The organism is Bacillus cereus, from assembly GCF_002577405.1.
In the GTDB taxonomy this organism is placed as follows: Bacteria; Bacillota; Bacilli; order Bacillales; family Bacillaceae_G; genus Bacillus_A; species Bacillus_A cereus_AU.
Genome location: NZ_NULR01000001.1, coordinates 403,700 through 461,370 on the forward strand (window position 1 = coordinate 403,700; position 57,671 = coordinate 461,370).

Genomic DNA, 57,671 nt, shown 5'->3' on the forward strand with positions numbered 1-57,671 from the left:
TTGATTTAAAATATCTGAACGGACATCTGTAGCAAGCGCTTCAATCATAGAATTTAATGCTGCTGTTTGTTCTTCTGGTGTACCTTCCTGTGTCGCCTTTGCAAAAGCTAATTTCTTTTCTTCAAAGTTATTAAATTTAATTACCATATTTTATTTTCCCCCTAAATTTAAAAAGAGCGTACTCAGATTCTGCTTTGTATTAACAGGCTCTTGAATAGGCTCTTTTGGATTTTGATTATTTGGCTGTTTCGTATACTTAGCTACTAAATCATCTTTGAAGTTTTCTACAACTTCCTCTTCTTCATCTTCTTGCGTATCATCAATTTCAATTTCATCAGCAATTTCATCAGCTAAACCAAGAGCAACTGCTTCCTCTGCTGTTAACCAAGTTTCATCTTTTAAAAGTTGTTTTAATTCTTCATCTGTTCCGACAAAACGTTTTTTATAAGATGCTGCTAAAGCTGAATCAATCTTTCGTAAATCCCGTGCTGTTTTTTCAAAAAGATCTGCATTTCCATATTCAAAAGTACTCGCTTGATGAATCATCATCATAGTATTACTAGGCATAATGATTTTATCACCTGCCATTGCAATTACTGATGCGGCACTAGCCGCCCACCCATCAATATGAACTATAATTTCTGCATTATGCTGCTTTAACTGATTACAAATTGCTACACCATCAAATGCTGAACCTCCACCAGAATTAATATGAACGTGAATTTTTTCCGCTTTAACACCTTGAATTTTCCTTCTTACAGCTTCAGCATTATTTTCACTAAACCATCCACCAATTGATCCATAAACGGTTAATTTATACTCATTTTCACCTTTAGATTCAAAACGAATATCTCGTTTTAGATTTAGAAGCTTATTCATATTCACTTGCTCCATCATTCCTCACCTCCTTTTTCTCCATTCATTTGAGTATAGTTTTTTGTAATATAGTGTTTGTCCAAGTTCGGATCATTAGAAGATTCATATCCTCCCTCCAACCTAATTTCATTGCCTGTAAAGGCACCAGAAGAAATTAGCTTATCAATGCTCGTTGCGAGATCAAAAATACTTTGATAAGAAACAGATTTAATTTCTATCATTTGTCCTCCGAGATAATCTTTCATCTCAAAGAACTTCACGTTTGATTCATCAGATAGTTTCTTTAGTAAAGGATTTACAGTAAATAACATGTAGTTTTTCGTTTGCTTCTCTACATCAGCCATTTCGCCATATATCAAAGCTGTTGGAATACCAAGCGCCGTAGCTACTTGATTTAAGAAACCATTTGTTACTTTATTGATTTCTTCCACACTCGGCCCATTTGCAACACCATTGTATATCTCGCTATAATTAATACCCTTTTGTTGTGGAACAATAGCTATATCTTTTGAACCAATGGACTTATACATGTTATCTATAAATTCTTGTAACTTCGCTATTTGTTCTTCTGTTTTAGCGCCTATCATATCCATATCAACCGTGCCACGAACTTGATTTTTACGTTTCTGTGAGTTTAATATCCTACCAAATAAATCACCGTAATCTGCAAATAAACCATCAATAAGTGGAGATAATTTATCATTTCGATACTTTAAATGAATTACTTCGCTTTGTTTAAAACTTCTCTTAAACGTGTAATCTTTTACTATTACATCTGTAAAAGTATCTTCATATACAGCATATTCATTATGCTGAAACCCATCAGCAATAAGTAAATCACCATCATCCGCCTGTATAACTAAACACTCATTATCATAAATAAGTTTACGGATAAATCTTTCCCAGAAGGTACTTGCAGTCATATTCTTATTCGGTCTAACGTTTAGTCGATAATAAAGCTCATTCTTCTCAAATGTTTTACCGTTCCTTACCCTGAATTCAGATTGACTAATCGTTCTTCCTAGAAAAGATACGCATGTATCAAGTGCTAATCGTTTCATATGAAGCCTGTTTGCTGTATCAGCAATTATGTCCAGATCCACCATAAATTCTAGTTCTTTATTTCTTTTTAATACTGAACCTAACCATCCAATGGTTATCACCCCCTTTATTAGAATTTAATGTTACCTATAACAAAATCAGTTGCTTCTTGTATCTCATCCGCCCTATAAAGAGCATGAACAAAACATTGAAACCCATCTGTTTTTCTACGAACAGGCTCTTTCTTTTCATATATTTTATTTCCATCACCTTTGATAACAACCAATACGTTTTGTGTATACCAACGCATAAGAGGATTATCATCAAAAATAATTTGTTTATTCGCAAAGGCCATTTCAATACGTGGAGCTAATAAACTATGAATTGCTTTTGGGTTTCGTATAACTTCTATTTCAAACCCTTCTGCTACTAATAGTGGCCTTATTGCTTCCATTCTGAAATTATCAGCTATAATCTTTTTAATCCCAAATTGATCTCGCATTTCTACAAACCAATCAACAATGTGCTGAGGATTAATAGTCGGTTCATCCACAACTGTTAGTAAACCTTGCTCTTCCCACTCTTTTATTGGAGCAAATTTCTGTTTTTTAAACTCACCTGCTTTTTTAGAATATCCGTAATAGATATCAACAAATTCTTTTCGAACGAAGGAATGAGTTTTAAAAATGTATTCTCCATTTTGTCTAAATAAAAGACCACATGCTGCAAAATCTCGAATACTAGCAAAGTCTAACGCCCCTATGCATTCTTGAGCATATAATTCAGGAAACGGACGATTTGTAGCAAGAATCTCTGACCATTTTGCAACCGAACGTTCTAAATTAGTAACCGGTAAATTCATACGCTTTGTCATGAACTCTTCTCGGTTACTTGGATCATCTTCTAAATCTTCATATTCCTCTTTAATCGTTTCAAGTAATCCCTCAGCATACTCGCTTAATGGCTGCGATAACATAGGATTTGCCATTTCCCAATTATCTGGATCATCAACTTCTTTTTCATCATTCAACTTACAAATGAATGGGAAAATAGCATTGGGACGTGCTTCCCCGTTCAATACCTTCATTGCTTTTTCTTTTTGCTTATCTAAGAAACCATCACGAACATATCCATCTGTACCAATGTAAAACTCGCGTGGATTCTTCTTTTTCCCTAAACCACTAATGTGGACTCGAACATCTTTATTACTTTCATATTGATGTATTTCATCAAATACAACTGCGCCATCACGCAAACCATCTTTTGTATCTCCGTTTGATGTTCTAAACTTCAATACACTTCCTGTAGCTTTAGACACAGTTTGAGTTAATGTTGTCTTAAATGCTCGTTGCAATATTTCATTACGTTTAACGCATTTATGAACTTCATCTGGACTTGTTTTCGCTTGCTCTTCACTGTTTGCAACAACGGAAATGTTATACTCTGGAATACCATGCATTTCACTAATTAAAAAATGAATGATGACTGATATTAATCCGTTTTTACCGCCACCACGCCCAAGCATCCATAGGAACTTACGATAAAATACGCGACCATTTTTCTTGTAAAATAAAAAGACGAATGCTATTAAGAATTTTTGAAATGTTTGTAAAGGGAAGTACCACTTCTCACCAAATCGGATACACTTCTCAATCATTTCATCATCAAAATACAAATCGTCTCTATTCAAAACATATTTTTCTAGATAGTTAATTAACAGTTCTCTTTCTTTGTTGAACTTTATTTTCCCACTTCTATAAAGCTCAATGTATTCATCTACATACTTTTGCCTAATCATATCAAATCACTTGGACTGTAACCCGAATTAGAAGCACCAACTTTAGGAACAAACTTTATATCTCTTCCCAAAGCAATTAATGAACTGTTAATTTTATTCCTCTCACTTATAAGAGGGTGGGCTTTAACAAAAACTTGAGAACCGTTTTTTATCGTTACGGACTCGCCTTCTTTATTAATAGTTTTATTTATTTTTCTAAATGCTTTTACAAGATCAATATATCTTTCTACCTTTTCAACTTCGACTAAATCTGTAATATCAATACTATTCATGAGCTGTTCTTTTAACCTCACAATACTAACAGCCATCTACCCACCCCCCTTACGTGCGTAAAATCGAAAAAAACCTGACAGTTAACCCCCTCCTCCGGTGCCCCTTAGAGCAATTTTCGTTGAAATATTTTAAGGGGGGGATTATTATCATCGATTCATTTTTACCACTTTTCATCGTATTCCCATTTATTCTGTTTCTTTTTGAATGTTCTACCGTGTTCTTTGTTGTGGCAATTAACACAAACTGTTTCAAGGTTATCTATTTCTAATGCAAGTTCCGGATGATCTTCGAGTTCTTTTATATGATGGACAACGAGTTGAATCTTCTTACGCTTTGCACTCTCACTGTATTCATTGGTATCGGTTTGAACGCGACCATTTCGTTTACACTCCTGACACTCATAGTTGTCACGCCTCTTTACTTGTTCACGTATACTCTTCCACTCACCACTGTCATAGAACTTACGCTTCTGTTGTTTGGTTTTGTATTTATTCATTGACCTTTAACCAAAATCCAGAAAATAATGGATATTACAATACCTATCTCCATAATATTTGTAACAATAAATGCATCCTTTTCAAGATAAGTTAGTTCCATTTCACTTCTTCCTTTCTGATATCTTTTCATAATGACAAATAAGACGCTAACCATATTAAGGTAGCGCCCACGATAATTAATATTTAGTAAAGCAAAATTATTTCTTTCGAACTACATCTCATAGATTATTAAAAATAAATTCAGCTATTACTTTACCCTGTAGCAAATAGCTTAGAATATACAATGACTGAATCACTTTCATTTATCTTTTTATTACTTCAGCTTTTTCCACTAGCTTTAATTCACGTTTCCATTCGTGAATTCTGCAAGATACTCTACACCAGAACGAGTAATTTCCGCATTATCTAACCAAGCTATCTGTGGAACAGCGCCCATTCCACCAGTCGTAATAACAGCACCTTCAATATACTCATTTTGATCTAATTCATTAACAGCGTTAGCGAATTCCTTTCCGGTCATTCCAAAAAACGGTGCTATTAATTTCTTTTTATCCTTCTCATTATAAACACCAATTAAAACTCTCAATGCTGAACTAGAAATCTTTACCACTTCTCCTCTTCCCTTCTTAAATTTCTTTATTTACTACCATAATATCAATAATTGAATTCAATATAAACAACAATATTTTCATTCTAATATATTCACATATTATTCGAACCAGAAAAGGATTTGTTCTTCTTCCAATCACCTAATGTTATAGTCTTCATTTGTAAAACCAAAACTATTAAGTAATTGGAAGAAGAGCAAAGGCTCTCCCTAATAACGGTATCGTTCAATCAACACCATCTGCTGGTTTCGGATTTTATATGTCATCATTATGAATCGTTTAGACAATTTATAAAAGAATCTTTGTGAGTTGTGTTTTCCGCTACTACCCACAATACAAATATAACACGCTAATTCCAAAACAACCGGCACACATACTGCCAAAAAGCGGTCATAATCCTGCCAATCTAGTTCTTTACATTTTGCTTCTTTCACAAAAAACATTTCTTAAATGAAGAAATTATAATCCGTCTCTTATTACTTAATTTCATTTTTATAGGATGGAAACATACTACTCTTACTTTTCCCCATAAAGATTCCCTCTCAAACTAATGTAGTTCAATTGACCTTTTCTAATTGACGATTTTTATACCTTTCTCTTAACACTTCTATCCTCTCCCGCATATCATTTGGACAATAGGATTTTCTATCCTCCCAATATTTATCATTAGTTAAATCAAGTAAACATCGTGCAAGACCGACTTGATTCCAGTGTTGCAACGGATCATATTGCCAATCCACTATTTCTTTTTCTAAACTATCCCGCATTTCTTCACCAATCTCTTGTGACGCTTTTTCTAAATCATCAAAAGATATATTGAGTTTAAGTAACTCATCTAAGAAATCACCAGTATTTTCTTCTGCTCTTTCCCTTTCACTTATATTCAAATCTAAAAATGCTTGTAATGTATCAGCATTCATTTCTTGTTTTGTATCAAAGTTACTTGAGGATGCCACAAGCGTTTTGGTATATATTTCTTCTTTTTTATCTCTTAACACTTCAAACTGTTCATCAGCAAGTTCGAATAACGCACTAAGCTGATAAAACTTTCTCTGTATTTCTTTAGGTATATGTTCTTTTTTCTTATATTGTAACTTATGTTCTATGTCTGCCCATGCATGCATTAAAATTGTTCTTACTTGGATTTCAGCTTTTACACCTTTTAAATTCCGAAAATTTGGTGCAGATAGCCATTCATCCTTAACTGATACAACAAAATGATAGGACCTATAACCAAACCTGTCTATTTCTTTATCCGATTTATCTTCAGAGTGATGGACATTAAATTCCTTATTAATAACATCACCAATTTTCTCTATATCACTTGGAAAGAAACAAATTATTCTCATACCACAAAAATCTTCGTTATCATTCATAGGATCTTGATAACCCTTCCTCTTTATCTTATCTTTGAAAGAATTATAATCTTTTATTCTATAATTAACATCTAAGAAACTAATTTCAGCTTCTTTTAATAGAATCTTTAAGGAATCTTGTAAATTCCCTCCCAAATCATTATATTTTTCGCAATGTGTGCTATACGTTTTTTCTGAAATCTCAAATTTCATCTTTGTGTCCATCCTTATTTTCTAGTTTTATACATTAATTTTCCACATCTTACTATTAGTTTAAGTTTAATATATATTAATTTACATGTCATCATAATTCATGGTGACTTACCCATATCTTATATTTTGTGTAACTAACCCAAACGCTAGAGCCCTTGATATTCGTAACCTCATAACACTTTCTTTTTTGAGTTACACAACACAATAAAAATGAGTAACTGTATAGAATTAAAAAGAAAAAAGCAATGATTAGATTTTAAACCTAGTCATTGCTTTATCCATTGCATCTTGGTTTACTCCTATATATCTTAATGTGACCCGTTCACTTGAATGATTGAATATCTCCATTAACAAGGCTATATTCTTTGTCTGCATGTACATGTGATATCCAAATGTCTTACGTAATGTATGTGTTCCGATTTCGTCCAATCCAAACTCCGCTGCTGTAGTACTAAGTATTTTATATGCCATGCTTCTTCCTATCGGTCGATTCTTCCCTTGTCTGCTTTTAATTAGATATTCATTGTCTTCCATATCCTCAATGTACCATTTCAATTCTCTTCTCAAAGCTGCAGTAATTTGAATACGTTTCTGCTTGCTGGTCTTCATTTCACGCATGGAAATATGGCTTGCCTTTAAATCTCCAACCCTCAATTTTAGAATGTCGCTTATACGTAAGCCTGTATTGATTCCCATTACAAACAAGATGTAATTTCGTTCATTCTTTTCTTTCAGGTATTCCTTGATTTTTTGTATCTGCTCTGGATTACGAATAGGTTGAACAAAATTCATTATTGTTCACCAACCACTTGTTCGTAAACTTCTAATCTAAGAGCAAATGCAAGTTTATAAAAAGCATTCGCTTTATTACGTCTATATGTTCGCTCACTCATGCCAATTTCGTTATAAACCATATAATCGAATACTTCTTCATCCTCTAAATATCGTTTTACAATAATATCTCTTTGATCCTTGCTAAACCGACTTAAAGCCTTATCAATTTGAGAAGATAGACGCTGTAATTTTACTTCTTTTTCACTCATTACAACATTTGCTAAAGCAACATCTTCAGCTGGCTTCCCTACTATGTTTGTTGGACCATGATATCTTACCTCGCTTGAAGCTGTGACCTTCATCTCATTTCTAATCATCCCAAATTGTCTATAAATACGAACATTTTCAAGAATCACTTCTAAACGAACCTGTGTTGCTCTGCGATCAATTTTAGGTAAGAAAGTTAATTGTCTCATAGTCAAAATACTCCTTGTTAAATTTATAAATTAAATAAAAAAAACGGACACCAAACTACAGAGCAACTTTTTTAACGCTCTTATAGTTTGATGTCCGCCGGTTCTTCCAGTAGGACACTAATATATTTCCATATATTCTTTAGTTCACTGCTATTATTTTATTCTCCACAACTAATAATCACAAACCTCATTCAGTAATCTCAACATTTAAAATCCAATGATATGTTCTATAAATAATTTACCCTCTCAACTCATTGTACATTTCATCAGATAGCTTTTCAACTTTCTTCTTGTTATTTTTAGCACTATCTTGCAATAGCATTTTAGCTTGATGATTTGTTATATTTTTGTTATGCAAATCATACTTTATTACCATTTCACACCAACGATTAATTACGCTAGAATCCGCAAGTTTAATAAGTATAATCTCCTCACCGATAAAAACTTTATTGAAATAATATTCCCATCTATCGTCAGTTAAATTGTCTAATATTTGATCGAGGTATACCTGCGCTTCCCAAGATATTCCCCATATACTTCCTATTTTGCATGCTATAGTGGCTGTTATACATTTACCTAATGCTGGGACTGGGATTGAACTTCCTAAATTTAAAAGTTGCTTAGCTGCTGCTGGTTCATTATAAAAATTATTATTCCCATAATGTACTTCTAATAAATGATTTGCGGCATCAACAAACGTATTAGATCTTAGACTTTCTGGTACATAATCAAAACCTTTTACTTTAAGTAAAACTGATTTCAATGCTCTTACAAGTGCCATATCTCCTGCATTTGTAGCTTCAGCATAAGCGAATCCTACTGGGTAACGATCATCCGATAACAAATCACCCCAAATATTTGGAATAATTGTTACCATATTCGCAAAGACAATTTCTCGTTCTGCTCCTTTTTCCGATTTTGACAAGTTTAATAGAGTTCTAGTGGTTGTTTTTTTATAAAAATATGGACTATTCATTAAACTTTGAAATATATCATGCTTCTCTGATATAATTTCCCTTTTAAGCTTTTCTCTAAAATTAGTAAAAGATATGCTAAAACCATCGTCATTCATCGCTAATACATACTTAATACAACCTTTTATGCATGCTTGCGCTTGTGTAACATCCAACTCTTCCTCAACAGAACGCGTTAAAAAATGTTTAAGCAACTCACTGCTTTGTAGAAACAAAATTTTAGCAGTTTTATTAATTAAGCCTAAATCAGCACTCAAATTTATTATATCTACATCTGATAGAAAATCACTTGAATCAGATAAATTATCCTCACTACGTCCTAACATTTCAAGTACAAATTCTTTGCCAAATGACATAATTTTATCCCTTAGTATTGCAATTGTCCTATTCCAGGTATACTCGGTCGCCATATCAAATAATCCCGCTTCAAAAGAAACTTTTATTTTATCTATTTCTCTCGGCGAAAGCATATTTATGTATCCTGATAATTCACTAACACTAGCAACAGTAGCAGGTATTCTTGCACCATTAGGCGAATCCCATAATACGATTTCATTAGCCAAATTAATCACACATCCTTTTGTAGAAGGTATTCCCATCCTGGGATAAAAAATATACCCCTTTAACCTTTGGGTCTTTTGATGCTAAAACAGTATAGGCAGCCCTTTTCCTAGCTCCCCCTTCTGCCGGTATGTCATCCAACGTTAATGGCTGTTTTTTCACAAAAACATTAAACCCTCTAACCCTAGCAGAACTATCTATTATGGTAATTCCATCCACATTTAACATCTCAAGAAATAATCCTGAAAGACCATAATACGCTTCTGATGATACAATATCTTTTTTATTCATTGCAGTATCTATTATTTTTTCTCCCAAGTCTATAGGATCCGAGAACCAAGTACCATCTGATAAAAACTCATTTGGAAATTGATAATCTGATTCAACAACGACACAAATTGTTCCATGAACCCTATATGGTATTATTGATAATAAATTCGTTAACGCTTTTTTAATAGACTCTTTTCCTAATGATGGAACATCGTGAGTAATATCTTCTATCATATCAGTAAAACATTCATTCGTTTCTTCACTATGGTCTACTAACCGAAAATCAATCATTAAATTGTGTTTTCTAATTCCACATATATTAAGCTCAAAATTACTAATAACTTCTACATCAATTACCCCAAAATCTATAAATTCAGGTTCTTCAATACTTAATAAATTTCTTGAAAAAGAAACACCTACAGGACCAGAAAAAGCCCTGATTATACCATACTGTATTCTATCTTGCTCAATATCTACAAAAACATGCCAACCATTATTACAAAAAGGAATCAAGGATTTCAATATTTTTTCCATATCAAAACCATCTAAATCGCCCGTTTTTGTTTTAACTATGTATGAATTAGATACCGTATCTATCGCTTCCTTAATATTATTAGTTATGACAATTCGAGGACGAATTTTTTTCCCCTCTTCTTCATAATTACATAACCTTGATAATATATTGAGAAAATTAGTAAGAAATTTTTCACTCACTCCAATTTTCTCAAGTTCAAATAGTTTCTCTATATTTTCCCGAACGGAATCATAATGTAACCTTGTTTCAACCATCAGATTATTCACCCCTAGAACCAATTCAATACAGTTGCTGCTACAAATAAATCCATTATATCACCATGGTTTAAATTATTTAACATAATTTTATAGATTATAGAAAACTGTGGACTTTAACCCTAATTTTGGTTACATATTAATAAAAAGAGTAGATAACGGATCTACTCTCATCTTGTGTCCAATAATTATTTTACTACTACGCAAATCATAACTCTTCCAAATTTAATAATCCCCAACTAAGTCTTTTTATTTCCTTCAGCCTGAGACTAAAACTTTTATTTCACTTTTAGATTTAGATCAGAAATTGTAAATTCTTTCGATAATTCAATTTGATATTTTTCAAAAAATGCTGCCTCTATCCCTAACAGTGTAGATAAGAATTCAATATCAACCATAAGCATATCCAACAGTGTACCTAATGATAAATAATTTTTATCAAATAAAAGCTGCAATATACTTTTGACCTTACCCGGTTTCATAACCTTTATTTCATCATCCAGTGGTTCTCTTATTTTATACCCCTGTCTATTTAATTTGATATTGAAGTATCTATACTTTTGATAGTCCAGCAAACCAAGTGAATGAGCTCGATATGCAAGGGCTTGAATTGAGACAATCCATTTACTTTTCAAATCAATGTAAGAGTCAGGAGCTGAATTCTTAGAAAGCAAATTAAAGTCTTCAGTAAACTCTTTTTCGGGTAATAAGAAGGCCCCAGCAAATAAATTCGCCTCTTGTTCATGCTCTCTATAGGCCTTATTGTCTAATGAAGAAAATTCAACTTTATAGTGTAACAGTAAATGACCTAATTCATGTGCTAAATCAAAGTTCCTTCTGGCAGCAGATTTCTTTAAATTCCCTAAAATAATAAATGGTCGTCCATCTTCAGCCCATAAACTGTAAGCATCTATTCTTTCTCCAATGGCCTTTTCAAAAATAAATGCGCCTTTTTTCTCAAGAATAAATAATAGATTTAAATTACTTTTATTACCTATCCCTAAAAATTCTCTAGCTAATTTTGCTGCCTTCTCGATTTTTGTTCTCTTATCTTCATCTGAAGAAGTAAGATATTGGATAACTTTTTCTCTTAAAGCGACTATTTCATTTGGTGGATAATGTAACTTTTTTTCAATGACATTTAAAAACGAACTAATAAATTCTATTGTCTTAGCTTCACTTAGAGTTTTTTGAGCGCTATTTATAATATCTGCTCTATAAGCAATGTGACATTGTTGTATATTCGATTTTCCATTTTCACTTAGAAAATCTTCAGAATAAAAATACTTACTTTTTACTTTGAAAATTCTCTTCATTTTATTAATAACTTCCAATTTAGGCGACATATACCCGTTTTCATATTGCCAAATGGCCTGTTCGGTAATTTCTAGCATTTCGGAAAGTTGTTTTCTTGTGTAACCATGGAGAATTCGAATGTTTGTTAAATTTTTACCAACAAACATTGTACCTACCTCCTACAATATATTTCTAACTTCGACTATCATCATCATCTGCTTTTTCATCATCCAATTCCTCATCATGATAAATATCGTAATCAAATGCAGCTGGTGATTCATAATTATAATCCATCTCATCATTTTCTAGAACTGTTGTATCTACATCCTCAAAGTCCACTGAGCTATTATTAATTAGTCCAGTTAAATCATCCACTAAATAAGCTTTTTCATTATGAGGATTCGGCATCCAAAGAAATATTTTTGAAATCATGAACGCCTCATCAATTTCGTAAGTTACAATATAAAACTTATCGTATTCTTTCTGTAACTTACTTACTTCTGTATCCTCTAATGATTTTAAAGTGTTATCGTCAAAGAGAGTTAAAAATTCAACAAAGCCAGCTTCTTTCGGAAGTGAACGAGTTTCTGGAAATTTTATTTTGTGATTTACTCTGGATAACTTTTTTAAATAATTTTCATCATTTTTTTTGCGTTTTTTATTTCCGTCAATCCCCTTACCACCCGGAAAATTCCCCTCATTAAAATACTTAGCATTTTTTATAATAAACATGCTTTTGTCTTCAGAAGATGAAAATTGTAAATACCCCCAAGTATATCCTGCCTTAGCCTTTTTATACACAATCCCAACACTTGCACATTCCCTGGCTGTTTGGTCATCAATATGGTTCCCTTTTACCCATGCATATGCATCACTAATCTTCATGGTTCTTTGTTTTTCGTTACGCTCATGGATATAGCTTTTATATCCATTCAATATCCCATCAACAATCACTTGATTTACTGCTGAACTAAAAGTATATTCTTGCATCTCCAATCCCTCTTTCTTTATTTTTATATAGCCTCTTTAATTATATACTATCTATATAAATTTTAAAGAAAAAGTGATAAAAGCTACAAATTTTTAAAGTGAATCCTGGTCCTACTAAAGTAACTGTGTTTTTCGTTCTTCCATACGCGCTACTTTACCAGCTTTATATACAAATGACTGCTCACCATGACCAGTTGATGGTGGTTCAATCGAATGAATCTGTCCATCTTTCACAACATAAATCATATTTTCTGCTAGAGAAATTTCAGCTTTCATCTTAGCAATATTTTCATTGATTACTGCCACCACGACCACTCCCAATTATGTTATAATTACTTTGTCGGATAATTATGTCGAGAGCAATCTCGGCTTTTTTATTTGTCTACAAATATCGCACAACATTTTCTGGAACAAATGATTGTTCAAGAGATAAATGAAGCCGTATTGGAATCGGTTCTTTGCTATCCCTTGCTCGCTTACATATCTCTTCTGCCTCTTCCCATACAAATTGTTTATCCCCCACTCTTTTATAACGCCATATCCCAATCGCATAATCTTCAAATAGCTCATATCGCTCATCAGGCGCTGTCGTTGGTTTTAATTCATCAATTGCTTTGGCTTGGCGTGGTATTTGCACAACTATATCTGCATACCTTAATTTTGAATTCAAACGATGAATATGAGCTTTCTTTGGATCAAATGATACAACTGGTTCCACATCAAAAATTGTTAATTGTTTTGGCATTGTTTTTCCCCTCCAATACCTGCAAGCTTGCAAATAAGATTTCTTCAAGCTGCGTTAACGTTAGTTGATCTAATGTTTGTCCGTTAATCTCAGCTAATCCTAATCCCAATAATTTACGAATGATTATTAGTTTTCTACGCTCTACTTCCTGACGTAACAACATGATTAGGCCTCCTGTTGATGATTGAACTTTCTCTCTAAATTTACAAACTTACTAAATTCTTTAATGAATGCCAGTTCAACAACACCAACTGGACCGTTCCTCTGTTTCGCTAAAATAATTTCCGTTATGTTTTTATTTTCTGTATCGCGGTCATAGTAATCTTCGCGGTATAAAAATGCTATTAAATCCGCATCTTGCTCAATTTGACCATTCTCACGTAAATCAGATAGCAACGGGCGTTTATCTTGTCTGCTCTCAACAGCACGACTTAACTGCGATAACGCAACCACGCATACATTTAGTTCTCTTGCCATAAGTTTTAACTTACGACTAATCTCACCGATTTCTTGCATTCGGTTCCCTCTATGTTTTGGATCGCCCACTATAAGCTGTAAATAATCAATGGCAATTAAAACCTTCTTATCAGGGTACTTACGCTTTAGTTTCCTAGTCTTTGCATAAATCTCTTGCATTGTTACATTTGCTTTATCGTAAATTTCTAATGGCAAATCATTAATTAATCCCATCGCTTGACTAATTTTTTCCCAATCCTTTAAATTACATAGCTTCTTAGGATTCTTTAATTTCGTAGCATCAATATTTCCAGTACTTGAAATCATCCTCTTAAGTAGCTGTTCCTCCCCCATCTCTAGAGAAAAGATCCCTGTGGCTGTATGAGCACTTGCTGCATGAAAAGCAACATTTAATACAAATGCTGTTTTCCCCATTGAAGGACGGGCACCGACAATGATTAAATCACCTTCTTGTAACCCCGCTGTCATTCTGTTCAAATCGTCATAACCAGTTGGAATACCGGTTAAATCACCTACATCAATTTGCATTTTCTTATACAAATCAACAAGTGTTTCTTTCAAGTTAAATTCATCTGAGTAACCTATTTCTTCAATGGCACTTAGTTCATCAATTGATGTACTAATAGCACTCATTTCCCTATTTTGCTGAAGGCGATTATATAAATTACCAGCAACCTCTTGAGCGTGTCTCATTTTCCAAGCTTCGATAATTAAACCTTCGTGATACGTAAAGTTTTTCGTCGTTGGAACAACTTCAGTTAAGTTTACAAAGAACGCAATACCACCAATTTGATTCATAAAACTGTCTTCAAATTTCCCCATGAGAGCAACAAGATCTATCGGGACCTCAGCATCATCTAATTCTCTCATCGCCTTAAAAATCACTTGGTGCGTTGGTGAAGAAAACTGTTTTACCTTTAGCTGACAATCTTTAATTAAATCGCCTTCCTGGATAATGCTACCTAAAACACTTTGTTCAGCTTCTACGTTTCGAATCATATCGTTACTCATTGAACCATCCACCCACTCTGTTTAGTAAGTGCTGCAAGTTCCTCTTCTGTTGGAATGTTCTGCTCCCATGCTTGTTGCTGCTGTAATACGTTTTGAGTAGATGCTGATAGACCTTTATTTTGATAAGGTGCTTGAGTTTGCTGCTGTCCCTTTGCTAATCGTTGATCACGAAATGCCTTATCAGCTGCTTCAACGTCTGCTACTGTTTTCAATCCTTTAAGATGCCAATCTCGTAAAATTGTATTTACGTAAGACATGTTTCTCGTATTTTTCTCTAAAGCAATCTCCATAGCCTTAATAACTAGTTCTGCATTTAAATCATCTATCCAAGCGTGAATACCATCTGCAATAAAAGGTGTAATGAATCCGAAGTTCTGTTCGTAAAAAGAAATTGGATTAACCTCAACAACGTCTTCCGCGCTCGCGCGCTTTTCTTGTTGTTGTTGTTCTTTTTCTTTTTCTTTTTCTTTTTCTTCTTCCTTTCTAGGGTCTTGGAAGCCCCTTATAAGCCCCTCCAAACGGACTGATAAATACTCCTTAATACGAGGAATTTTAAAACCTTGCTCTCGTTCTAATTGCAAACAAGTTTCATAGAAATCAACTAAAAAATCCTGGTCCTTTACAGATTGAATCTCTTTTAAAACGCACTTTTCAATATTTACATTTTTAATTGGATTGAATTTCAACCAGTTAATTAAGAACAACTCTTTTGTTTTTTGGTTGTAATTTATTTTTCCGTACTCAGCAAAACGTTCTAATAGCTTCATAACAGTTTCACGGTTGTACCCTGTATCAGTTTCAATGATGCGAAGTGGAAGCTCATAGATTCCTGATTGAGACGTCTTACTATTTGTCATCAAATACAAGTAAAAATACTTTTCCTCTGGTGTAAGATCTAAAACAAATGAATCCTGCCAAAATGAAACGTGTACCGGTCTATAAACTGCCATATTATTCATCCTCCATTGTTTTACTTGATTTACTTTGATATAATTTAACTAAGTTAATATTTATAAAGACTCACTATACGAGTCTTAAATCTATCACTCTGCCAAGTGATAGATTTTTTATTTTCCTCGACTAACTAGTGACGCATTGATTCCTTTACCTCGAAGATTTTTAACAACTACTCGATAACTCTTTAATACATCGTGTTCTTCTCTTGCGTTACGAATACTCTTGAATTCTTTAGCACACCTATTTAATTCTTTATCCCAACGATCTGCTTCATCTAGCGTACCGGCATTGAACATATTATGAATACATGTCATCATGCAGTTATGTAATTCAGTTGCAAAAGCAAAGTCTCCTGGTAGAACTAAATCAAACAGACGATTACTTTCTACTTTCATGTTTCATCCCTCACACTTCAAATAATTTGATACTGTACGTATCGTTATGGCCAGAAAGTACAATCTTATAAACTATGAACAACAAAAGAACAAATCTTTCTGGCCATAACGACAAGCGCAGTTGCTTGTCGCATTAAATCGGAATATGTTATAATTCATTTGTTAGTATTTTGGGTTATCGTGGGCTATGCGGTAGCCTTTTCTTTTTTCTTTTTATTTTTCAAAACAAATGCAGCTTCTATAATTCGAATTCTTATCTCCGTTAACTTCTTCTCTTGCTTTAAACTTTTAGCTTTTATAAAATCTCCACAAATTGATGCGATTCGGATATCCCCATATAAATTTGCTTCTTTTCTTACCAGTTCTTTATATTGTTTTAAAGTTGGACTCACATAATCAATTGCCACTACTTTAACCTCCCTAGTAATAATTAAATTAACCATCTGTATATTTCCTTGCTCTCAGTGACACTTTCCAATATTTAAATATATCTGTCATTGAAAAACCGTACTGATCACATAAGACCGCTACAAGACTCATCATTGAACCTGTAGCATCTAAAATTTCATGCATAGCTTTTTTCATAGATTCTTTCTCCTGTTCAGACCATGCTTGTGAAGGTTTAAACCAACATAATGTATCAAGTTGTTTCAAAGCTTCATTTGTTTCTTGCTGAACCATGTACCTCATACTTGTAGGATGCAAATCTATGTATTCTCCATTAAAAAATGGAATGCTTACATGACCAGCTGCTTCACTCCACATTTTAAAAAACAATTGTGGGTCATCTATTCCTTCAGTAATACATTTTCTTAAGTCTTTCGGTATTCGCCGTTTTTCAGTTTCATATTTTGCTAGCGACTCACGACTTACAGGGATTTCTGAAGAGAGTCTTTCTTGTGTGATCCCCTTTCGTTTACGCGCCATAGCAACTTCTTTTCCTATAGACATCGTTTACTTCCCCCATTCGTACCTAACGTATTATTTATTTGTGACACCCCAACATGGTAACTTAGTATTAGACGGATTCTTTAAATGGATTGTAGTACTCTGTATTGTTTTCTACCCAGTCAGTATGATTTTCCATCCACTTAAAAAGAAGATGTGTAGGAATAAGAACCCCAGCTTCACGGCATACTGGAAAATCAGAACGATTTAATAACTCAGATGCTTTGGTACGTTTGATATGTAACAAGTCCATTAATTCCAGAATAGTTAAAAATGGTGGTAGTTCGTTCATTGGTTGAAGATGCTTAGTTGCTTTTTGTACTTCTTCTCGGATGATTTCCCGAAATGATTCAATGTCAAAGTTAATCACTTTCTTTCCCCCTTAAAAACTATTGATAATCGCACACTTTGTGTTGTAGAGAATCAAAAAAAATAGATTGAACAGTAGCTCCATAAAAATTAGCTAATTTTATTTTTATATCATCTCGCGGAATTCTTTGTCCATTCTCATACATTTGTAATGTACTAACACTAATGCCCACTGACTCAGCCACTTCTTCTCTTGTTTTTTCACTTCTTAAAGTTATAAGATTTTTAGCTATTAATTGTTTGTTCAAATATATCCCCCCCGAAAAAATAACAACACAAATCGTGCGATTTAACTCAAGTCTAAACCACACATTTCGTGTTGTCAACACTTTTTGTGTGGTTTAGACTTGAAAACTCAATTAAATAACACACATTGTGTTATCATATGGATAGGTGATAAAATGAAAACTTTTGGAAATATACTCCGAGACTTACGGAAAGAAAAAAAAATTACTCAAAAAGAGCTGGCTCACACCCTTAAACTTAGTGAAAGTACAATTGGCATGTATGAAAGAAATGAACGTCAACCTGATTACGACACACTTAATCAAATTGCTAATTACTTTGAAGTAACAACTGATTACCTCTTGGGACGAACTGTTTCTTATAAAGAAGATAATTTAAAAGATACTTATAATGATCCTGAACTTGGCCTATGGTTTAAAGATATTAAACTTGCTTCTCCTGAAAAACAAGAAGAACTAAAAAGATTCTGGGAGTTTATCTTACACAAAGAAAAAAATGAAAATACATAAAAAAACAAATTACAAATCCTGTATTAACAAAGGCACGCTTATCTGCGTGTATTTGTTTCATTTCTTATTCATTTTATCGTTATGTTCATCTTATAAAATATTATTACTTTTTAATTATTTTATGCTATATTAAGGAGGAATTTTCATGAGTAAAACCATCCATTATTACAACTGCTTCATCACCCGAAATGGTGTAAAAACCAACATAAACTTAACAACCTTACTAGACCGACTTATTGGTATTAATCCACAAGTATTATTTAAAAACACGAAGTACGGTAATATTTCATTAATAAATATGAAAATGCCAGATTTGACTTCCCCTACTTTTCAAAATAGAACTGTAACATTCGGAAAATTCAGAGACCATAAACCATACTTGGGCAATAAAGGAACAAGAAGAGCCGATGAAATTACAGATGATGTTTTAGAATTAACTACTGCCGTATTTATACCAAATTCAAGCTTGGTAATGATTGAATATAATCATTATGGTTGTCGACCAGTTCACTTGCAGCATTATTTAAGTCTTTTTTTACCCAGCACTGAAACTGAAAGTTGGATGCTCGAATTTACTGAAGTTGAACCTACATTAGGTTTTAATGACGTTCGCCATTCTCGAAATATCAAATCTATTGAATTCAGCCTTAATTTGATAGCACCCGCTCCACATAATTTTCTTGAAAACCAAGAAAACGAAAGCTTAATTGCTAATATTTTAAGACCCACCCTAGAAAGTCATGCTGAATTTGGTGCAAACAAAGCAACAATTACTTTTTCTAATGGCCGTTTCCGTAGAGAAGTTATACACCCTGAAAGACTAATTGAATTAGTTGCGGCACTTGATTTTGATGAAAATGATGTTTTTGAATCCATTAAAGTAAAATACCAAAGTCCAACAACTGGAAATTCGGAGCATATAGATTTAAAAAATGCCGGAGTACTAAAAAGAATTATTATGAGAAATGACGATAATACTGGTTGGGAATATATCGGCGATCAAATGGAGAGCGACTATTATAATAACAACCAACCAGGACATGGTTTTGTAAGACGTTATGACCGTGAAATTATTGGCGCTAACTTGCCAAATATTGTTCTACCAGAAATACCATTACCTGATGCTATACCAAACTAATTATTTATGTGTGTTATATTGAGTGCAAGGATGTGATTAAAAATATGAAAAAATATGATAAACTAATACGTTCCTTGGAAGATTACTCAATTACAGTAATATTAATTATGTTTTCTATTGTATTTTCGATTAATAAATTACTTATGATCTTCTATACAAATTTCGCTTCTAGTAGCATAGAGCAATTTATTACAGTGCATCTAAAAAACTTTTTTATAACTAAAGAAGGTTCCTTGGGTACTATTACAGCAGTTTTTATCGGTATTTATTTTACTGTATTCTCAATTTTGGGTAGTATTAGAATTGGATCTACCTTTGCCACTCTAACGAATAAAAATTTAAAAAAATTAGTTAAGTTTATAAAAAATGCCCTAATAGGGGCGTTTATTTTCCTATTCTTCTTGCTGTCTATACAAATATTCATTCAATTAACTAATTGGATATTAATTGTCATTGGTTTTCTTTTATTACTCTATGTTTTTCTTTCTGCGATCAGATTTGGTATAGTAATATACTTTATTATAAAAAAAGATATCGAGAATACACACTCAAACATAGAAAAAGAAGAAATAGCAAACCAGCAGAATCAATTGTTAATGCATAGATTGGACACTTTTTTAACAGAGCATGAAAAAATTCAATCAAAAAAACAGGCCGAATTAATGCAACATAATATTAGATCAATAAAAAGCACTAGAAAACATGACTGATACGTCTTGTCTTCTAGTGCTTTTTATTCTCTATGTTAACTTTAATACTTCTTAGTTCATAAAACTCTCCATTATCTATCCTTTACTTAAAACTTTTAAGATTCCAATTAACAACTATTACCTTCAGTAACTATACCATTAAGTATATTAAAAAATCTTAATTTAAATTATACCTGCTTCTATATTAGTCGAATTCTTTTCTAGTATTTATTAATCCCACTACTACTCGAACTATGTGACACTTTTTTACTACCTCTTATTTTCCTATAGAAACCACACTCCTTTAGTTATTTGAGTCAAATTAATTCATAAATCAAACCTTCCAAATTTTACTTTTTTATTATAAAATAAGAACGTACGTTCTTACAATTTTTGAATGGAGTGAAAAATATTTTGTTTCAAGCACATCCCTACTACACTACACAACTTGAGGACTATATCCAGCACTTGTACCAATCCATATCTATTATTGTTCCCGAACAAATGGATATGATAGAAATTGCGAAAAAGTTAAATATTTGGCTATATTTTGCTCCTTTTGGAAGTCATGCAATGGAAAAAAACCAACTAACAAATATAGTAATTGATAATCGTATTTCTCAACCAGAGCAATGGGAAGACTTTGGTCATGAGATTTGTCACCTCTTATTACATTCTGGTAATCAATTAGTAATGCATCAAATGTTTTTAGATTACCAGGAAGCAAAAGCTAAAAACTTTGCACAACAATTTTGTGTACCTACTTTTATGTTAAGAAAGCTATCTCCTCAGCAATTAAAGGCATATATTATCGCCGAAAAATTCAATGTTACACTTCAGTTCGCTGAAAAAAGACTTTTACATTATGAAAATCAGTTACTCGCTAGTAAATTACAGCAAGAAATATCTCAATACTGTAATTTGTTTAAGTAAAATACAGGAGGCATTATATATGAAAGGCTATTTCCATAAACGTGGAGAAAAATGGTCATTTACAATAGATGTTGGTATAGATCCATTGACAGGCAAAAGAAAACAAAAAAGTAAAAGTGGATTTAGAACTAAAAAAGAAGCTCAAAATGCTGCTGCAACTATGATTACAGAGATAGAAAAAGGAATGTATTTTGATGATAAACAATTAAACGTGTTAGATATCTGGGAAAAATTAAAGCCTATTCGTAAAGCTGAATTAAAAATAACATCTTATGAAAAAGACATGAGCCTAGTCAGACTTTATATCCTTCCCACATTTGGTTATAAAAAAATTAAAAGTATTAAACCTGTAATGATTCAAAGCTATTATGCTGAACTTAAAGAAAAAGGCCTGTCAAATGGTACAATCAGCAATATCCATCGCTGCTTCAGGTGCATATTCAAACATGCTGTAGAATGGGAAATCCTACACGATAATATAATGAATAAAGTAAAAAAGCCACGTGAAGAGCAAGGTGAGATGCAAACATGGTCCAGTGAGGAATGTAATCGATTCCTTCACTATTTAAAAGAAAAAAATAAAAAGTACTATATGTTCTTTTTACTCGCGATCTATACGGGTATGAGACGTGGCGAGTTACTTGCACTAACATGGAAGGATATTGACTTTGATAATAAACGTATCCTAGTTAATAAATCACTTGTAAAAACTGAAGAAGGACTATTTAAAGCTGCTACTAAAACTAAATCTTCTAATAGAAGTATTAGTATCTCTTCCTTTGTTGTAACAGAGTTACAAGCATACTACCTTTATAAAAAGAAAGAGTTTTTCCGCTGGGGTATTTCCTTGAATGAGGAGGCCTATATTTTCGCTGGCAATACAATTCATTCTCCCTTACATATAGATGCTCCTCATCGTTTTTTGAAAGACCATTATAAAAAAGCTGGTGTTCCACGAATTCGTATTCACGACTTAAGGCACACACATGCAACACTTATGCTCCAAGCTGGTGAGCATCCTAAAATTGTACAGGATCGCTTAGGACACTCTTCTATTCAAATGACTTTAGACAAATATAGCCATATTACACAAAACATGCAGCAACAAGCCGCAGAAAATTTTGAGAATGTAATAAAACCTTATGAAAATATCAAATAAAAAGTGAAAAATTCTAATGTGAGCAAAATGTGAGCATCGATAAAAAACAAAGCTTATAAACCTTGATATATCAAGGTTTATAAGCCTATATCGTTGAATCTTGGGAGAAGAATGAGCAGTTCTGACCTTTTATATTTTGTATAATACAAAAGTGCCACGAATGACTGTTAAACAAGCATTTATGCACTTTTTATATTAAAAATAAATTTCATATAATAATTTATTTATCTATGCCTTATATTTTGTGTGACTGTCTTAATCGCTGAACTCTTTCATATTCTTAATTTTATAAGGATTTCTATTTTGAGTTATACAATACGATAAAAATGGTTAATTATAAATAAAAAAGGAAAAGGCCGATTTCTATCGGCCTTTTCAAATTCCCTTATATTGATGCTCGCTATTAAGACCTTCTCTTTCTAGGACCTACAATTAATTTGATTGCTGTTCTTTCTTGATTATTGATAGAAATCTCTTGAAATGCTGGAACAAAAGCCAAGTCAATACCACTTGGTGCGACAAACCCTCTTGCAATCGCAATTGCTTTAATTGCTTGATTTAAAGAACCAGCCCCAATCACTTGGATCTCCACATTGCCACTTGCTCTTAGTACACCTGCTATTGCACCTGCGACTGAATTTGGACTTGATTTTGAAGATACCTTTAATATATTTTCCATGTAAGTTGCTCCCTCTATTATTTAATCCCTCTTTTGTTACAGCTTAAAATCTTTTAACGTATCTTTAACTACTATTCAAACCAAAAGCAAACAATGTTATATAAGTACATTCATTCGATACTTTTCGTCTTCTTCCTGCCCAACTACGTAAATAAAAAACAAACACTTAATAATCCGATATACAAATATTCACATGGAAGAAATTCGCTTAAACGAAAACATTATTGCAGCTGCAGGTGATTTCGCTTTTCAAATGAAAACTTCACCAAATAATGAATGCCTTCAACTAGTTGGCGAAACGATTGTTACAGTACCAGCTAATTCAACTCTTCAGCTTAGAAATAATAGTGGTTTTAATCACCAAAGTATTGTAACTTGTGATAATGGTATAAATTCAGTTGAATTAACAGTTACAAAACTAAGTTAATAATCACCTTCACATTCAGATGCTTTTTCAGCATCTTTTTTTATTGAATAACGTTTTTCTTCGATTTCTATCGTCTCTCTTATAAAACGTAAACTCTCATTTCACTTTTCTACTAATCTAATAAATACGAAAAAGTACCGAACCCTTCTACTTCAAAAGTTCGGTACTTTTTATATCAAAGCCTAATCATTCTTTCTTATTTCTCCACATAAACTGACTTAACAATCGTACGATTATAAGGTTGTCCTTCTTTATTCATCCCTTTTATATCCATCGTAACGTTATATACTCCTGGTTGCTTTATACCTTTTAGAGCACCTGTAAATGTATTTGTATTAACATTTTGTGATTCATTAAATTCAGATACTAACTCCCCTTCTTTATTAACGACTCTTACTGTTACTGTAATATCACCTTTCATTTCAGGTGCGGCAGGTGATTTTTTAAGTTTATACTCTGATTTATTTGCTTTTATTTTTGATGGCATTTGAAGAACAAATGGTGCATTATTTTTGTAATCGCTCACAACTAAGTATGCATCTTTTGACTGCTTCGCCATCATTTTAACTTTCCATTCTCCTGCTTCCATTTTATCAAATTTAAAAGTTCTAATTGTCGCCCCATTGAAGAAAGATTCACCTTCACCAGTAGTTATAGCGCTATCTTTGTTTGTATACACTTTTCCTTTTGGAGAAATCATCTGTACTTCTACATCCGAAGAAGCAGTTAATACTGAGACAATCCCCTCTGCTTTTTTATCAACCGCAACATTTTGTTCTATCCACTGATTTTGCGGTAATTCCCCTCCTATAAGATTTTGATTAGAAGTTGTATTTAATTGTTCTACCTTTTCATCAGAACTATAATTCGGTGCTACTAAAGCTGGCACGCCTACATTTGCAGTACGTAAATATGGTTCGATTCGTGCGAAAACGGCTGACCCTTTGCGTATATTGTCATGATCAAATCTAGAATCTGTAAATAAATGAGTTCCATACGGTAACCTAGCACTCCATTCATTTACCAGTCCATCATTGGAACCGTACGATGACAAATATAGCCCGCCCATAGATAACGCAGAAAATACTGGTCCCCAGCTTGTCCCAGTAGCTGTATAGTAACGGTTTAATTTAACTGCTGGATTGTTATCTATTGTTGAACGAAATTTTGCCATTTCTCCTATTTGTAACGAATAAGTACCATCATCTTTTTGGCCTAATATAGAAGCAAGCCATCCTGCCCACCAGCTGTATGATAAATCTGCTAAATTCGATCCGTAATGCGGGGTAGCGAGTGTTATAACATTTCCAACAAATCGATTCGCTCCATATCCAACTAGTGCTGCTTGTGTATCGATACCACCTTTACTATGCGCTACAATATTTACTTTTTTACCGAAATGATTATACATTTCTTCTAGTTTTTGTGCTAGTAATTTTCCGTTGTCCCACTGACTAGCCGATCCTTTCCCTGCAGCATCATATAATTGTATAAATGCTGTTTGATAACCTGCTTTCAGCGCATAGTCATACATATCATTTATATCGTGATACACTGTCTTTCCATACCAACTATCGGCATTACCATTCCTTCCTTGTACAAAAAGGATTGGAGGCTTACTCTCATCATAATTAGTTGGCTTTTGACCTAAAAACCATTCTCCAGGTGTAAATACTTCTTGATCAGGAAATCCAGTTTTAAGCTCTTTTACTCCCTCCGCCTCTACTTTCGTACTAACAACCAATGGAGCCATAATAATAAATGCGAGAAATAGTATCATACACCTTTGCAAAATCCTCATTAACATTCCCCCTTTTTTGAAAGGAAGCACTAATTTTACTCTAGTTTATTTTTGTAAATACAATAAATAGTAACTGTCCTTTCTTATGAAATGTTATTCTCTCATCATTTACTCATTCCTTTTCTCAGTAAGCGCATAAAAATTTTCTCAATACATTTCTCTACTATAAAAAGCTACGTATAAAAGGTCTCTTATTCATAACCTTTTATACGTAGCTTCTTTTTTTACTGTAACGTCTTATATTCACTATCTCTTCCCCTTTTTCAGATGTGTTCTTCAATAGCTTTCATATTATTATTCTAAAAAATGTCACATAATAAGTGATTTATATCACCACACTCATTTTAATATATTGCTATTCTTGGTTTAGTTATCACAATAAACTTTATGGAGGCATTCATATGGAACATACATTTACTGAAACTTCTATTGTCGGTGAGATTGTTACACAATTTCCGAAAGCTAGTGATCTTTTTAAATCATATAGAATAGACTTTTGTTGTGGTGGTAATAAACCACTTATTGATGCAATTAATGAAAGAAAATTATTAGCATCAGAGGTAATTACAGAGTTAAATACGCTTTATCATAAAACGAAACTATTAAACGAATCCGAAATTGATTGGAAAAATGCTTCTTATCGCGAATTGATTGATTATGTTATAAATAAGCATCATCGTTATTTAAATGAAGAGTTGCCGCAATTAAGTCCTTATGTGACAAAAGTATTACGCGTCCACGGGGCAAATCAGCCTCATTTAGCTCAAATTCATACGCTATTTCATGAACTTAAGATGGAACTAGAACAACATTTAATTAAAGAAGAAACGGAAGATTTCCCATTAATTTTAGAATTCGAACAAAATCCAACTGATGAAAACTATGCAAAATTACGTAAAGTAGTAGATGAGTTGGAAAATGAACACAATCACGCCGGCAATATTATTAAAGAACTTCGTAAAGTGACAAATGACTTTACTCCTCCAGAAGGAGCTTGCGGTACTTATCGCCTTGTTTACCAACGCCTTGAAGCTTTAGAATCTGATTTATTTGAGCATATTCATTTAGAAAATAATATTTTATTTCCTCGTGCAATTACACGAGCATAAATATAGCGCAGGACATGAGTAAAAATACTCATGTCCTGCTTTTACATTTATGAAAAATAATTACACTCCCCCTAATCTCTCTACCCATATACCCAAATATCTCTTTCACTTCCCCCTTCACATACATCCGAATTTAAACAATTTGTGAACCATTATAAAGATGTGATAAATATCACATCTCCCTCTATTTTGATTTTTTATAATAGACATACAATCCTTTGTTCAACATTTCACATAAAAAGGGGAAATGAAAATGAAAAAACGTTTAGTTATGATCGGAAATGGTATGGCGGGCATACGCTGTATGGAAGAAATATTAAAACATGATAGTGATTTATATGAGATTACTATTTTGGGAGATGAACCACATCCAAACTACAATCGCATTATGCTCTCTCATGTTTTACAAGGAAAAACAAATATGCAAGATATCATTATGAATGAATACAGTTGGTATGAGGAAAACGAAATAACCTTGTATACAGATGAAAGAGTTCAGAGTATTAACCGAGAAGAAAAAATCATTATCACAGAAAAGAATCGTACTCTTACATATGACAAACTCATTGTCGCAACAGGTTCTAGCGCTTTTATTTTACCTGTTGAAGGTTCCACTCTTTCTGGTGTAACAGGATTTCGAACTATTGAAGATACACAGTTTATGATTGATACCGCTAAGGAAAAGAAAAAGGCCGTTGTCATTGGTGGTGGGTTACTTGGTTTAGAAGCCGCAAGAGGTCTTATTGACTTAGGAATGGACGTACATGTTGTTCATTTAATGCCTAGCTTAATGGAGCAACAACTAGATACGAAAGCAGCTTCTCTTCTGCGTGAAGATTTAGAAACACAAGGCATGAAGTTTCTAATGGAAAAGAAAACTGTAAAAATTCTTGGTACAGAACATGTTGAGGGCATTCAATTTGAAGATGGTGAAGTTGTAGATTGTGATTTAATCGTAATGGCTGTCGGAATACGCCCCAATACGCAAATAGCAAGAGATGCTGGTTTACTTGTCAATCGCGGCATTGTAGTCAATGACTATATGCTAACAAATGATGAATCCATTTATGCAGTTGGCGAATGTGCAGAACATGATGGTATCGCATATGGGCTTGTTGCCCCTCTCTATGAACAAGGCACAATATTAGCGAAACATATAACGGATTTACAAACGAATGGATACACGGGCAGTATTGTTGGCACGCAATTAAAAGTTGCTGGTTGTGATTTATTCTCTGCTGGCCAAATTTATAAAGATGATCAAACGAAAGCAATATCAATCTTTGATGAATGTAAACGTTCCTATAAAAAAGTATTAATTCGTGACAATAAAGTCGTTGGTATCGTTTTATACGGGGATACTGCTGATGGTCCACGACTCTTTAGCATGTTAAAGAAAGAAGAAGATATACAAGAATATACAACCGCTTCCCTTCTTCACAAAGCTGGTGAAGAAAGTGAACTTGACGTTGCTACAATGAGTGCGGATGACACGATTTGTGGATGTAATGGTGTTACGAAAGGTACAATCGTTCATGCCATTTTAGAGCAAGAGTTAACTACTTTTGAAGAGGTAAAAGGATGCACGAAAGCCGCAGGATCTTGTGGTAAATGTCGTCCACTTGTAGAACAAGTTTTATCTCATACACTCGGAGATGCTTTTGATGCTTCTGCGCAGTCTGCTGGTATGTGCGGATGTACAAGTTTATCACGTGATGAAGTCGTAGCGGCCATTCACGAGAAAGGTTTAAAATCTCCAAAAGAAGTACGAAATGTTCTTGGTTTTGTACATGAAGATGGCTGTTCGAAATGTCGTCCTGCTTTGAACTACTATTTACGTATGGCGATTCCAGAAGAATATGAAGACGATAAAGCGTCCCGTTTCGTTAATGAAAGAATGAATGGTAACATCCAGCACGATGGTACATTCTCTGTTATTCCACGTATGTACGGAGGCGTTACAACAGCAGATGATTTAATGAAAATTGCTGAAGTTGCGAAAAAGTACGATGTTCCTCTTGTGAAAATTACAGGTGCGAGCCGAATCGGCTTATATGGTGTTAAGAAACAAGATTTACCTAACGTATGGGCTGACTTAAATATGACTTCGGGATATGCGTATTCAAAATCGCTTCGTAATGTAAAATCATGTGTTGGTTCTCGCTTCTGCCGTTTCGGTACGAAAGATTCATTAGGACTTGGTATGTTACTTGAACAATCATTAGAAATGGTAGATACACCTCATAAAATGAAGATGGGTGTAACGGGCTGTCCGCGTAACTGTGCGGAAGTACTGACGAAAGATTTTGGCGTTATTTGTGTCGAAAATGGATACCAGCTTTATATTGGCGGAAATGGTGGTACAGAGGTACGCGAAGCTGATTTTGTAATGATTGTCCCTACTGAAGTTGATGTCCTTCGCATCGCTACAGCTTACATGCAATATTATCGTGAAACTGGTATTTACGGAGAGCGTACTGCCTACTGGACAGAACGTTTAGGCTTCGATCACATAAAAAAAATACTACAAGATGCAAGTATGGTTACTAGACTAAATGCACGCTTCCAAACAGCTCGTAGCACTTATACCGAAGCATGGGGACAAGCATTAGAAACGAAGTCATTAAAAGCGATGTATGAAGTAGAAACTGTGAAATAAGGAGCTGTGATCTAAATGATACAAACGAAAGAAAAAATAAAAGTTATGCGTGCAGAAGACCTTCCTATACAAATCGGTAAAGAGGTGCAAATGAAAGGTATGTCTATCGCTCTATTCCGTCTTTCAAATGGCGATATTCGAGCTGTAGAAAATCGTTGTCCTCATAAAAACGGACCGTTAGCAGAAGGAATTGTATCTGGAGAATTCGTCTTTTGTCCGCTGCATGATTGGAAAATCTCATTACTAACAGGTGAAGTTCAAAAGCCTGATGACGGCTGTATTCAAACATACGAAATAGAAGTTATTGATGGTGACATTTATATATACATGTAATTTACAAAAGGAAGCCTCCTCTGGCTTCCTTTTAAATAAAAATAGATGAGGTGCGATTATGAACGGATATGTATATTTAGTTGGTGCAGGACCAGGTGATGAAGGGCTTATTACAAAGAAAGCGATAGATTGTTTAAAGCGTGCAGATATCGTTTTATATGACCGTTTATTAAACCCTTTCTTTCTTAGTTATACAAAAGAAACATGTGAACTTATTTATTGCGGAAAAATGCCAAAGAATCATATTATGCGACAAGAAATGATTAACGCCCACCTTCTTCAATTTGCGAAAGAAGGAAAAATCGTTGTTCGATTAAAGGGCGGAGATCCATCTATTTTTGGCCGTGTTGGTGAAGAAGCAGAAACTTTAGCAACAGCGAACATTCCATATGAAATTGTACCAGGCATTACATCTAGCATCGCCGCTAGTAGCTATGCAGGTATCCCCCTCACCCACCGTAACTATAGTAATAGCGTCACTTTACTAACTGGGCATGCAAAAGGTCCTTTAGCCGATTATGGAAAATATAATTCATCCCACAATAGCGACACAATCGCCTACTACATGGGTATAAAAAACTTACCTACAATTTGCGAAAACTTACTACAAGCAGGAAAAAAAGACGATACGCCAGTAGCAGTCATTGAATGGGGTACAACTGGTAAACAGCGCGTTGTCACAGGAACACTTTCAACCATTGTTCCTATCGTGAAAAACGAAAATATTTCTAATCCAGCAATGACAATTGTTGGTGATGTCGTTTCCTTACGTAATCAAATCGCTTGGAAAGAACGTAAACCATTACATGGTAAAAAAGTTTTATTTGCATCCGCAACAAATAAAACAAGTTTAATGAAGCAAAAATTACAAGAATCCGGTGCAGAAATATATCAAATTCCAACTTTCAAAAAGGAAGAATACACTTTAACACCTGAACAAATCAATGAAATTTTTAACGTTAATCGTCTTGTATTTTGTTCAGCTGAAAGTGTAGAAATCTTGATGCAGTCATGTAGTAAGCACGATAAAGATATTCGTTCCTTACAAGCCGAACTACAGTATATGAACGGTGCCACTCAAGAAAAGCTGATGCAATACGGACTCTTAAGTAAACAAGCAAAGTTCTCTTCCGATACAACTGTTTATTTAGGCCGGAATATTAACCGCATTGCTTTTATTCAAGAAAAAATTGGTGTAGGATCCTACACGATGACTCATGAGTATACAATTGATCATCGCTTCGATGAAATTCATTCTCGTATGCTTTCTGAATTTTCATGGGATAGCATTGTATTTGAAGGACGTGCTTCCATCGATACATTTCTATCAGAAATAAAACGACTTGGTTTTATCGATATTCTTACTCTCCCATTCTCGTATACCGACGTTTCAACTTTACAATATGCAAATAAAGTCGGATTTCATAACGTAGATCATTCATTACAAGAAATTATTATGAAGAAAGACATGGTGAGACAATGAAAGGAATTGTATATGTTGGACACGGGAGCCGGCTCCAAGAAGGTAACAATCAATTCATTCACTTTATTCAATCTGTTATGAAAGAACGTAACGAAAGAATTCAAAAAATAGCTTTTCTGGAACTAACAACACCTACTATTTCAGATGCAGTTACAGAAACAATACTAGAGGGCGCAACCGAAATAATGATTGTACCTGTTTTATTATTTGCAGCAGCTCACTATAAACGTGATATACCTTTTGAGATAGAGAAAATGCAAAAGAAATATCCACATATCACATTTTCAGTTGTACCACCTTTTAGTACACATCCAAATATGGTGGAAGTTGTAGTGAAAAGAATACGTGAAGCTATGCCAATGCAAGGTAGTAGTATTTTACTCGTAGGACGAGGCAGTAGTGATCCACAGCCGATACATGAATTACAACAAATCGGAGCAGCTGTCGAACGAAAACTCGGTATGTCAGTATCGTGCTCCTTTTTAACGAAAGGAACGCCCTCTTTTACTGCTGAGCTCAAGACTATAACATCGACTGCGTCTCATGTATACGTCATGCCGTACCTTCTCTTTACCGGATTGTTGCTTCAAAAAATTAAGTCGCATACAAAAAAATATGATCACGTTACGACTTGTAACTGCCTTCAGTTTGATACATATATGAAATTAACATTATTAGAAAGAATGGAGGAATGTGTGTATGTATAACATGTACCCTCTTATGTTTAATCTAAATAAAAAAATGGTTGTTATAGTTGGTGGAGGTAAAATTGCATATCGAAAAGCGTCTGGATTAAAAAATACAGGCGCTTTTGTCACCGTTGTCAGCCCAGAAATTTGCGAGGAAATGAAGGAACTTCCTTATATTACTTGGAAGCAAAAAACTTTTAGTAATGATGATATTAAAGATGCTCACCTTATTTATGCAGCTACAAATCAACATGATGTAAATATGATGGTCAAACAGGCCTCCCATGATTTTCAATGGGTTAACGTTGTAAGTGATGGTACAGAATCATCGTTTCACACACCCGGTGTCATACGCAATGGTGAATATGTTGTAACGATTTCAACTTCAGGTAAGGATCCATCGTTTACGAAGCGTTTGAAGCAAGAATTAACTTCTATCCTTCCTACACTTATAAAAAGACTTTCTCATACTCACAAATTGTAATCTATTTCTTAGCTAAAATAGTAAATAACTTTGGACAAACGTTTTTAGAGGCGTTTGTTCTTTTTGTTTTAGTTTCTTTTTTAGAATTGCACAAGCAATTGGACAAAAATCTACGAAGAAAAACAATGGTGTTGGAATCTTATAAGCAAGTGGATTTTATGACAATGACAACGGCAACATTACGGGTATAAAAAGACCAGTTGATTGAGAGCATCTGGTCAATAAAGGTTTTATATCGGATATTCATTCAACCAAATTAGCGCTTGTTCATAGTCATCAAAAAATTTTACAGATTCTTTTGCATTGGATTGTTGTAAATAATTCATTCTCTTTTGTTCAAATAGAAAAAGGATGCCTCTACTAGACACCCTCTTTCCCTATTAATGATTCTTTAACATCACTAACAACTTCTCTTGACTATACATCCACACGGTAATAATTAAACAAGCAAGTGCGACTTCTGATAATGCCATAAATCCAATTGCATAATGACCTGTTAGTTGGAATAGTAATGTTAAAATTAGCGGCGGGAAGAATCCGCCTAGTCCGCCTAAAGCTGAAACGAGTCCATTTACAATACCAGCTTGTTCTGAGAAATACATTGGAACGAGTTTAAAGATTGTACCATTTCCAATCCCTGCACAAAATGCGACTAGTAGACAACCAAATGTATACACGTTCATGCTAGGCATAAATGATAATATAATACCTGAAAGTGTTAATCCGATAAATACGAAGATTAATATTTTAAATGGATTAAACTTATCACCGAGCCAACCACCAATCGGACGCATAATTGTTGCGAGTATGATGAACCCGGCTGTCCGCATACCTGCATCTACTTTCTCTAATCCGAAGTGAGATACTAAAAAGTTTGGTAAGTATACTGTAAATGCGACAAATGATCCGAATGTTAAAAAGTAAAAGATACATAAAAACCAAAGTTTTTCATTTTTATATACACCTTTTATTTGTTCCATTAATGGTGTATTCACCTTTTTCTCCTTACGATCGCCTAATAAAAAGTTCATAAGTGCAAACGCTGCAAGTAAAACTAAATAACACTGTACTGTCGTTCTCCAGCCAACTGATGTCGCAATTACAGGTGCTAAAAATGAAGTAATTGCTGTCCCCGCGTTACCAACACCGTAAATACCATTTACAAAACCATGACTCTCTTTCGGAAAGTATTTTGGTAAAGAAGTTACCCCTACTGAGAATACCGCCCCACCGATTCCGACGAATAAACCACCAATAATTAAATCCATCATTGAATCGGCAACACTAATATAAAAGACGGGAAATAATAATAGAATAAAACTAATAAAGAATAATTTTCTTGCTCCGAAACGATTTGTCCAATAACCAATCGGAATGCGAAGAACAGAACCTAATATAACCGGTACTGCTGTTACCATAGAAATTTGTCCCGCAGTTAATGGGATATCAACTTTAATATAGGGCATTAATGATGATAAAATAACCCACACCATAAAACCGATAACTAGATTGGAAGTTTGTAAACTTAATTGAAAATTAGGACTTTTCATCCTGTTCCCTCCTATGTATACATAGTTATATTCATTCCCTCCAGCCTAATCACGTCCTTACATGATTAGGCTGAAAAGAATCAACCACCACTTACTGGCGGAATCATTGCTACGACATCATCAGTTTGAATGATGTCATCCTCATTTGCATACTCTTCATTTATAGCAACCATTATCTCACTTGAAAACGCTACGTTGTATTTCTTAATAAGAACTTCCCTTAGTTCAGCAACTGTAATATTTTCACAATCTATATGTAATGCTGGCTTACTTGCTTCTTCTTGTAAATGTGCAAATAATAGTACTTCAATCATATTCTCATCCCCTTTCCAGGCTCACCATTTGCATATGCTATTTTCTCTAACTGATCACCTATCCATGACTCACCATCTTCCCAAAACTCTTTCTTCCAAATCGGAACAACTTGTTTTATGCGTTCCATAATATACTCATTCGCTTCATAAGCTGCTTTCCGATGTGGTGTAGCAACAGCGACAACAACAGCCAAATCAGAAATTTGTAATGTACCAATGCGATGTGTAATTGCCACATATGTCCCAGGCCACTTCTCTTCTACTTCGGCACCAATTTTCTCAAGCTGTTTTTCCGCCATTGTTTTATATGCTACATACTCTAAATAAAGCGTGCGACGTCCTTTCGTAAATTCTCTGACAGTACCAATGAAAGTAGTAACCGCACCACACTCGCGACGAATTACTTTGTTTGTAACTTCTTCGATTGAAATAGGTGTATCCATTACTTCATAATACATTTGTGTCATCTTGCACCTCTTATCTTTGTATAAGTTAGCAACCTATTTTTCTATTACTTGTATGATCGAAATGGTTCTTTCCATGGCCACTCACTTCCCATGTTCGATTCCAATAATAATACCGAAACAGTTATTCCTGCTTCAAATCCTCTCGTCCCCCCTGGTAGGACGATAATTGCATTCGCTTCTGCAAGTGAAGAAATTGCGCTAGATTTATCTAAACCGACTGGTATAACTTGCAATTGGTCATCTACAATTTCTACTCTCCCTCTTACAAAGCGAGTAAACGGATTTGCTTTCGGAAAGTCTTTCTGTAAAATTGCTTCCGCACGATAAATGTGTGGATCTTTCATATGCAAACATGTTTGAATGACTGGCCGAACATATAATTCACAACCTACATAACAAGCGGAAGGATTACCAGATAGACCAAATAATAGTTTTCCCTCTAACTCAGCTACAGTTGTCACACTTCCTGGTCGCATCGCAATTTTGTTGAAAAGTACATTAGCTTGTAATCTCTCATAAATAGCAGGTAAATAGTCATAGTCTCCTACTGAAACGCCACCAGTTGTAATTAATATATCAACTTCTTTTATCGCTTTTTTTACAGTGTTATAACACGTCTCAAAATCGTCAGCGAATTGTCCGTAATATTGTACAACTCCGCCGGCTCGTTCAATTTGAGCAGCGATCATATAGGAGTTACTATTTCGAATCTTTCCTTCTTTCAGTTGTTCATGTACTTCAAGCAGTTCACTTCCTGTCGTTACAATTCCAATAATCGGCTGTTTTACAACATGTACGGAACTATAACCAAACGTAGCAAGAAGTGCTGCAACTCCAGGATTAATAACAGTCCCTTTTTTCACAAGGACGGTATTTCGTTTTACATCTTCTCCTTTAAAAGAAATATTATCCCCGGAAGCAAAAGAGCGTTTTAATTTCATATAAGTCTTTTCGTTTTCTTCAAACCCTTCCGTTAGTTCTAACATAACAACAGCATTACAACCTGCTGGAATTGCGGCTCCTGTCATAATACGTACAGCTTGAAATGCTTTCACTTCTTTTGTAAAAACAAAACCTGCTCCGATTTCACCAATCACTTCGAACTGAATTGGATTACTGCTACTTGCTTCTTTTGTATCTTCTGCTCGAATCGCAAATCCATCGTACGGAGAGCGATCAAAATGCGGGACGTCATGATCTGCAACAACATCTTCTCCAAGGATTCTTCCGTAACTGTCTATAAGAGAAAATTTTTCCGTTTCACCCTGATGAGCATATTCCATTACACGTGCAACTGCTTCTGCCACTGAAATTGGTATACGTTTTTCTAACATTCTTTTTCACCTCGTTTTGATTAGAAGAAACCTTCTTTATGCTCATCCTATATATTTTGTATATAATCGTTTTGCTATTTTCATATCATTTGTCCCATGAATAAATGCCCTACCGTCTGTAAATAAAACAAAACGATATTCATCAACAAGAAACGATAGTAAATATGGTGTTTTTTTGACATTCAAGCTTTTTTGTAAGCGCTTTTGTATTTCTTCTAAATTAAGAGTTTTCTCTATTCCTGGACGGACTTGAACGGTATTCCGCCCGCATAACACTTCAGTTTTCATCTGTGATTCAAATGTTAAACTTGGGTACGTGCGTACATTTCCACAAGATGGACATGTACTTTTCTTCTGCCTATTTACTTTTAATGAGAGATATTGATTGTCCCAAATATCAAATGATAACATTGTTCCTCTTAGCGACTGATAGTCATCCACCAATATTTTCATCGCTTCTGTTACTTGGTTAACAACAACCATCTGTACAGCTGGCTGAATAATTCCTGCTGTATCGCATGTTGCACCGTTCGTAGGATGATTCATTAGGCAGCGAAAACACGGTGTTTTCCCCGGAAGAATTGTATACGTTACACCGTAACTTCCAATGCAACCACCGTATATCCAAGGTATATTTTCTTTTTGTGAAATGTCATTTATAAGTAGGCGCGTATCAAAGTTGTCAGTCGCATCTAATATGAGATCCACTTCTTTTGTTAACTCTTCCATTTCTTGCATTGTAACATCCTCTACAACAGGTACAATTTCTACTTCAGAATTAATCTTTTTTAAATGTTCTGCCGCTGCAATTGCTTTTGGCTTGCACCGCTGTGCATCTTCTTCTGTATATAACTGTTGCCGCTGTAAATTGCTCCATTCGACGTAGTCACGGTCAGCAATTGTCAATTTCCCAATTCCCATCCTAACGAGCGCTTCTGCATTCGCAGCTCCTAGTGCACCCGCACCGATTAGTAGCACATGCTTTTCTCTTATTTTTCTTTGCCCCATTTCACCAATTTCAGAAAACAATATTTGCCTTGAATATCGCTCTTGCATAGGGAGTCCTCCTTTCACTATCCTCCAATGTAAGACATTTCAACTTTTGGACGCTTATTTGTACTTTCCGCCGTTCTTTCATCTGAATAACGATCTGTTCTATATCGCCATGTATGTTGTAAAATTTTTAATAGTGATGCGTCAGAAATATTTTCTCGAAGAAGCGTTCGCAAATCCGTTCCTTTCGTTCCAAATAGGCACGTAAAAAACTTACCGTCTGCCGAAATGCGCGCTCTCGTACAAGAAGAACAAAATGACTCAGAAACAGAAGTAATAAATCCAACTTCTGCATTGCTCCCTACATATCGATACACTTTCGCCACTTCTCCAAAGTAACGAGGCTTAACAGGCTCCATCGGATATACACGATTAATTTTCTCTATTAATTGTTCTTTCGTAATGACTTGTTCAAAGTTCCATCCGTTCGTACTGCCCACATCCATAAACTCGATAAAACGGAGCTGAATTTCTTGTTCTTTAAAATAACGAGCCATAAAAAGAATTTGACTATCATTCATCCCTTTTTTTACAACCATATTTACTTTTACTTCTAGTCCAACTGCCTTCGCTGCTTCAATTCCTTTCAATACAGGTTTTGTGCTTACACTTCGTCCATTAATTTTTTGGAAGACATGATCCTCTATCGCATCTAAACTAATATTTACACGTTTTAATCCCGCTTCTTTTAATAGCTTTGCTTGTTTTGCTAAATGAATACCGTTTGTTGTGAGTCCAATATCCGTTAAACCGTCTAGCTTTGCAAGCCTTGCAATTAACTTCGGTAAATCTTTACGCAATAAAGGTTCGCCACCAGTAAGCCTAATTTTATTGACTCCCATACTTATAAATAATTTCGCTAATCTTTCTATTTCATCGAACGTTAATAAAAACTCTTCCTGTAAAAAAGCGTAATCAGGTCCAAACACTTCAGCCGGCATACAGTATGTGCACCTAAAATTACAACGATCAATAACTGAAATACGTAAATCTTGAAGTGGCCGCTCTAACGAATCTCTCATATTCTCGTACATCTATATCCCTTCTTTTCTACTCAAATCCTTAGTAAGTTTCATATTTTGTATTTGCTTTCATTATAAAAAAGAAGCTACATATTCAATGTGACTTTTCTCACATTACTTTCCCCATTCAAAAATTCTTCACGAATCCGTTCGAATTTTGTTCACATCTCCAGCCCTATTCCATACGGTCATTGAAATTTCACTTTTTTCCAAAAATATCTCTTGCATTTTCATCATACTTACATTCAAAATAGGAGATATATTGCTTATTAGAAGAAAGGTGATTGCTGTGGCAAACAGTATGACATTATCTCAAGACTTAAAGGAATTACTTGCATCTGTTGAATATAAAATGCAGATTAAAAAAGGAAGTTTTATTTTTCAAGAAGGTATGGAAGCAAAAGAACTCTATATCATCCACTCAGGGAAAGTACAAATTAGTAAACTAAGTGCTGATGGACAAGAATTAACACTCCGTATTTGTTCGGCATACGATATTATCGGCGAACTAACATTGTTCACGGACAATGCGAAGTATTTATTAAATTCAAAATGCCTTGAAGATGTTGAAGTAGGAGTAATAAAGCGTGAAACCTTAGAAAAAGCATTACTCCAAAAGCCAGCGCTTGTATTTGAATTTATGAAATGGATTAGTGAACATTTAAGAAGAATGCAAACGAAGTTCCGAGATTTAGTATTACACGGCAAAAAAGGTGCCCTGTATTCTACTCTTATTCGAATGACAAATAGTTATGGTGTACTAAAGGAAAACGGGATTCTCATCGATTTACCATTAACGAATCAAGAACTTGCTAATTTTTGTGCAACTTCACGCGAAAGTGTAAATCGGATGTTAAATGAATTAAAAAAGCAAGGTACAATTTCTATTCATAAAGGAAAAATCACAATCCATGATTTACAATTTTTAAAATGTGAAATTGCTTGTGAAGATTGCTCTGCCTCTATTTGTAGCATTGAGTAGCATCTAATATAGATGCTACTCTTTTTTCATAGACACAATTATCTCCTATATAAAAAGACGAGGCCTTCCATTAGACCTCGTTTCATGTTAGTTGCTAGCTCTTATTCGTTTACAGCGGAATTATTTTTTCAATTCATTAGGAATACGTCTTCTGTAAATTACATAACTGCGACTTAAATATTTAATTGGGGCACTAAATACATGTACAAGTCTTGTAAATGGCCATACTGCGAAAAGTCCCATCGCTGCAATAATATGAAATTTAAACCAAACAGGTACTTCCATCATATATTCAACTTTCGGTTGGAAAATAAAGAGACTTCGGAACCAAGGACCAATCGTTGTACGATAATCAAACCCTTTTGAGTCGATATTTAAAAACGTTGAGGAAAGTCCTGCCAGCATAACGATAAGTAATAAAATAAGCGCAATATAATCTCCCGTTGTACTCGTTGCAATGATACGTTTTACTGTGAAGCGGCGGTACGTTAATATAATTAAACCGATAATAGAAGCAACACCTGCCGGAAGTCCGAAACTAATTGCTACTATATGATACATATGCTCTGTAATACCTATTGAACGGTATACGGACTCCGGAATTAAAATCCCCATAACATGACCACCAATGACGAACATGATCCCAAAGTGGAATAACAGACTTCCGATTCGGAGCATTTTCTTCTCTAATAGTTCACTAGATTTTGATGTCCATCCAAATTGATCATAGTTGTATCTGAAAATATGTCCACCGATAAAAATTGCAAAAATGATATAGGGAAACAACACCCATAGAAATTGATCCATCATTTTGACAACTCTCCTTTCTAATTTGTCTGTACACCCCATGTATCGATAGCGAGGAGAACCGCTGCAAGAATTGGTTCATACATACTATTTGCGTCTTTTAATTGAACGTGTAATGCTTGTATATTTTCCTTGTATTTACTCATAATTGGTTCACTATCTTGCTCATTTGCATTTGCAAAAAACTCGAGTAATAGTGGTAAATAATCTGGTAGTTCTTTATCCGTTACTTCAAAACCAGATTTTTTATAATGCTGTTTTAACTCTAGTAATTCAATACCTCTTTCTCTTTGTTCACCGGTGTTCATATACGTTAAATACATATTAGTCTTTTTACCAAAATCAAATGTATATACGTAACTATCAATAAGTTGATCGTTCGTTTTATCTAGCGCTTGTTTTATAAATTCTGTAAGTGAAGTTTTAACTTCTTCCTGTTCAATCGCTTCAATCTCTTCTTGTAATTCTGTTACAGCTTCTCTCCACCCTAGTTCAGGGTAGGAGAGAAGAAAAGAAGAACAAGAAAAAGCAGTTTGTAAACTTTCTTTCATAATTTTCTGCCCCCTTTATTTAAGAAATCGTCATACAAGAGCCTGGACCACCTGTGAAGGAAAGGCCACAGCTTCCTTGTTCGTTATATAAATCTGCAACTTGTTCGCGGTGAGACGTCGGGATAACGAAGCGATCTTTATATTTTGCGATAGCAAGAAGACGATACATATCTTCTACATCCTGTTTCGTTAAACCAATTTCTTTTAATACTGCTTCATTTGGTTCTTTATTAATTTGCAGTGCTCTCATATGTGTTCGCATGACAGCCATTTTTTTCAATGTAAGACGAATATGTGATTCATCTCCTGCAGTGAGTAAATTCGCTAAATATTGAATTGGAATACGCATATTATCGATAGCAGGGAAAATCGCTTCTGCTTGCCAGTTACTTCCTTTTCCTTCCACCATATTCATAATTGGGCTAAGCGGCGGGATATACCAAACCATTGGCATTGTACGGTACTCTGGATGAAGAGGTAGAGCGATTTTCCAATCGATAATCATTTTATAGATTGGCGACTCTTGTGCCGCTTTAATCCATTCTTCAGGAATCCCTTGTTTTTTCGCTTCCGCTGCTACTTCTGGATCATTTGGATCTAGGAAAACTGTAAGCTGAGATTCATATAAATCTTTTTCATTTTCAACAGAAGCCGCTTCTTTTACTTTGTCAGCGTCATATAGCATTACCCCAATATATCGAATACGTCCTACACATGTTTCAGAACAAATTGTTGGCATACCAGCTTCAATACGTGGGAAACACATTGTGCATTTTTCAGCTTTATTCGTTTGCCAGTTAAAATACACTTTTTTATATGGACAAGAAGATACGCAGAATCTCCATGCACGACATGCATTTTGATCCACAAGTACAATCCCATCTTCTTCACGTTTATACATCGCACCAGATGGACAAGAAGATACGCAAGATGGATTCATACAATGTTCGCATATACGTGGTAAATACATCATAAAGACATTTTCAAAATCCGTTTTAATTTCTTCTTCCATTTTCTTTACGTTCGGATCTTGTAATCCTGTTATATGTCCACCAGCTAAATCATCTTCCCAGTTTGGACCCCATTCAATTTTGTCGATAAATTCGCCTGTAATTGCTGATTTCGGACGAGCAACTGGCTGATGCTTACGCTGCGGACTATTCGTTAACGTTTCATAATCATAGTTCCAAGGTTCAAAGTAATCATCAATTGTTGGTTGATCTGGATTGTGGAAAATATTCATAAGACGCTTCATTTTCGAACCGGATTTCAGCTGAATTTCACCATTTTTCAATTCCCAGCCACCTTTGTATTTCTCCTGATCTTCCCATTGTTTCGGATAACCAATTCCAGGTTTCGTTTCTACGTTATTGAAGTACATATATTCGGCACCTGGACGATTTGTCCAGGTGTTTTTGCATGTTACGCTACAAGTATGACAGCCGATGCATTTATCTAGGTTCATTACCATTCCGACTTGCGCTTTAATCTTCAAGCCAATCTACCTCCTTCAGTTTGCGAATTACAACGTTTAAGTCGCGCTGGTTTCCAGTCGGACCATAATAGTTAAATCCATAACTTAATTGACCATATCCACCAATCATATGTGTTGGTTTCACGTGAATTCGAGTTGGACTATTATGCGTTCCCCCTCGGTTACTTGTTAATTTCGTACCAGGTACGTTAATGTGGCGATCTTGCGCATGGTGCATAAATGCCATTCCTCTCGGTATACGGTGCGTTACAACAGCGCGCGCTACAACAACACCGTTACGGTTAAAGCACTCGATCCAATCATTATCTGCAACGCCAGCTTCTGCAGCGTCCTCTTTATTCATCCAAACAGTTGGACCACCTCTAAACAGCGTTAACATCGGTAATGAATCGAAATACATACTATGAATCGACCACTTATTATGCGGTGTTAAATAGTTTAGTGTAATCTCTTTCCCTTCTACTTCGGGCCGTGATTTACGGAACGGTTTATGTTGCAGAATTGGTTTAAATGTTGCCATCGTTTCACCAAATTCTTTCATCATGTCATGGTCTAAGTAGAAAGATTGTCGACCAGTTATCGTTCTCCAAGGGATAAGACGTTCAACATTTGTTGTGAATGGTGAGTAACGACGTCCACCTTTTTCAGAACCCGTAAAAGCAGGAGAAGTAATTACCGTTTTCGGCTGTGCGGTAATTTGTTCAAATGTGAAGCATTCTTCTTCACGTTCTTCTGCTAAATCACGTAGTTTTAAATCTGTTTGTTTTTCAAGTGCTTCCCATGCTTTTACAGCCATATGACCGTTAGTTGTAGAAGAAAGTGTTAATACCGCCTCAGCAGCATTAATTGCTTCTTTTATATCTGGGCACCCTTTCGCAATAGAATCCGTTCGTACAACTCCTAATCGACTCTTTAATTGCTCATATTCTTTTTCTGCAGACCAAGAAATCCCTTTCGTACCAATCGGTTGCTTTCCGGTATTTGGTCCTAGCGCAGTCATTTTGTCATAAATCGTTTTATAATCCCTTTCGACAACATGAATTTGTGGCATCGTTTTACCTGGGATTGGTTCACACTCACCTTTGCTCCAATCTTTAATCTTACCAAGTGGTTGCGCTAATTCTTGCGGTGTATCGTGAAGAAGTGGCGTTGCAACAACTTCTTTCATTGGCTCAAGATTGATTTTCTTCGCTAAATCTGACACAGCTTTAGAAAGAGCGGTGAAAATATCCCAGTCAGAGCGTGCTTCCCACGGTGAACCGATTGCTGGATTAAATGGATGCACAAATGGATGCATATCTGTACTACTTAAATCGTGCTTTTCATACCAAGTTGAAGCAGGTAAGACGATATCAGAATAAAGCGCTGTTCCAGCCATACGGAAATCTAAATTAATGAGTAAATCTAACTTCCCTTCTGGAGCTTCTTCATGCCACTTAATTTCTTCTGGTCGTAATGAATCGCTATCGTCATTCATTAATCCGTTTGTTGTACCTAATAAATGTTTTAAGAAATATTCGTGACCTTTACCGGAACTTGAAATTAAATTTGCACGCCATACGAATAAGTTGCGCGGGAAGTTGTTTTTATTATCAGGATCTTCAATCGCAAATTTCAGTTCTTTTTCTTTTAATTTTTGTGCAACGTATTTTCCGATTTCTTCTTGCGTTGTTGCACCGGCAGCAACAGCCTCTTTATATAATTCAATTCCATTTTTCTCGAATGTTGGATATGAAGGCAACCAGCCAAGTCGTGCCGCTAATACGTTGTAATCACCGTGATGTTGATAACGAGAGTTACCTTCAATTGGTGATGCTAAATGCCCGACAGGTGTATCTTCATAGCGCCATTGATCTGTTACGAAATAGAAGAAAGATGTACCGTTTTGTAATTTTGGTGGCCCTTGCCAATCTTTTGCCATCGCGATTGTTTGCCAGCCTTCTGCTGGTCGTAATTTTTCTTGACCAACATAATGCGCCCAACCGCCGCCATTTACACCTTGTGCTCCAACGAGAAGAACAAGATTTAATACTGCGCGATAAATCGTATCAGAGTTAAACCAATGGTTAATACCGGCTCCGACAATAATCATCGAACGACCATTTGTATCAACAGCATTTTGTGCGAACTCACGAGCAATTTGAATAATAAGCTCTCGCTTCACTCCCGTCATTTTCTCTTGCCAGGCAGGTGTAAACGGTACGTCATCATTGAAATCTTTCGGTTCTTGTCCCCCAAGCCCTCGGTTCACGCCGTAATTTGCTAATGTTAAGTCGTATACAGTTGTAACGAACACTTCGCCTTCTTCTGTCATAACTTTTTTCACTGGAATTGTACGTTCTAATATTGTATTTCCATCATCAGAAAAGTACGGAATTTGTACTGTTCCAACAGCATCTTCCATTCCAAGTAAAGAAAGACGTGGATCAATCTTTTCACCTGTTTGTTCATCTTCTAAACGTAAGTTCCATTTCTTTTCGTTATCCCAACGTGACCCCATTGTGCCGTGAGGTGTTGCAAAATCATTCGTGTTCTCGTTCCAAAGAACAGGCTTCCATTCTCCTAACTGTGTTTCACGTCCGATATCAGAAGCATTTAAAAATCGATCCGCAACGAATTGATCTCCTTTTTGTTTCAATGTGACAAAGAAAGGAAAATCAGTATATTGCTTCGCATACTTTGTGAAATATTCCACTTGATTATCTACGTAAAACTCTTGTAAGATTACGTGCCCCATTGCCATCGCAAGTGCACCGTCTGTACCTTGTTTCACACTAATCCAATCATCCGCAAACTTTGTAGACTCAGCGAAGTCAGGACTCACAGAAACAACTTTCGTTCCTTTATATCGAACCTCAGCTAAAAAGTGAGCATCTGGTGTTCTCGTCATCGGTACATTTGAACCCCATGTCATAATGTATCCAGAGTTATACCAGTCACTACTTTCTGGTACATCTGTTTGATCACCCCAAATTTGCGGAGAAGCTGGTGGTAAATCTGCGTACCAATCGTAGAAGCTAAGCATTGGCCCACCCATAAGTTGCATAAAACGGCTACCTGCTGCATGACTTAACATCGACATAGCTGGAATTGGTGAAAAACCAACATTTCGGTCTGGACCGTATTTAATTACTGTGTAAAGTAATGAAGCAGAAACGAGTTGTAATACTTCATCCCAATTCGCACGAATGAATCCCCCTTTACCACGTGCCTGCTTATACTTACGTGCTTTTTCAGGGTTTTCCACAATGCTTTTCCAAGCATCTAGTGGTGACTTGTGATTTTGTAGTTCCTCTTGCCACATACTCCAAAGAACACCACGTACATACGGATATTTCACACGAAGTGGACTATAAATGTACCAAGAAAAACTCGCCCCACGCGGACAGCCTCGTGGTTCAAAATCAGGCATATCAGGACCTGTTGTTGGGTAGTTAAGCTCCTGTCCTTCCCATGTTACAATTCCATCTTTCACATAAATATTCCAACTGCATGAACCAGTACAGTTCACACCGTGTGTAGAACGAATTACTTTATCATGCTGCCAACGCTTTCTGTACACATCTTCCCATTCACGATCTTCATATGTTTCTTGTGTATGATTATCGTTATAACGATCTATTGGTGAAAAATATTTTAAACGTCTCATTAGTGCTGAAGGTTTCTTCTTCATACTGTTCACTCCTTTAATACGTCTCTCTTACATACCCTTACTATAAGAGAGGTTGTAAAATACAGATGTGACATTTCGCACAGTTCAAGAGATTGTCAAAAATTCTTGAGAAAATATGAAAATGTGAAAATCAAATCATTGTGGGGGTTCACATCCTCCACTGACTGTTAAATTCCTTCTTCTCTTCTACCAAAGTTTAAGATGAAATACAGATAACGATGAGCACGCAAAATATTTCTTATATAATAGAGGTATTAATTTAGAATTAGTTGTATTTGATATACCTAAATCGTTAAATGTATTTAAAAATGAAAATGCAATACTTTAAATCAAACTCACTAAACCAAGGGGAACTGTCCTGAGTATAGTTGAACCAAAAAACGCCAGTAAATTCTTATGAGTTGCCAGCACCTTGGATCGAATGAAGAGAAGAATACGCCAAGAATGGCAAGATTATAAGATAATATTAAAAGGAGGCTATTATGATATTAGAACCGCTTTATGCAGAAAACATTATAGTAGGTGTCATATATACAAATGAGTTTAGGTGGTATGTAACAGATAAAGAACTATGGTTTTTAGATTATGATAAATTAGATCATGCATATAAAAATTTAAGTGTAAGCATTGAAGATAATGAGGAAATGGAAGAAAGAAATGGAATACAAGTATTAAATAATGAAAATGTAGAAGTATTTTTACTAAGGATTAATCAATATAAAACAACTAACGAGGAATTAAATTATTTACTACTTGAAAATATTAAAAGGAAAAATGCAGGAGAAGATCTATTAGATTTTAGTCCAGTCTTATTAATTAACTTTGATAATAAAATACTATATTCAATGTTTCCAGAACCGGCATCATACGAAAACTATGTACCAAAAGATTGGGTTGGTACATATGAAGATTTCACTGAATTCATACCTACATCAGAGAAATATTGGATAGATAAGTTTAATAATAATCTACTTTTACTATAATTCAAGTAGGACAAGAGTGTTGATAGTATAAGAACTTCTTACCTTAATAGAGCTTATGAGATTAATGGGGAAGTAAATAGAGTCCCTAAAGCCAGAAATAAAGGAGTAAAATAGTCATGAAATATCCATATAGTTTTGAAGTACTTAACAGTAGAGATTTAGTTATGAGACTTCCTCAAGAAATTAAACTTGTTGAAACTTTTTTAGGAATTGAAGTTTCAGCCTTTGGAGATTGGATTTTAGAAGAAATACATAGTGTTTTAAACGGAGAAAAAAATTATGTAGTAGTAAATGGCAATATTTGCGGTTTAGAAATTCGGAACGATACAACTACTGTGTTAGACAATTTAGCCGAAGATGGTAAAGGAGAATATTGTGAGATTGAAACAATGGAATTGGTAGAATTAATTCATATTTGGTTAGATAAACGAAAAGAATATAAGAAAGATAAAGGATTTTAAATAGCTGGCCTCTTAATGAAGTCGACTTTATTTATTACTCATATAAATTTTAATCACAAGGCGTATGATATATGTTTCCAACTTTACGCGTAGGGTTCCCTACGCTATTTATTTTGCTCATCGAAGTCACTCCTTCCTTCCCCTCCTCTATGTTTTACCGACAATACTAGTCTATATCAAAACATATTTCACATAAAACTAGAAATCATTATTTACCGTATTGCCCTTAGTTAAGGAAACAATTATACTAGATGTAATCGGAATAAATAATCTGAATATTCTTAGAATTTAAGATAGGAGTTTGACTACTCGTAAATAGAGGGATACATTCTATTTTCCACTAAATAGATTAGAAAACGATAATAAAATTAGGAGGATTACGATGCCCCAGCTTGATTCGTTACATCCCATTATAGAAAAAATAATCAACAATATTGAAAAATTAATGGTCGGAAAACGAAAAGAAACGATTTTAACCATGACTGCTCTCTTAGCTGAAGGTCATGTACTATTAGAAGATGTTCCTGGTGTCGGGAAAACGATGCTAGTACGTGCACTTTCTAAATCAATTGATGCTGATTACAAGCGAATTCAATTCACACCTGATTTACTACCGTCAGATGTAACAGGTGTTTCTATTTACAATCCAAAAGAGCTCCAATTTGAGTTCAAGCCTGGACCAATTATGGGGAATTTTGTACTTGCTGATGAAATTAATCGTACATCTCCAAAGACACAATCCGCCTTACTTGAAAGTATGGAAGAAGGCAATATCACAATAGATGGCATTACAAGACCGTTACCAAAACCATTCTTTGTAATGGCTACACAAAATCCGGTCGAATATGAGGGAACATACCCTTTACCAGAAGCTCAGCTCGATCGTTTCTTGTTGAAGTTAAGAATGGGATATCCTACACCAGAAGAAGAATTTGAAATTTTAAACCGGATGGAAAAAACAAGTCCACTCTCCCATTTACAAGCTATTACTACAATAGAAGAATTACTTTATTTACAACAAAGCGTACGGGAAGTAAGCATGGACAAAGGGATCAAACATTACATTGTAAAGCTTGTTAATCAGACTCGTTCTTATAGTTCTATACAGCTAGGTGCAAGTCCACGCGGTTCAATTGCTTTAATGAAAGCTTCACAGGCTTATGCATTCATCCATGGCAGAAATTATGTTATTCCAGACGATGTTAAATTTTTAGCTCCTTACGTTTTAGCTCACAGACTCATTCTAAAAATGGAAGCAAAATTTGAAGGAATAACAGGAGAACAAGTTATCGCAAAAATCGTTGCACGAACTGCCGTTCCGACTCAAAGGACGATGAACCTTTGATGAAACGAATACTACGAGTACTATATCACGTTACCAAGCTATTACTAATCCCTTTATGCCTAGTCTTAACATTTGTGTACGCTATGCTTCAAGGAGGATTTGTAAGTTGGTTTTTGTTTTACAGTACGATTCCTATTGGCCTTTACTCACTACTACTCCCCTTCTACGCTTTACGGGACACTGAAGTAAAACGAATAACAAATCAAAATGAGTATGTAGCAGGAGAACCATTTTTAAGCACGATTACAATAAAAAGAAAATTTCCTTTTCCCTTACTTTATTTAGTTATAGAAGATGAACTGCCTTCACAATTTACAAGTTGTAGACAAACAAAGACGAATAAGGTAATACTCTTTCCAGGATTGAAACGAAACATTTCGTTTCAGTATGTTATTGATACAATCCCTAGAGGAGAACACACTTTTTCAAGCGTACGTGTCAAAACTGGCGATCTATTCGGTATGATAGAGAAAGAAGTAACTTTTTCAGTTCCAGATATATTTTTAGTCTATCCCCAGTATATAGATATAACGTATCGACAATTGGAAAATCATTTCGAACAAGGAGCCCTTTCAGCAAATATAAATTTAGCAAAAGACTCTACAATCTCTGTCGGTGTCAGAGAATATAAACCTGGTGACCGCTTTTCATGGATTGATTGGAAAGCAACTGCACGAACAAACAATATTATGACGAAAGAGTTTGAACAACAGCGCAGCCATAATATCATGATATTCATGGACAGAACTGAGTCCCCCCTATTCGAATCAGTCGTAACGTTTACTGCCTCTATTGTGAGGGCTGCTTTGAAGCAAAATTCACCAGCGTCATTCGTGTCTGTCGGAAAAGAACGAACTATTTTCCCTTTAGACAATGGAGATGCTCAGTTGCAACAAATCTTTTGTCATTTAGCGAAAGTACAAGCAGACAGTGTATTCCCGCTCTCTCAAAGTGTAGAAATAGAATTAAGAAAAATTTATGAACCAGTAACAATTATACTCGTGACAAGCGATCTTTCTCCCGATATTCAAAAGGCTGCTGATTGTGCTGCTATAAAAAATAGAAAATTAATGGTGTTTGTCGTGAAAGAAAAAGCGAACCAACTCTCACATCGAGAACTAAGTATACTAGAAACTCTACAAAAACGAAAAATATTTGTAAAAGCGGTTTATGAAAACCGGTATACAAACGTGTTTTTTGAGGTGAGCAAATGATAACATTACAAACAAAATACCAATGGGATATGAACAGATTCTTCATGCATGTATGTGTATTTCTTCTTTTACTAGAATGGCTAAGACCCCTTATAGGTATTACAAACGTAGGCAGATTAGATGTTTTTGTACTATTTATAGGACTTTGCTTCGCTCTCTCTTTTTTTCAAACAAGGTGGCAGATTCCAATAAAAATCGTCACGATTTTATTCATCATTCATTCCTTATATTATAAAAAAGCTTTTATAAATCCATCTTGGCTATCAACATTTTTTTCTGATATGTCTCGAAATTCCTCTCTGTTTTTTCAGGGAAATTTACTAGATATTTCACCAGTTTTTCCAACAGTTTTATTTTTTCTATCATTTTGGTTTTTAAGTTCTTTCACCTCTTTTTGGATGATTCGTAAAAAACGTGGGTTGTTATTTTTTGTATTAACTATTATTTATATCGTAACTTTTCATAACTTACATTTATACAATGCAAACTACGCTATCATTCGTACTGTTGTCATCGGCTTTTTTATGCTTAGTCTTCTTCAAATTGAACGAATAAAAGAGATGGAACACTTACAAAATTATGCTAGAGAAATCTCAAAATTACTTAAACCTCTTACACTATTTATTGTATTGTCAGCAACCATCGCATACTTTGCGCCAAAATTTGGTCCTCAATGGACAAACCCAATGGATTTTTTAAAATTCAACACATCCGAAACAAGTAAAGAGGCAGAAGAAGTTTCTACAGTTGGGTATGGTTTAGATGACTCACAATTAGGCGGTCCCTTTCAGGCAGATAATACAATTGTTTTTACAGCACAAACGCAAAACAAACAATATTGGAGAGTAGAAACGAAAGATTTTTATACAGGAAAAGGATGGGAAGTTTCTGAAAATCCGAAGAAGGTTTCTTTTAAAAATAAAAACGACGTCGTAAGTTGGTACGAACAAAATACAAAAACGGAGACAACCGAAGCAACAATCACCATGCAAAAAAGTGTCCCTCACCTTACCTATCCAGCAGGATTAGTATCAGTTGAGGCTTCTTCTGATGTATCATATAACGTTGACCCATTTTCAGAAAAAATCTATACGATGCACGGAGACTCTTCTACTACTTTAAATTCGTATAAAGTAACATATGAGCTCCCAGAGTTTCCCATAGAAAACTTGAAAGCTGTAAAAACGAATGAAGGTCATGAAACAAGTTCTTATTTCATGACAAAGTACACTCAACTTCCCGAATCATTACCGCAACGAGTAAAAGACTTGGCTGCCAATCTTACAAATGATAAAGACAACCGGTATGATAAAGTATTAGCTATTGAAAAGTATTTCACAGACAACTCTTTTGTATATGAAACAACGAATGTCTTATTTCCTGCCAAAAACCAAGATTATGTAGATCAATTCCTTTTCGATACGAAAAGCGGCTACTGTAATAATTTTTCGACGTCTATGATTGTACTACTTCGTTCTGCCGGGATTCCCGCCCGCTGGGTAAAAGGATTTACAGAAGGAACTCTTGATAATACAATTGCTAATGCAGAAGGTGAGAATGTTTATAAAATCGCGAACAATAACGCTCACTCTTGGGTCGAAGTATATTTCCCGGGATACGGATGGATTCCATTCGAACCAACAAAAGGATTTACCAATCCCTATAATTTCACAAATAATACTCCTGCTCCTACTTCACAAACTAGCGAAGAAACTAATTCTCAAAACGCGCAAATGCAAGAGCGGAACAATGAAGCAAAGCTCAAAAATTTAATAGAAGATACAGAAGAAACCTCTACTAAAAAGATTACACATTCTAAAAGTAGGTTTTCTTGGTGGTACGTCTTCCTCTCTACGATACCGATTAGTATTATAGGATACATTCTCTTCACCACTAGAATGAAATGGATTACTTTTTTTATTATTCATTTCTATAAATACCGAAAAGATGATGCTGTTTATCAAAAAGCTTACGATGCACTTTTAAAACAATTTGCGAGAATCGGTATACCACGAGGGGAAAGTCAAACATTCCGAGAATACGCTCTCCACATCGACACACTTTACAACTCGGCCGATATGCAACAACTTACTTTTAGTTATGAGAACGCTATGTATCAAAAAGGACAGGTCGCAGCAGAATGGAAGAAATCCGTACACCTATGGGAAGTGCTTATGAAAAAAGCAGCTTCTCCGCCTAAATCAAATGACTCCCATTCAGTGATTTAATCTTGCTAATATGAGTTGAAAGAAAACGCCTCAAAGAACTGCATTGTTCTTTGAGGCGTTTTTTAATAAAGTGAAACTCCTAGTTATTCTCCAAGTACCTTTTCAATCTCAACCTCTAAATCCACTGGCTTCGTCTGCGGTGCAAAACGCCCTACTACTTTCCCGTCTTTTCCAATTAAAAACTTCGTAAAGTTCCATTTTACTGCTTTCATACCGAGTAAACCTGGTGCTTGTTCTGTCATGTATGTATACAGAGGATGAGCCTTGTCACCTTTTACATCAATCTTAGCAAACATCGGGAAGTTTACACCGTAGTTTAACTCACAAAAACTAGTAATATCTGCTTCTGTACCTGGTTCTTGTCCTCCGAATTGATTACAAGGGAAACCGAGTATTTCTAATCCTTGGTCTTTATATTTATCATATACTTCTTGTAATCCTTTATATTGCGGTGTAAAACCACACTTGCTAGCTACATTTACAATAAGAAGTGCTTTTCCTTCGTAATCTTTTAACGATTTTTCTTCACCCGTAATTATTTTAGCTGAAAAATCATAAATTGTCATTGTTCCTGCCCCTCTCTACACTATCATTCTATGTTTATACTATACTACATTCGTGAATATACGGCTCTTATTACATACTTACACACCGAAATGATAGCGCTTTATTTTTGTTCAAAAATTCGACACAAACTACTAGACTTTTATGATGGAAAGTTTTACAATTAAATTGTGAACAAAATGTGACAGTTGATATTCCATTATAAAAGAAAAGGATGGTGTTCGTTATGAAAACTGCACAACGTGAAACGATTTCAAATCGAGAGTTTTATTTCGTACTATATATGATGTTATTGTATGTTACTGGTTGGGTAATCGATGTGAATGGTTTATTCTTAAGCTCCTACTTTAATTTAGCAGGAGAGATTATGCTTCCATTAGTTGGCGGGCTTGTTGGACTGTTCGTAATGTCTATTAATAAAGAACAAACGAAATAACAACATTAGAAAAAAGGCAGAAGACGAGGTTCGTTTTCTGCCTTTTTTCTTTTTTAGCGTATAATAGAAACATGCAGTATATAAGGAGTGGTAAATATGAAAAAAGTAGAGCAATTATCTTCTCACCTATATCTTATTGATGATTTCGATTTACAACATAATGAACGAACTGGTACGTACGTTTTATTAGGTGATGATATTACTTTAATTGAAACTTGTGCAGCCCCTTCTCTTCCGTATATTTTAGATGGCTTACAACAATTACATATTGATTTAAACGATGTAAAAAACATTATCGTTACACATGTTCATTTAGATCACGCAGGAGCAGCTGGTTTAATGATGGAAAAGTGCCCAAATGCTACTTTATATGTGCATTCTCGCGGTGCTCGTCATATGATTGATCCAACAAAACTCATTTTAGGCGCAAAAGCTGTGTACAAAGAAGATTTCGATAAACTTTTCGATCCAATTCTTCCTATAGAAGAAGAACGTGTTCACATTGTCCAAAATGGTGATACGTTAAAAATTGCAGAAGACCGCACCCTTACATTTTATGATACGCCAGGACATGCGAAACACCATATTAGCATTCATGATTCATTAACAAACGGTATTTTCACTGGCGATACAATTGGAATTTACTATAGAGAGCTCGCAGACCTTGGTGTAGAGTTATATCTACCATCAACGTCCCCTTCACAATTCCAACCAGATGCGATGATCGCTTCTAAAAATCATATTCAAAGTATGAATGTAGATACTATTTATTTCGGCCATTATGGTGCATCATCCAATGTTACAGAAGTATATAACCAACTGGAACATTGGCTACCTATTTTCGTTCATACTGGTAAAGAGATCTTTGAACAGTATAATGATTTCGATGAGGCGACTAAGGCTTTACAAACTGTATTAATGGATAAAATCTCTTCTCATCTTACAAAATTAAACATCCCATCCAATCATTCTGTGTATAACATTTTACATCTAGATATAGAAATTAGCGCGATGGGCATTATTGATTATTTCACGAAGCAAGAGAGATCCAAATCCACTATTAACTAACAGTAAAAGAAGAGATATACAACATTCGTTATTGTATATCTCTTCTTTTTTTGAATATATTTTTAGTAAAGGATGGTGGAATGCAATGCAAAAAGTAATGCTATACCTCTGCTTTACATTATTTATCGTCTTATTATTGTTTGTCGGAGTAAAATTTCAATTTTATTTAGATACAGATGCGCAGGTGAACTTTAACATTTATCCAAGGCTATTCTACTATACACTCTTTCCTCTTGTAGTCGGCATTTTATTACGATTCCTTCAATCCATTAATCGTGAAACGAGTAAACAAAACTGGAGCTTTCAACCAGATAAATTTATCGCTATTACAGTGCCTACACTATTTATTTCTTTTTCTCCAGCTCTACTCTTTTCACCACTTGGCGAATACCTACCTTATTTAACTAATATTATTCTTGTGAATACAACTTTCGTTACTATAATTAGCCTAATTGCGGGTTATTCACTATTAGATTGTTTTATTCAAAAGGACAATGCAAATATGAAAGAATATAACTGATGACAAATTTTTTAATGTCGTTGGTTACGGCGGTTTATTTATTAGTGCCATATTACTTATAAGGGGCGCTATACATCCGGTAAGGAAATTTAAATAATAGCAAAACGATTATGAAATCATGTAGATTTTATAATCGTTTTTTATTGTTCATATATTTAATTGGCAATAGGAAATTTATGTTAAACTAAAGAAAGTCGTGCACTAAATCAAAATACATTTCAAACAAGGGAGACTTATTATGAAATTAGGGACTTTCTCGTTTCTAACGTTTATCGCAAGTATATGTTCTTTCTTTGTTTTAAGAGGACCTAATGCAAATTTAACATTAATTATTGTGCTTCTAAGTATTCTTTCATTACTCGGTATTATTTTTGCGATCGCATCAAAGAATTGGCTATTTAAAATAGTTGGTACGACATTAAATGGAGTAATACTAGTATTTGTATATTTCTTATTGCTAGCAAAAGGAATAGGTGGTTAATATATTTACGTTTCAATACAGAAAGCTCACAGCTAGAGCTGTGAGCTTTTCTACTTATCGTACCTTTTCGTCTACATATTCCATAAACTGCTCCGCTTTAATAAATCTTTCTTTGTATGCCTCAGGTACTTCTTCTACTTTCATTCCACCAGTTGATTTTATTTTTACTTGTACTATTTCATATGTCATTAAAGCTTCCACATAGCGATCAAACTCTTCTTGTGTTAATACTTCTTTACTAGATTTATGACCATTTAACTTATCAAAGTATGGTTGAAGGCCCATACTTACCTTTTTCAATTCTTCTCTTTTCACTGGCGATAATTGATCATAATCAATATTACCGTTCGAATCTCCATACTCAAGCTTTGCATTTGTTAATTTCTTTAGTTCTTTTGTAAACTCTTCATATTCCTTCGTACCCATTTCATCTTTCGCTTCTGACAATTTTGCACTAAAACGCATGTACGCCTCTAATGTCATCGTTCCAGCATGTTTTTTTAAGTTTTCAAAAGATCCATATATACCATCTGCCATAATAGATTGATAAGCAAAACCGGTCGTAGGGATTAAAAATGCTGCTGCAAGCACTCCTGCAATAAGGCGCTTCTTCCTTTTATTTCCCTCGCGCCTCATTTTTATTTGAACGATTACTTTTTCTTTTAACTCCGGCGGGGCAACAATCCCCTTCGCTTCTTCTTGTATAGATTCTCTAACTCTACAATCTAAACTCATTTCACATTCCCTACCTCTCCTAAAAAGATTTTCTCTACTTGCTCCTTTTGACGTAGTTTCTTTAATGCCGAATGAATTCTAGATTTCACAGTACCGATTGGAATATGTAATATTTGCGCTACTTCTTCTTGTGAGTAATCGTGTAAGTATCTTAAAATAATAACTTGTTTCAATTTATACGGTAATTTATGAATAAGTTCGATTAGTTTTTGATTTGATATTTTACTTACAACATCATTAGAAAAATCAATTTGCACTGGTTTTCTTTGCTCTTCTACTTTTTTTACAATTCGTAGTCGCATCCACCTCTTTCTTCTATAAGAATGAATTTGTTTAATCACAAGTCCAATTAGCCAAGGACGAAATGGCTTCTCACAATCATACTTACGAAGCGATTCATATAGCTGTATGTATATTTCTTGAACGACATCATCTACGTCTGTTTTATCATCTATTAAGAAATGTGCTGTTTTATATACTTCTTGAATCGTTTTATCATACAATTCGCTATACGCTTCTTTATTGCCCGATAAAATTAATTGGATTAAATCCATATACACTGTTTCATCCTTCATATACCATCCCTCCTTTGTCTTACACTATATATTGGCAAGTAATTGATATTTCGTTCGATTTTTTCAAAAAGTTTTTTATATAAATTAATATAATAATTCAATGAGTTCATAAGCTTCACTTATAACCATGCATAACAATTATATAATTTTCCAATTCCTAATGAAGATTTAAAATGATTTATATAGTCAAATTTAGGAGGATATATGATGAAATCTATCGTTGTAACGTCGTTCGGTGGTCCTGAAGTGATGAAATATACAGATGTGGATATGCCGACTATTTCAGACAATCAAGTTTTAATTCGTGTTGTTGCTACTAGTGTTAATTTTGCCGATATTAAATCACGTTATGGCAAAAAAGGAAACAAAACCTTACCTTTTATCCCAGGGATAGATGCAGCTGGTATTGTAGAACGCGTAGGTTCTCATGTGAAAAATCTTCATCCTGGCCAGCGTGTCATTGCTTTTCCTCAAAATGGCTCTTACGCTGAATATGTTGCTGCAAATAAAAATCTTACTTTCGTATTACCTGATGAAGTTGATTTCCAAACTGCAGCCGCTTGTCCTATCGTATCTTTTACAAGCTATAATTTACTTGCAAATGTTGCAAGGCTTCAACAAGGTGAATCTGTTCTAATTCATGCAGCTGCTGGAGGAATTGGTACTACCGCGATTCAACTCGCGAAATTATTAGGGGCTAAAAAAGTAATCGGGACTGTCGGAAATAAAGAAAAAAGAAAAATTGCTTTAGATGCTGGAGCTGATTATGTTATTTGTCATCAAGATGAAGATTTTGTAGAGAAAGTCAATGAGCTGACAAACGGAGAAGGAGTTAATATTATTTTAGACTCTATTTCTGGAACTGTTTCGGAAAGAAGTTTAAACTGCCTCGCTTATTACGGTCGCCTCGTTCATTTCGGTAATGCAAACGGCGAAATTGGCAATTTCGCAACGAAAGATTTACACGCAAGCTGCCGTTCTATACTCGGTTTTAGCTTTGGCACTACACGAAAAAAACGACCTGAACTACTCCAAGCAACTGCAAATGAAGTTTTCCGTTATTTACGCGATGGAAGTTTGCAAATTAAAGCTACGAAATCTTTTCCTTTGCAAGATGCAGGGAAAGCACATGAATGGGTCGAAAGTAGACAAAGTACAGGGAAAGTCATACTAAACGTTCAGTCAGCTCCCTAAAATGAATACATGAAATAGAGGTGTTATTCATGGGATCACGAATTATGCATGTTATTATTGCTAACGGGATTGCTGAGAATTTATCTATTCAAGATAAAACTTCTTTCTTACTTGGAGGTGTAGCTCCTGATGCTGTTCATTCAAAAGGAGAAAAAGGAACTTCACATTTTTACGCCGGTACAACGAAGAACTATACGAGAAGAATAGATTATGATTCATTTATTCATAAATACGAAGATTATATAGATTCTCCTTATATTTTAGGGTATTATACCCACCTCATTGCCGATGATAATTGGCTAAGCGGATTTTTTCTACCTTGGCTTAAAAACAGAATTGAAAACGACGAAACTATCGCACCTATGTACTATAACGATTTTAAATTGTTAAATGCAAAGTTGCTTCATCATTATGATAAAGAACAACAGCTCTTCTCTCTTCTCAATCAAGAGGCTCATATTGTGGATATCGAAGAGGTTTCTAAAGAAAACGTATTAGCTTTTCGAAAGTATCTTTTTGAAGATATGTTGTATCCAGAGCAACATTTGCATGAGGATTTACAGGTGCTTACGTTTGATCAAATTGTTG

At 34.7% G+C, this 57,671-nt stretch carries 62 protein-coding genes and 2 pseudogenes (2 of these 64 running past the window's edge); 24 read left to right on the top strand and 40 right to left on the bottom strand.

What is annotated here, in order from left to right:
* From COC96_RS02085 to COC96_RS02200, 24 genes are all read right to left on the bottom strand, one after another.
* A protein-coding gene (locus COC96_RS02085; protein ID WP_098768185.1) for a phage major capsid protein crosses the window boundary here: on the bottom strand, window positions 1–147 show its start. Its footprint begins 1,005 nt before the window's first position; the window shows 147 of its 1,152 coding nt (coding positions 1–147); it begins with the start codon at window positions 145–147; its stop codon lies beyond the left edge, outside the window.
* A gap of 3 nt (window positions 148–150) precedes the next feature.
* Window positions 151–894, bottom strand: coding sequence for a head maturation protease, ClpP-related (locus COC96_RS02090; protein ID WP_098768283.1), 744 nt, complete (start codon window positions 892–894; stop codon window positions 151–153).
* Window positions 894–2,039 (bottom strand): phage portal protein, encoded by a 1,146-nt coding sequence (locus COC96_RS02095; protein WP_098768186.1) that lies wholly within the window; start codon window positions 2,037–2,039, stop codon window positions 894–896. The genes COC96_RS02090 and COC96_RS02095 overlap by 1 nt, the downstream gene beginning before the upstream one ends.
* 8 nt (window positions 2,040–2,047) lie before the next feature.
* Window positions 2,048–3,715 (bottom strand): terminase TerL endonuclease subunit, encoded by a 1,668-nt coding sequence (locus COC96_RS02100; protein WP_098768187.1) that lies wholly within the window; start codon window positions 3,713–3,715, stop codon window positions 2,048–2,050.
* Entirely contained in the window at window positions 3,712–4,023 is a 312-nt protein-coding gene (locus COC96_RS02105; protein WP_044791512.1) for a P27 family phage terminase small subunit, read from the bottom strand. Before COC96_RS02105 ends, COC96_RS02100 begins: the two co-directional genes overlap by 4 nt.
* A gap of 125 nt (window positions 4,024–4,148) precedes the next feature.
* Window positions 4,149–4,484, bottom strand: a complete 336-nt coding sequence (locus COC96_RS02110; RefSeq protein WP_098768188.1) for an HNH endonuclease — start codon at window positions 4,482–4,484, stop codon at window positions 4,149–4,151.
* Between the two features lie 338 nt (window positions 4,485–4,822).
* The gene (locus COC96_RS02115) at window positions 4,823–5,095 is read right to left on the bottom strand and encodes a YjcQ family protein (protein WP_098768189.1); all 273 of its coding nucleotides are present in this window, start codon (window positions 5,093–5,095) and stop codon (window positions 4,823–4,825) included.
* Window positions 5,096–5,650: 555 nt separating this feature from the next.
* Window positions 5,651–6,661, bottom strand: coding sequence for a GTP pyrophosphokinase (locus COC96_RS02120; RefSeq protein ID WP_180234945.1), 1,011 nt, complete (start codon window positions 6,659–6,661; stop codon window positions 5,651–5,653).
* Between the two features lie 249 nt (window positions 6,662–6,910).
* Window positions 6,911–7,453, bottom strand: a complete 543-nt coding sequence (locus COC96_RS02125; RefSeq protein WP_098768191.1) for a site-specific integrase — start codon at window positions 7,451–7,453, stop codon at window positions 6,911–6,913.
* Window positions 7,453–7,911, bottom strand: coding sequence for an ArpU family phage packaging/lysis transcriptional regulator (locus COC96_RS02130; protein WP_098768192.1), 459 nt, complete (start codon window positions 7,909–7,911; stop codon window positions 7,453–7,455). The genes COC96_RS02125 and COC96_RS02130 overlap by 1 nt, the downstream gene beginning before the upstream one ends.
* A gap of 238 nt (window positions 7,912–8,149) precedes the next feature.
* Window positions 8,150–9,448, bottom strand: a complete 1,299-nt coding sequence (locus COC96_RS02135; RefSeq protein WP_142339944.1) for a hypothetical protein — start codon at window positions 9,446–9,448, stop codon at window positions 8,150–8,152.
* Between the two features lies 1 nt (window position 9,449).
* Window positions 9,450–10,505, bottom strand: coding sequence for a hypothetical protein (locus COC96_RS02140; protein ID WP_098768194.1), 1,056 nt, complete (start codon window positions 10,503–10,505; stop codon window positions 9,450–9,452).
* Window positions 10,506–10,783: 278 nt separating this feature from the next.
* A complete protein-coding gene (locus tag COC96_RS02145; RefSeq protein WP_098768195.1) occupies window positions 10,784–11,968 on the bottom strand; it encodes a spr1629 family repressor/antitoxin in 1,185 nt (394 codons plus the stop codon).
* Window positions 11,969–11,993: 25 nt separating this feature from the next.
* On the bottom strand, window positions 11,994–12,791 hold the full coding sequence (locus tag COC96_RS02150) for a spr1630 family ClpXP-sensitive toxin (RefSeq protein WP_098768196.1): 798 nt from the start codon (window positions 12,789–12,791) through the stop codon (window positions 11,994–11,996).
* 114 nt (window positions 12,792–12,905) lie between these two features.
* Window positions 12,906–13,097 (bottom strand): DUF3954 domain-containing protein, encoded by a 192-nt coding sequence (locus COC96_RS02155; RefSeq protein WP_098768197.1) that lies wholly within the window; start codon window positions 13,095–13,097, stop codon window positions 12,906–12,908.
* A gap of 76 nt (window positions 13,098–13,173) precedes the next feature.
* Window positions 13,174–13,536: a cell division protein SepF gene (locus tag COC96_RS02160; RefSeq protein ID WP_098768198.1), complete on the bottom strand. Its 363-nt coding sequence runs from the start codon at window positions 13,534–13,536 to the stop codon at window positions 13,174–13,176.
* Entirely contained in the window at window positions 13,511–13,699 is a 189-nt protein-coding gene (locus COC96_RS02165) for a hypothetical protein (protein ID WP_098768199.1), read from the bottom strand. Before COC96_RS02165 ends, COC96_RS02160 begins: the two co-directional genes overlap by 26 nt.
* Before the next feature lie 2 nt (window positions 13,700–13,701).
* Complete coding sequence (gene dnaB, locus COC96_RS02170; RefSeq protein WP_098768200.1) at window positions 13,702–15,024, bottom strand: replicative DNA helicase; 1,323 nt, start codon at window positions 15,022–15,024, stop codon at window positions 13,702–13,704.
* Window positions 15,021–15,974 carry a DnaD domain-containing protein gene (locus COC96_RS02175; RefSeq protein WP_098768201.1) on the bottom strand — a complete coding sequence of 318 codons (954 nt, stop codon included), beginning with the start codon at window positions 15,972–15,974 and terminating at the stop codon, window positions 15,021–15,023. The genes dnaB and COC96_RS02175 overlap by 4 nt, the downstream gene beginning before the upstream one ends.
* Before the next feature lie 117 nt (window positions 15,975–16,091).
* Complete coding sequence (locus COC96_RS02180) at window positions 16,092–16,376, bottom strand: hypothetical protein (protein WP_098768202.1); 285 nt, start codon at window positions 16,374–16,376, stop codon at window positions 16,092–16,094.
* Window positions 16,377–16,561: 185 nt separating this feature from the next.
* Window positions 16,562–16,783, bottom strand: a complete 222-nt coding sequence (locus tag COC96_RS02185; protein ID WP_098768203.1) for an RNA polymerase subunit sigma — start codon at window positions 16,781–16,783, stop codon at window positions 16,562–16,564.
* 28 nt (window positions 16,784–16,811) lie between these two features.
* Window positions 16,812–17,327: a helix-turn-helix domain-containing protein gene (locus COC96_RS02190; protein WP_098768204.1), complete on the bottom strand. Its 516-nt coding sequence runs from the start codon at window positions 17,325–17,327 to the stop codon at window positions 16,812–16,814.
* A 67-nt stretch (window positions 17,328–17,394) separates the two neighbouring features.
* Window positions 17,395–17,694 carry a hypothetical protein gene (locus COC96_RS02195; protein ID WP_098768205.1) on the bottom strand — a complete coding sequence of 100 codons (300 nt, stop codon included), beginning with the start codon at window positions 17,692–17,694 and terminating at the stop codon, window positions 17,395–17,397.
* A gap of 19 nt (window positions 17,695–17,713) precedes the next feature.
* Window positions 17,714–17,941, bottom strand: coding sequence for a helix-turn-helix transcriptional regulator (locus COC96_RS02200; RefSeq protein WP_098768206.1), 228 nt, complete (start codon window positions 17,939–17,941; stop codon window positions 17,714–17,716).
* A 153-nt stretch (window positions 17,942–18,094) separates the two neighbouring features.
* Between COC96_RS02200 and COC96_RS02205 the strand changes: the two genes are divergently transcribed.
* From COC96_RS02205 to COC96_RS02225, 5 genes are all read left to right on the top strand, one after another.
* Window positions 18,095–18,448: a helix-turn-helix domain-containing protein gene (locus tag COC96_RS02205; RefSeq protein WP_098768207.1), complete on the top strand. Its 354-nt coding sequence runs from the start codon at window positions 18,095–18,097 to the stop codon at window positions 18,446–18,448.
* A 145-nt stretch (window positions 18,449–18,593) separates the two neighbouring features.
* A complete protein-coding gene (locus COC96_RS02210; RefSeq protein ID WP_098768208.1) occupies window positions 18,594–19,586 on the top strand; it encodes a DUF6731 family protein in 993 nt (330 codons plus the stop codon).
* A gap of 44 nt (window positions 19,587–19,630) precedes the next feature.
* Window positions 19,631–20,296: a hypothetical protein gene (locus tag COC96_RS02215; protein ID WP_098768209.1), complete on the top strand. Its 666-nt coding sequence runs from the start codon at window positions 19,631–19,633 to the stop codon at window positions 20,294–20,296.
* Between the two features lie 393 nt (window positions 20,297–20,689).
* Window positions 20,690–21,208, top strand: a complete 519-nt coding sequence (locus COC96_RS02220) for an ImmA/IrrE family metallo-endopeptidase (protein ID WP_098768210.1) — start codon at window positions 20,690–20,692, stop codon at window positions 21,206–21,208.
* A 19-nt stretch (window positions 21,209–21,227) separates the two neighbouring features.
* A complete protein-coding gene (locus tag COC96_RS02225; protein WP_098768211.1) occupies window positions 21,228–22,367 on the top strand; it encodes a site-specific integrase in 1,140 nt (379 codons plus the stop codon).
* 403 nt (window positions 22,368–22,770) lie between these two features.
* Here COC96_RS02225 and COC96_RS02230 read toward each other — a convergent pair whose 3' ends face one another.
* A complete protein-coding gene (locus tag COC96_RS02230; protein WP_097903204.1) occupies window positions 22,771–23,046 on the bottom strand; it encodes a stage V sporulation protein S in 276 nt (91 codons plus the stop codon).
* Between the two features lie 202 nt (window positions 23,047–23,248).
* Between COC96_RS02230 and COC96_RS02235 the strand changes: the two are divergent.
* Window positions 23,249–23,473, top strand: a pseudogene (locus COC96_RS02235) (preprotein translocase); the annotation flags it as partial.
* A 196-nt stretch (window positions 23,474–23,669) separates the two neighbouring features.
* Here COC96_RS02235 and COC96_RS02240 read toward each other — a convergent pair.
* Window positions 23,670–25,274, bottom strand: a complete 1,605-nt coding sequence (locus COC96_RS02240; protein WP_098768212.1) for a lipase family alpha/beta hydrolase — start codon at window positions 25,272–25,274, stop codon at window positions 23,670–23,672.
* Window positions 25,275–25,675: 401 nt separating this feature from the next.
* Here COC96_RS02240 and ric point away from each other — a divergent pair, with 401 nt between their 5' ends.
* From ric to COC96_RS02270, 6 genes are all read left to right on the top strand, one after another.
* Complete coding sequence (gene ric / locus COC96_RS02245) at window positions 25,676–26,383, top strand: iron-sulfur cluster repair di-iron protein (protein ID WP_098768213.1); 708 nt, start codon at window positions 25,676–25,678, stop codon at window positions 26,381–26,383.
* A gap of 253 nt (window positions 26,384–26,636) precedes the next feature.
* Window positions 26,637–29,042, top strand: coding sequence for an NADPH-nitrite reductase large subunit (gene nirB, locus COC96_RS02250; RefSeq protein WP_098768214.1), 2,406 nt, complete (start codon window positions 26,637–26,639; stop codon window positions 29,040–29,042).
* A 15-nt stretch (window positions 29,043–29,057) separates the two neighbouring features.
* The gene (nirD, locus tag COC96_RS02255) at window positions 29,058–29,375 is read left to right on the top strand and encodes a nitrite reductase small subunit NirD (RefSeq protein WP_098768215.1); all 318 of its coding nucleotides are present in this window, start codon (window positions 29,058–29,060) and stop codon (window positions 29,373–29,375) included.
* A 58-nt stretch (window positions 29,376–29,433) separates the two neighbouring features.
* Window positions 29,434–30,858: a uroporphyrin-III C-methyltransferase gene (locus tag COC96_RS02260; RefSeq protein ID WP_098768216.1), complete on the top strand. Its 1,425-nt coding sequence runs from the start codon at window positions 29,434–29,436 to the stop codon at window positions 30,856–30,858.
* The gene (locus tag COC96_RS02265) at window positions 30,855–31,565 is read left to right on the top strand and encodes a sirohydrochlorin chelatase (protein ID WP_098768217.1); all 711 of its coding nucleotides are present in this window, start codon (window positions 30,855–30,857) and stop codon (window positions 31,563–31,565) included. The genes COC96_RS02260 and COC96_RS02265 overlap by 4 nt, the downstream gene beginning before the upstream one ends.
* Window positions 31,558–32,031 carry a precorrin-2 dehydrogenase gene (locus COC96_RS02270; RefSeq protein ID WP_098768218.1) on the top strand — a complete coding sequence of 158 codons (474 nt, stop codon included), beginning with the start codon at window positions 31,558–31,560 and terminating at the stop codon, window positions 32,029–32,031. Before COC96_RS02265 ends, COC96_RS02270 begins: the two co-directional genes overlap by 8 nt.
* Before the next feature lie 230 nt (window positions 32,032–32,261).
* On the opposite strand, the pseudogene COC96_RS02275 reads toward COC96_RS02270, so the two are convergent.
* The 7 genes and pseudogenes from COC96_RS02275 to moaA all read right to left on the bottom strand — a co-directional run.
* Window positions 32,262–32,396: pseudogene (locus COC96_RS02275) on the bottom strand (STAS/SEC14 domain-containing protein); the annotation flags it as partial.
* A 15-nt stretch (window positions 32,397–32,411) separates the two neighbouring features.
* Window positions 32,412–33,581 carry a nitrate transporter NarK gene (narK, locus tag COC96_RS02280; RefSeq protein WP_098768219.1) on the bottom strand — a complete coding sequence of 390 codons (1,170 nt, stop codon included), beginning with the start codon at window positions 33,579–33,581 and terminating at the stop codon, window positions 32,412–32,414.
* A gap of 80 nt (window positions 33,582–33,661) precedes the next feature.
* Window positions 33,662–33,895: a molybdopterin converting factor subunit 1 gene (moaD, locus tag COC96_RS02285; protein WP_098768220.1), complete on the bottom strand. Its 234-nt coding sequence runs from the start codon at window positions 33,893–33,895 to the stop codon at window positions 33,662–33,664.
* Window positions 33,892–34,362, bottom strand: coding sequence for a molybdenum cofactor biosynthesis protein MoaE (locus COC96_RS02290; protein ID WP_098768221.1), 471 nt, complete (start codon window positions 34,360–34,362; stop codon window positions 33,892–33,894). Before COC96_RS02290 ends, moaD begins: the two co-directional genes overlap by 4 nt.
* A gap of 44 nt (window positions 34,363–34,406) precedes the next feature.
* Window positions 34,407–35,696 carry a molybdopterin molybdotransferase MoeA gene (locus COC96_RS02295; RefSeq protein WP_098768222.1) on the bottom strand — a complete coding sequence of 430 codons (1,290 nt, stop codon included), beginning with the start codon at window positions 35,694–35,696 and terminating at the stop codon, window positions 34,407–34,409.
* 42 nt (window positions 35,697–35,738) lie between these two features.
* Window positions 35,739–36,752: a molybdopterin-synthase adenylyltransferase MoeB gene (locus COC96_RS02300; protein ID WP_098768223.1), complete on the bottom strand. Its 1,014-nt coding sequence runs from the start codon at window positions 36,750–36,752 to the stop codon at window positions 35,739–35,741.
* A gap of 17 nt (window positions 36,753–36,769) precedes the next feature.
* Complete coding sequence (gene moaA, locus COC96_RS02305; RefSeq protein ID WP_098768224.1) at window positions 36,770–37,783, bottom strand: GTP 3',8-cyclase MoaA; 1,014 nt, start codon at window positions 37,781–37,783, stop codon at window positions 36,770–36,772.
* A gap of 277 nt (window positions 37,784–38,060) precedes the next feature.
* Here moaA and COC96_RS02310 point away from each other — a divergent pair, with 277 nt between their 5' ends.
* Window positions 38,061–38,753, top strand: coding sequence for a Crp/Fnr family transcriptional regulator (locus COC96_RS02310; RefSeq protein ID WP_098768284.1), 693 nt, complete (start codon window positions 38,061–38,063; stop codon window positions 38,751–38,753).
* Between the two features lie 120 nt (window positions 38,754–38,873).
* On the opposite strand, the gene narI is transcribed toward COC96_RS02310, so the two are convergent.
* The 4 genes from narI to COC96_RS02330 are packed head-to-tail and all read right to left on the bottom strand — an operon-like array spanning window position 38,874 to window position 45,279.
* Window positions 38,874–39,563 carry a respiratory nitrate reductase subunit gamma gene (gene narI, locus COC96_RS02315; protein ID WP_098768225.1) on the bottom strand — a complete coding sequence of 230 codons (690 nt, stop codon included), beginning with the start codon at window positions 39,561–39,563 and terminating at the stop codon, window positions 38,874–38,876.
* Between the two features lie 17 nt (window positions 39,564–39,580).
* A complete protein-coding gene (gene narJ, locus COC96_RS02320; protein WP_098768226.1) occupies window positions 39,581–40,111 on the bottom strand; it encodes a nitrate reductase molybdenum cofactor assembly chaperone in 531 nt (176 codons plus the stop codon).
* 19 nt (window positions 40,112–40,130) lie between these two features.
* Entirely contained in the window at window positions 40,131–41,606 is a 1,476-nt protein-coding gene (gene narH / locus COC96_RS02325; protein WP_098768227.1) for a nitrate reductase subunit beta, read from the bottom strand.
* Window positions 41,596–45,279 (bottom strand): nitrate reductase subunit alpha, encoded by a 3,684-nt coding sequence (locus COC96_RS02330; RefSeq protein ID WP_098768228.1) that lies wholly within the window; start codon window positions 45,277–45,279, stop codon window positions 41,596–41,598. Before COC96_RS02330 ends, narH begins: the two co-directional genes overlap by 11 nt.
* Before the next feature lie 482 nt (window positions 45,280–45,761).
* Here COC96_RS02330 and COC96_RS02335 point away from each other — a divergent pair, with 482 nt between their 5' ends.
* The 5 genes from COC96_RS02335 (at window position 45,762) to COC96_RS02355 (ending at window position 51,510) form a co-directional block, all read left to right on the top strand.
* Window positions 45,762–46,262 (top strand): hypothetical protein, encoded by a 501-nt coding sequence (locus COC96_RS02335; protein ID WP_098768229.1) that lies wholly within the window; start codon window positions 45,762–45,764, stop codon window positions 46,260–46,262.
* Window positions 46,263–46,378: 116 nt separating this feature from the next.
* A complete protein-coding gene (locus COC96_RS02340) occupies window positions 46,379–46,723 on the top strand; it encodes a hypothetical protein (RefSeq protein ID WP_098768230.1) in 345 nt (114 codons plus the stop codon).
* A 382-nt stretch (window positions 46,724–47,105) separates the two neighbouring features.
* Window positions 47,106–48,068, top strand: coding sequence for an AAA family ATPase (locus COC96_RS02345; RefSeq protein WP_098267598.1), 963 nt, complete (start codon window positions 47,106–47,108; stop codon window positions 48,066–48,068).
* A complete protein-coding gene (locus tag COC96_RS02350; protein WP_098267599.1) occupies window positions 48,068–49,282 on the top strand; it encodes a DUF58 domain-containing protein in 1,215 nt (404 codons plus the stop codon). Before COC96_RS02345 ends, COC96_RS02350 begins: the two co-directional genes overlap by 1 nt.
* Window positions 49,279–51,510 carry a transglutaminase TgpA family protein gene (locus COC96_RS02355; protein ID WP_098768231.1) on the top strand — a complete coding sequence of 744 codons (2,232 nt, stop codon included), beginning with the start codon at window positions 49,279–49,281 and terminating at the stop codon, window positions 51,508–51,510. The genes COC96_RS02350 and COC96_RS02355 overlap by 4 nt, the downstream gene beginning before the upstream one ends.
* Window positions 51,511–51,593: 83 nt before the next feature.
* Here the strand turns inward: COC96_RS02355 and bsaA are convergent, their stop codons facing one another.
* Complete coding sequence (gene bsaA, locus COC96_RS02360) at window positions 51,594–52,076, bottom strand: glutathione peroxidase (protein ID WP_098768232.1); 483 nt, start codon at window positions 52,074–52,076, stop codon at window positions 51,594–51,596.
* Window positions 52,077–52,300: 224 nt separating this feature from the next.
* Here bsaA and COC96_RS02365 point away from each other — a divergent pair, with 224 nt between their 5' ends.
* From COC96_RS02365 to COC96_RS02385, 4 genes are all read left to right on the top strand, one after another.
* Window positions 52,301–52,510, top strand: a complete 210-nt coding sequence (locus tag COC96_RS02365) for a DUF3925 domain-containing protein (RefSeq protein ID WP_097903230.1) — start codon at window positions 52,301–52,303, stop codon at window positions 52,508–52,510.
* Between the two features lie 96 nt (window positions 52,511–52,606).
* Entirely contained in the window at window positions 52,607–53,578 is a 972-nt protein-coding gene (locus tag COC96_RS02370; RefSeq protein ID WP_098267602.1) for an MBL fold metallo-hydrolase, read from the top strand.
* A gap of 85 nt (window positions 53,579–53,663) precedes the next feature.
* Complete coding sequence (locus COC96_RS02375) at window positions 53,664–54,098, top strand: hypothetical protein (RefSeq protein ID WP_098267603.1); 435 nt, start codon at window positions 53,664–53,666, stop codon at window positions 54,096–54,098.
* Between the two features lie 238 nt (window positions 54,099–54,336).
* Entirely contained in the window at window positions 54,337–54,579 is a 243-nt protein-coding gene (locus tag COC96_RS02385) for a hypothetical protein (RefSeq protein ID WP_098267604.1), read from the top strand.
* Between the two features lie 54 nt (window positions 54,580–54,633).
* On the opposite strand, the gene COC96_RS02390 is transcribed toward COC96_RS02385, so the two are convergent.
* Together COC96_RS02390 and COC96_RS02395 are read right to left on the bottom strand one after the other, a co-directional pair.
* Window positions 54,634–55,314: a DUF3600 domain-containing protein gene (locus tag COC96_RS02390; protein WP_098768233.1), complete on the bottom strand. Its 681-nt coding sequence runs from the start codon at window positions 55,312–55,314 to the stop codon at window positions 54,634–54,636.
* Window positions 55,311–55,889, bottom strand: coding sequence for a sigma-70 family RNA polymerase sigma factor (locus COC96_RS02395; RefSeq protein ID WP_098768234.1), 579 nt, complete (start codon window positions 55,887–55,889; stop codon window positions 55,311–55,313). Before COC96_RS02395 ends, COC96_RS02390 begins: the two co-directional genes overlap by 4 nt.
* 207 nt (window positions 55,890–56,096) lie before the next feature.
* Between COC96_RS02395 and COC96_RS02400 the strand changes: the two genes are divergently transcribed.
* A complete protein-coding gene (locus COC96_RS02400; RefSeq protein ID WP_098768235.1) occupies window positions 56,097–57,083 on the top strand; it encodes a quinone oxidoreductase family protein in 987 nt (328 codons plus the stop codon).
* Window positions 57,084–57,112: 29 nt separating this feature from the next.
* A protein-coding gene (locus tag COC96_RS02405) for a zinc dependent phospholipase C family protein (protein ID WP_098768236.1) crosses the window boundary here: on the top strand, window positions 57,113–57,671 show its 5' portion. It continues 80 nt past the right edge of the window; 559 of the gene's 639 nt are visible here — the first part of the coding sequence; the start codon lies at window positions 57,113–57,115; its stop codon lies off the right edge, out of view.

Excerpts from the sequence above, each read along its gene's own strand:
- COC96_RS02090 (WP_098768283.1), bottom strand. The coding sequence starts at position 894 with ATGGAGCAAGTGAATATGAATAAGCTTCTAAATCTAAAACGAGATATT.
- COC96_RS02100 (WP_098768187.1), bottom strand. The coding sequence starts at position 3,715 with ATGATTAGGCAAAAGTATGTAGATGAATACATTGAGCTTTATAGAAGT.
- COC96_RS02105 (WP_044791512.1), bottom strand. The coding sequence starts at position 4,023 with ATGGCTGTTAGTATTGTGAGGTTAAAAGAACAGCTCATGAATAGTATT.
- COC96_RS02110 (WP_098768188.1), bottom strand. The coding sequence starts at position 4,484 with ATGAATAAATACAAAACCAAACAACAGAAGCGTAAGTTCTATGACAGT.
- COC96_RS02120 (WP_180234945.1), bottom strand. The coding sequence starts at position 6,661 with ATGAAATTTGAGATTTCAGAAAAAACGTATAGCACACATTGCGAAAAA.
- COC96_RS02125 (WP_098768191.1), bottom strand. The coding sequence starts at position 7,453 with ATGAATTTTGTTCAACCTATTCGTAATCCAGAGCAGATACAAAAAATC.
- COC96_RS02130 (WP_098768192.1), bottom strand. The coding sequence starts at position 7,911 with ATGAGACAATTAACTTTCTTACCTAAAATTGATCGCAGAGCAACACAG.
- COC96_RS02140 (WP_098768194.1), bottom strand. The coding sequence starts at position 10,505 with ATGGTTGAAACAAGGTTACATTATGATTCCGTTCGGGAAAATATAGAG.
- COC96_RS02145 (WP_098768195.1), bottom strand. The coding sequence starts at position 11,968 with ATGTTTGTTGGTAAAAATTTAACAAACATTCGAATTCTCCATGGTTAC.
- COC96_RS02150 (WP_098768196.1), bottom strand. The coding sequence starts at position 12,791 with ATGCAAGAATATACTTTTAGTTCAGCAGTAAATCAAGTGATTGTTGAT.
- COC96_RS02160 (WP_098768198.1), bottom strand. The coding sequence starts at position 13,536 with ATGCCAAAACAATTAACAATTTTTGATGTGGAACCAGTTGTATCATTT.
- COC96_RS02165 (WP_098768199.1), bottom strand. The coding sequence starts at position 13,699 with ATGTTGTTACGTCAGGAAGTAGAGCGTAGAAAACTAATAATCATTCGT.
- dnaB (WP_098768200.1), bottom strand. The coding sequence starts at position 15,024 with ATGAGTAACGATATGATTCGAAACGTAGAAGCTGAACAAAGTGTTTTA.
- COC96_RS02175 (WP_098768201.1), bottom strand. The coding sequence starts at position 15,974 with ATGGCAGTTTATAGACCGGTACACGTTTCATTTTGGCAGGATTCATTT.
- COC96_RS02180 (WP_098768202.1), bottom strand. The coding sequence starts at position 16,376 with ATGAAAGTAGAAAGTAATCGTCTGTTTGATTTAGTTCTACCAGGAGAC.
- COC96_RS02190 (WP_098768204.1), bottom strand. The coding sequence starts at position 17,327 with ATGTCTATAGGAAAAGAAGTTGCTATGGCGCGTAAACGAAAGGGGATC.
- COC96_RS02205 (WP_098768207.1), top strand. The coding sequence starts at position 18,095 with ATGAAAACTTTTGGAAATATACTCCGAGACTTACGGAAAGAAAAAAAA.
- COC96_RS02210 (WP_098768208.1), top strand. The coding sequence starts at position 18,594 with ATGAGTAAAACCATCCATTATTACAACTGCTTCATCACCCGAAATGGT.
- COC96_RS02215 (WP_098768209.1), top strand. The coding sequence starts at position 19,631 with ATGAAAAAATATGATAAACTAATACGTTCCTTGGAAGATTACTCAATT.
- COC96_RS02225 (WP_098768211.1), top strand. The coding sequence starts at position 21,228 with ATGAAAGGCTATTTCCATAAACGTGGAGAAAAATGGTCATTTACAATA.
- COC96_RS02230 (WP_097903204.1), bottom strand. The coding sequence starts at position 23,046 with ATGGAAAATATATTAAAGGTATCTTCAAAATCAAGTCCAAATTCAGTC.
- COC96_RS02240 (WP_098768212.1), bottom strand. The coding sequence starts at position 25,274 with ATGAGGATTTTGCAAAGGTGTATGATACTATTTCTCGCATTTATTATT.
- ric (WP_098768213.1), top strand. The coding sequence starts at position 25,676 with ATGGAACATACATTTACTGAAACTTCTATTGTCGGTGAGATTGTTACA.
- nirB (WP_098768214.1), top strand. The coding sequence starts at position 26,637 with ATGAAAAAACGTTTAGTTATGATCGGAAATGGTATGGCGGGCATACGC.
- nirD (WP_098768215.1), top strand. The coding sequence starts at position 29,058 with ATGATACAAACGAAAGAAAAAATAAAAGTTATGCGTGCAGAAGACCTT.
- COC96_RS02260 (WP_098768216.1), top strand. The coding sequence starts at position 29,434 with ATGAACGGATATGTATATTTAGTTGGTGCAGGACCAGGTGATGAAGGG.
- COC96_RS02265 (WP_098768217.1), top strand. The coding sequence starts at position 30,855 with ATGAAAGGAATTGTATATGTTGGACACGGGAGCCGGCTCCAAGAAGGT.
- COC96_RS02270 (WP_098768218.1), top strand. The coding sequence starts at position 31,558 with ATGTATAACATGTACCCTCTTATGTTTAATCTAAATAAAAAAATGGTT.
- narK (WP_098768219.1), bottom strand. The coding sequence starts at position 33,581 with ATGAAAAGTCCTAATTTTCAATTAAGTTTACAAACTTCCAATCTAGTT.
- moaD (WP_098768220.1), bottom strand. The coding sequence starts at position 33,895 with ATGATTGAAGTACTATTATTTGCACATTTACAAGAAGAAGCAAGTAAG.
- COC96_RS02290 (WP_098768221.1), bottom strand. The coding sequence starts at position 34,362 with ATGACACAAATGTATTATGAAGTAATGGATACACCTATTTCAATCGAA.
- COC96_RS02295 (WP_098768222.1), bottom strand. The coding sequence starts at position 35,696 with ATGTTAGAAAAACGTATACCAATTTCAGTGGCAGAAGCAGTTGCACGT.
- COC96_RS02300 (WP_098768223.1), bottom strand. The coding sequence starts at position 36,752 with ATGCAAGAGCGATATTCAAGGCAAATATTGTTTTCTGAAATTGGTGAA.
- moaA (WP_098768224.1), bottom strand. The coding sequence starts at position 37,783 with ATGTACGAGAATATGAGAGATTCGTTAGAGCGGCCACTTCAAGATTTA.
- narI (WP_098768225.1), bottom strand. The coding sequence starts at position 39,563 with ATGATGGATCAATTTCTATGGGTGTTGTTTCCCTATATCATTTTTGCA.
- narJ (WP_098768226.1), bottom strand. The coding sequence starts at position 40,111 with ATGAAAGAAAGTTTACAAACTGCTTTTTCTTGTTCTTCTTTTCTTCTC.
- COC96_RS02330 (WP_098768228.1), bottom strand. The coding sequence starts at position 45,279 with ATGAAGAAGAAACCTTCAGCACTAATGAGACGTTTAAAATATTTTTCA.
- COC96_RS02335 (WP_098768229.1), top strand. The coding sequence starts at position 45,762 with ATGATATTAGAACCGCTTTATGCAGAAAACATTATAGTAGGTGTCATA.
- COC96_RS02340 (WP_098768230.1), top strand. The coding sequence starts at position 46,379 with ATGAAATATCCATATAGTTTTGAAGTACTTAACAGTAGAGATTTAGTT.
- COC96_RS02345 (WP_098267598.1), top strand. The coding sequence starts at position 47,106 with ATGCCCCAGCTTGATTCGTTACATCCCATTATAGAAAAAATAATCAAC.
- COC96_RS02350 (WP_098267599.1), top strand. The coding sequence starts at position 48,068 with ATGAAACGAATACTACGAGTACTATATCACGTTACCAAGCTATTACTA.
- COC96_RS02355 (WP_098768231.1), top strand. The coding sequence starts at position 49,279 with ATGATAACATTACAAACAAAATACCAATGGGATATGAACAGATTCTTC.
- bsaA (WP_098768232.1), bottom strand. The coding sequence starts at position 52,076 with ATGACAATTTATGATTTTTCAGCTAAAATAATTACGGGTGAAGAAAAA.
- COC96_RS02365 (WP_097903230.1), top strand. The coding sequence starts at position 52,301 with ATGAAAACTGCACAACGTGAAACGATTTCAAATCGAGAGTTTTATTTC.
- COC96_RS02370 (WP_098267602.1), top strand. The coding sequence starts at position 52,607 with ATGAAAAAAGTAGAGCAATTATCTTCTCACCTATATCTTATTGATGAT.
- COC96_RS02375 (WP_098267603.1), top strand. The coding sequence starts at position 53,664 with ATGCAAAAAGTAATGCTATACCTCTGCTTTACATTATTTATCGTCTTA.
- COC96_RS02385 (WP_098267604.1), top strand. The coding sequence starts at position 54,337 with ATGAAATTAGGGACTTTCTCGTTTCTAACGTTTATCGCAAGTATATGT.
- COC96_RS02390 (WP_098768233.1), bottom strand. The coding sequence starts at position 55,314 with ATGAGTTTAGATTGTAGAGTTAGAGAATCTATACAAGAAGAAGCGAAG.
- COC96_RS02395 (WP_098768234.1), bottom strand. The coding sequence starts at position 55,889 with ATGAAGGATGAAACAGTGTATATGGATTTAATCCAATTAATTTTATCG.
- COC96_RS02400 (WP_098768235.1), top strand. The coding sequence starts at position 56,097 with ATGAAATCTATCGTTGTAACGTCGTTCGGTGGTCCTGAAGTGATGAAA.